Annotated in this window: 48 protein-coding genes; 22 read left to right on the top strand and 26 right to left on the bottom strand. The window is 70.9% G+C overall.

The features are described 5' to 3' along the window. Positions 1-106 precede the first annotated feature (106 nt). A complete protein-coding gene (locus tag ACZ5VQ_RS37595; RefSeq protein ID WP_469108889.1) occupies positions 107-673 on the bottom strand; it encodes a MarR family winged helix-turn-helix transcriptional regulator in 567 nt (188 codons plus the stop codon). Between the two features lie 409 nt (positions 674-1082). Here ACZ5VQ_RS37595 and ACZ5VQ_RS37590 point away from each other — a divergent pair, with 409 nt between their 5' ends. Further along, positions 1083-1478, top strand: coding sequence for a hypothetical protein (locus tag ACZ5VQ_RS37590; RefSeq protein ID WP_469108888.1), 396 nt, complete (start codon positions 1083-1085; stop codon positions 1476-1478). A gap of 64 nt (positions 1479-1542) precedes the next feature. Then, the gene (locus tag ACZ5VQ_RS37585) at positions 1543-1965 is read left to right on the top strand and encodes a site-specific integrase (protein WP_469108887.1); all 423 of its coding nucleotides are present in this window, start codon (positions 1543-1545) and stop codon (positions 1963-1965) included. A gap of 176 nt (positions 1966-2141) precedes the next feature. On the opposite strand, the gene ACZ5VQ_RS37580 is transcribed toward ACZ5VQ_RS37585, so the two are convergent. Beyond that, positions 2142-3311, bottom strand: a complete 1170-nt coding sequence (locus ACZ5VQ_RS37580; RefSeq protein WP_469108886.1) for a magnesium and cobalt transport protein CorA — start codon at positions 3309-3311, stop codon at positions 2142-2144. A 189-nt stretch (positions 3312-3500) separates the two neighbouring features. Here ACZ5VQ_RS37580 and ACZ5VQ_RS37575 point away from each other — a divergent pair, with 189 nt between their 5' ends. Beyond that, positions 3501-4619, top strand: a complete 1119-nt coding sequence (locus tag ACZ5VQ_RS37575; RefSeq protein WP_469108885.1) for a winged helix DNA-binding domain-containing protein — start codon at positions 3501-3503, stop codon at positions 4617-4619. 122 nt (positions 4620-4741) lie between these two features. Here ACZ5VQ_RS37575 and ACZ5VQ_RS37570 read toward each other — a convergent pair whose 3' ends face one another. The 4 genes from ACZ5VQ_RS37570 to ACZ5VQ_RS37555 form a co-directional block, all read right to left on the bottom strand. Beyond that, a complete protein-coding gene (locus tag ACZ5VQ_RS37570) occupies positions 4742-5389 on the bottom strand; it encodes a LysE family translocator (RefSeq protein WP_359847989.1) in 648 nt (215 codons plus the stop codon). Between the two features lie 218 nt (positions 5390-5607). Continuing rightward, a complete protein-coding gene (locus ACZ5VQ_RS37565) occupies positions 5608-6399 on the bottom strand; it encodes a S1 family peptidase (RefSeq protein WP_359942325.1) in 792 nt (263 codons plus the stop codon). Positions 6400-7323: 924 nt separating this feature from the next. Then, the gene (locus tag ACZ5VQ_RS37560) at positions 7324-10194 is read right to left on the bottom strand and encodes a helix-turn-helix transcriptional regulator (protein ID WP_469108884.1); all 2871 of its coding nucleotides are present in this window, start codon (positions 10192-10194) and stop codon (positions 7324-7326) included. Between the two features lie 193 nt (positions 10195-10387). Further along, positions 10388-11191: a response regulator transcription factor gene (locus ACZ5VQ_RS37555; protein ID WP_469109026.1), complete on the bottom strand. Its 804-nt coding sequence runs from the start codon at positions 11189-11191 to the stop codon at positions 10388-10390. Positions 11192-11348: 157 nt separating this feature from the next. On the opposite strand from ACZ5VQ_RS37555, the gene ACZ5VQ_RS37550 reads away from it, so the two are divergent. Together ACZ5VQ_RS37550 and ACZ5VQ_RS37545 are read left to right on the top strand one after the other, a co-directional pair. After that, positions 11349-13034: an AMP-binding protein gene (locus ACZ5VQ_RS37550; RefSeq protein ID WP_469108883.1), complete on the top strand. Its 1686-nt coding sequence runs from the start codon at positions 11349-11351 to the stop codon at positions 13032-13034. 50 nt (positions 13035-13084) lie between these two features. After that, positions 13085-14698 carry an AMP-binding protein gene (locus ACZ5VQ_RS37545; protein ID WP_469109025.1) on the top strand — a complete coding sequence of 538 codons (1614 nt, stop codon included), beginning with the start codon at positions 13085-13087 and terminating at the stop codon, positions 14696-14698. Positions 14699-14778: 80 nt separating this feature from the next. On the opposite strand, the gene ACZ5VQ_RS37540 is transcribed toward ACZ5VQ_RS37545, so the two are convergent. Both ACZ5VQ_RS37540 and ACZ5VQ_RS37535 read right to left on the bottom strand, forming a co-directional pair. Further along, positions 14779-15324, bottom strand: coding sequence for a GNAT family N-acetyltransferase (locus ACZ5VQ_RS37540; RefSeq protein WP_469108882.1), 546 nt, complete (start codon positions 15322-15324; stop codon positions 14779-14781). 38 nt (positions 15325-15362) lie between these two features. Further along, positions 15363-16310, bottom strand: a complete 948-nt coding sequence (locus tag ACZ5VQ_RS37535) for a hypothetical protein (protein ID WP_469108881.1) — start codon at positions 16308-16310, stop codon at positions 15363-15365. Positions 16311-16608: 298 nt separating this feature from the next. Between ACZ5VQ_RS37535 and gcl the strand changes: the two genes are divergently transcribed. Beyond that, complete coding sequence (gcl, locus tag ACZ5VQ_RS37530) at positions 16609-18393, top strand: glyoxylate carboligase (protein ID WP_469108880.1); 1785 nt, start codon at positions 16609-16611, stop codon at positions 18391-18393. 512 nt (positions 18394-18905) lie between these two features. Here the strand turns inward: gcl and ACZ5VQ_RS37525 are convergent. From ACZ5VQ_RS37525 to ACZ5VQ_RS37510, 4 genes are all read right to left on the bottom strand, one after another. Then, positions 18906-19133 carry a hypothetical protein gene (locus tag ACZ5VQ_RS37525; RefSeq protein WP_362088035.1) on the bottom strand — a complete coding sequence of 76 codons (228 nt, stop codon included), beginning with the start codon at positions 19131-19133 and terminating at the stop codon, positions 18906-18908. A gap of 428 nt (positions 19134-19561) precedes the next feature. Further along, positions 19562-21019, bottom strand: coding sequence for a catalase (locus ACZ5VQ_RS37520; RefSeq protein ID WP_469108879.1), 1458 nt, complete (start codon positions 21017-21019; stop codon positions 19562-19564). Positions 21020-21247: 228 nt separating this feature from the next. Beyond that, positions 21248-22165: a 2-hydroxy-3-oxopropionate reductase gene (locus ACZ5VQ_RS37515; RefSeq protein ID WP_469108878.1), complete on the bottom strand. Its 918-nt coding sequence runs from the start codon at positions 22163-22165 to the stop codon at positions 21248-21250. A gap of 44 nt (positions 22166-22209) precedes the next feature. Next, positions 22210-23067: a TIM barrel protein gene (locus tag ACZ5VQ_RS37510; protein WP_362088029.1), complete on the bottom strand. Its 858-nt coding sequence runs from the start codon at positions 23065-23067 to the stop codon at positions 22210-22212. Between the two features lie 289 nt (positions 23068-23356). On the opposite strand from ACZ5VQ_RS37510, the gene ACZ5VQ_RS37505 reads away from it, so the two are divergent. The 7 genes from ACZ5VQ_RS37505 to ACZ5VQ_RS37475 all read left to right on the top strand — a co-directional run bounded on the left by ACZ5VQ_RS37505 (position 23357) and on the right by ACZ5VQ_RS37475 (position 29391). After that, entirely contained in the window at positions 23357-23608 is a 252-nt protein-coding gene (locus ACZ5VQ_RS37505) for a YkoF family thiamine-binding protein (RefSeq protein WP_143641959.1), read from the top strand. Beyond that, positions 23605-23973 (top strand): helix-turn-helix domain-containing protein, encoded by a 369-nt coding sequence (locus ACZ5VQ_RS37500; protein ID WP_469108877.1) that lies wholly within the window; start codon positions 23605-23607, stop codon positions 23971-23973. Before ACZ5VQ_RS37505 ends, ACZ5VQ_RS37500 begins: the two co-directional genes overlap by 4 nt. Positions 23974-24341: 368 nt before the next feature. Further along, positions 24342-24860, top strand: coding sequence for a 2-oxo-4-hydroxy-4-carboxy-5-ureidoimidazoline decarboxylase (gene uraD / locus ACZ5VQ_RS37495; RefSeq protein ID WP_362088025.1), 519 nt, complete (start codon positions 24342-24344; stop codon positions 24858-24860). After that, a complete protein-coding gene (gene uraH, locus ACZ5VQ_RS37490; RefSeq protein WP_469108876.1) occupies positions 24857-25282 on the top strand; it encodes a hydroxyisourate hydrolase in 426 nt (141 codons plus the stop codon). The genes uraD and uraH overlap by 4 nt, the downstream gene beginning before the upstream one ends. Before the next feature lie 7 nt (positions 25283-25289). After that, a complete protein-coding gene (gene pucL / locus ACZ5VQ_RS37485; RefSeq protein ID WP_469108875.1) occupies positions 25290-26213 on the top strand; it encodes a factor-independent urate hydroxylase in 924 nt (307 codons plus the stop codon). 141 nt (positions 26214-26354) lie between these two features. Then, positions 26355-27734 (top strand): 8-oxoguanine deaminase, encoded by a 1380-nt coding sequence (locus ACZ5VQ_RS37480; protein WP_469108874.1) that lies wholly within the window; start codon positions 26355-26357, stop codon positions 27732-27734. Between the two features lie 244 nt (positions 27735-27978). Continuing rightward, positions 27979-29391: a nucleobase:cation symporter-2 family protein gene (locus ACZ5VQ_RS37475; protein WP_469108873.1), complete on the top strand. Its 1413-nt coding sequence runs from the start codon at positions 27979-27981 to the stop codon at positions 29389-29391. Positions 29392-29494: 103 nt separating this feature from the next. On the opposite strand, the gene ACZ5VQ_RS37470 is transcribed toward ACZ5VQ_RS37475, so the two are convergent. The 3 genes from ACZ5VQ_RS37470 to ACZ5VQ_RS37460 form a co-directional block, all read right to left on the bottom strand. Then, positions 29495-30310 (bottom strand): chitosanase, encoded by an 816-nt coding sequence (locus ACZ5VQ_RS37470; RefSeq protein WP_469108872.1) that lies wholly within the window; start codon positions 30308-30310, stop codon positions 29495-29497. Positions 30311-30459: 149 nt separating this feature from the next. Beyond that, positions 30460-32676, bottom strand: coding sequence for an alpha-N-acetylglucosaminidase (locus ACZ5VQ_RS37465; RefSeq protein WP_469108871.1), 2217 nt, complete (start codon positions 32674-32676; stop codon positions 30460-30462). A 468-nt stretch (positions 32677-33144) separates the two neighbouring features. After that, positions 33145-34659, bottom strand: coding sequence for an MFS transporter (locus ACZ5VQ_RS37460; RefSeq protein WP_469108870.1), 1515 nt, complete (start codon positions 34657-34659; stop codon positions 33145-33147). A gap of 102 nt (positions 34660-34761) precedes the next feature. Between ACZ5VQ_RS37460 and ACZ5VQ_RS37455 the strand changes: the two genes are divergently transcribed. Continuing rightward, positions 34762-35163: a winged helix-turn-helix transcriptional regulator gene (locus ACZ5VQ_RS37455; protein WP_469108869.1), complete on the top strand. Its 402-nt coding sequence runs from the start codon at positions 34762-34764 to the stop codon at positions 35161-35163. A gap of 112 nt (positions 35164-35275) precedes the next feature. Here the strand turns inward: ACZ5VQ_RS37455 and ACZ5VQ_RS37450 are convergent, their stop codons facing one another. The 3 genes from ACZ5VQ_RS37450 to ACZ5VQ_RS37440 form a co-directional block, all read right to left on the bottom strand. Further along, positions 35276-35698 (bottom strand): acyl-CoA thioesterase, encoded by a 423-nt coding sequence (locus ACZ5VQ_RS37450; RefSeq protein ID WP_469108868.1) that lies wholly within the window; start codon positions 35696-35698, stop codon positions 35276-35278. Between the two features lie 132 nt (positions 35699-35830). Then, the gene (locus ACZ5VQ_RS37445; RefSeq protein ID WP_469108867.1) at positions 35831-36487 is read right to left on the bottom strand and encodes a hypothetical protein; all 657 of its coding nucleotides are present in this window, start codon (positions 36485-36487) and stop codon (positions 35831-35833) included. 154 nt (positions 36488-36641) lie between these two features. Continuing rightward, positions 36642-37850: a pyridoxal phosphate-dependent aminotransferase gene (locus ACZ5VQ_RS37440; protein ID WP_269653458.1), complete on the bottom strand. Its 1209-nt coding sequence runs from the start codon at positions 37848-37850 to the stop codon at positions 36642-36644. Positions 37851-37937: 87 nt separating this feature from the next. Between ACZ5VQ_RS37440 and ACZ5VQ_RS37435 the strand changes: the two genes are divergently transcribed. Then, on the top strand, positions 37938-38570 hold the full coding sequence (locus ACZ5VQ_RS37435) for a winged helix-turn-helix transcriptional regulator (RefSeq protein WP_469108866.1): 633 nt from the start codon (positions 37938-37940) through the stop codon (positions 38568-38570). 187 nt (positions 38571-38757) lie between these two features. Here ACZ5VQ_RS37435 and ACZ5VQ_RS37430 read toward each other — a convergent pair whose 3' ends face one another. From ACZ5VQ_RS37430 to ACZ5VQ_RS37420, 3 genes are read right to left on the bottom strand one after another with little or no spacing between them, the layout of a single operon-like run. Further along, a complete protein-coding gene (locus tag ACZ5VQ_RS37430) occupies positions 38758-39645 on the bottom strand; it encodes a hypothetical protein (protein WP_469108865.1) in 888 nt (295 codons plus the stop codon). Next, positions 39645-40922, bottom strand: coding sequence for a VWA domain-containing protein (locus tag ACZ5VQ_RS37425; RefSeq protein WP_469108864.1), 1278 nt, complete (start codon positions 40920-40922; stop codon positions 39645-39647). Before ACZ5VQ_RS37425 ends, ACZ5VQ_RS37430 begins: the two co-directional genes overlap by 1 nt. Positions 40923-40954: 32 nt before the next feature. After that, a complete protein-coding gene (locus ACZ5VQ_RS37420; RefSeq protein ID WP_469108863.1) occupies positions 40955-42502 on the bottom strand; it encodes an IucA/IucC family protein in 1548 nt (515 codons plus the stop codon). A gap of 119 nt (positions 42503-42621) precedes the next feature. Between ACZ5VQ_RS37420 and ACZ5VQ_RS37415 the strand changes: the two genes are divergently transcribed. Further along, positions 42622-44157 (top strand): IucA/IucC family protein, encoded by a 1536-nt coding sequence (locus ACZ5VQ_RS37415; protein WP_469108862.1) that lies wholly within the window; start codon positions 42622-42624, stop codon positions 44155-44157. A 65-nt stretch (positions 44158-44222) separates the two neighbouring features. On the opposite strand, the gene ACZ5VQ_RS37410 is transcribed toward ACZ5VQ_RS37415, so the two are convergent. Both ACZ5VQ_RS37410 and ACZ5VQ_RS37405 read right to left on the bottom strand, forming a co-directional pair. Continuing rightward, positions 44223-44981: a dienelactone hydrolase family protein gene (locus ACZ5VQ_RS37410; protein ID WP_469108861.1), complete on the bottom strand. Its 759-nt coding sequence runs from the start codon at positions 44979-44981 to the stop codon at positions 44223-44225. 70 nt (positions 44982-45051) lie between these two features. Next, positions 45052-45702 (bottom strand): hypothetical protein, encoded by a 651-nt coding sequence (locus tag ACZ5VQ_RS37405; RefSeq protein WP_469108860.1) that lies wholly within the window; start codon positions 45700-45702, stop codon positions 45052-45054. 265 nt (positions 45703-45967) lie between these two features. Here ACZ5VQ_RS37405 and ACZ5VQ_RS37400 point away from each other — a divergent pair, with 265 nt between their 5' ends. The 3 genes from ACZ5VQ_RS37400 (at position 45968) to ACZ5VQ_RS37390 (ending at position 50678) form a co-directional block, all read left to right on the top strand. After that, positions 45968-49057 carry a helix-turn-helix transcriptional regulator gene (locus tag ACZ5VQ_RS37400; protein ID WP_469108859.1) on the top strand — a complete coding sequence of 1030 codons (3090 nt, stop codon included), beginning with the start codon at positions 45968-45970 and terminating at the stop codon, positions 49055-49057. 377 nt (positions 49058-49434) lie between these two features. Next, entirely contained in the window at positions 49435-50349 is a 915-nt protein-coding gene (locus ACZ5VQ_RS37395; RefSeq protein WP_469108858.1) for a HipA family kinase, read from the top strand. Between the two features lie 47 nt (positions 50350-50396). Then, a complete protein-coding gene (locus ACZ5VQ_RS37390; RefSeq protein ID WP_469108857.1) occupies positions 50397-50678 on the top strand; it encodes an Rdx family protein in 282 nt (93 codons plus the stop codon). A gap of 21 nt (positions 50679-50699) precedes the next feature. Here ACZ5VQ_RS37390 and aceB read toward each other — a convergent pair whose 3' ends face one another. Both aceB and ACZ5VQ_RS37380 read right to left on the bottom strand, forming a co-directional pair. After that, complete coding sequence (gene aceB, locus ACZ5VQ_RS37385; protein ID WP_469108856.1) at positions 50700-52334, bottom strand: malate synthase A; 1635 nt, start codon at positions 52332-52334, stop codon at positions 50700-50702. A 202-nt stretch (positions 52335-52536) separates the two neighbouring features. After that, entirely contained in the window at positions 52537-53136 is a 600-nt protein-coding gene (locus tag ACZ5VQ_RS37380) for a nucleotidyltransferase family protein (protein ID WP_469108855.1), read from the bottom strand. 223 nt (positions 53137-53359) lie between these two features. Between ACZ5VQ_RS37380 and ACZ5VQ_RS37375 the strand changes: the two genes are divergently transcribed. Continuing rightward, on the top strand, positions 53360-53674 hold the full coding sequence (locus ACZ5VQ_RS37375) for a DUF5955 family protein (RefSeq protein ID WP_200395062.1): 315 nt from the start codon (positions 53360-53362) through the stop codon (positions 53672-53674). Between the two features lie 57 nt (positions 53675-53731). On the opposite strand, the gene ACZ5VQ_RS37370 is transcribed toward ACZ5VQ_RS37375, so the two are convergent. After that, positions 53732-54532 (bottom strand): IclR family transcriptional regulator, encoded by an 801-nt coding sequence (locus ACZ5VQ_RS37370; RefSeq protein ID WP_362087751.1) that lies wholly within the window; start codon positions 54530-54532, stop codon positions 53732-53734. A gap of 296 nt (positions 54533-54828) precedes the next feature. Here ACZ5VQ_RS37370 and allB point away from each other — a divergent pair, with 296 nt between their 5' ends. After that, on the top strand, positions 54829-56178 hold the full coding sequence (allB, locus tag ACZ5VQ_RS37365) for an allantoinase AllB (RefSeq protein WP_469108854.1): 1350 nt from the start codon (positions 54829-54831) through the stop codon (positions 56176-56178). 94 nt (positions 56179-56272) lie between these two features. Beyond that, positions 56273-57412 (top strand): allantoicase, encoded by a 1140-nt coding sequence (gene alc, locus ACZ5VQ_RS37360; protein ID WP_469109024.1) that lies wholly within the window; start codon positions 56273-56275, stop codon positions 57410-57412. Positions 57413-57553 lie beyond the last annotated feature (141 nt).

Below are 57553 nucleotides of genomic sequence, written 5' to 3'. Positions count from 1 at the left end.
GGCTGGGAGAAGAGCCTCGCCCGGGATCTTCCATTCCGCAACGTGAACGCATGCGGCGGAGACCGCGCCTGGCGCACCTTCGAGGAGAACGGCCGCACAACCGGACTCACGTGCCCTCAGCTCCCGATTCCGCTTCTGTGCGGTGCTCTCGTTCACTGCGATCGCGCTCTGCCTGCCCGACGGGGCAGGGTGCGCCGGGCGCGACGCAGGCGCCTCGGTCGCACAGGCGACAGAGACGCTCGGCGTCGCCAGGCCCGCTGTACAGGCCCGTGAGAATCTTGGTCAGCAAGACTTCCAGCTGCCCCTGCTCCTGGTCGTTCAGGTGTCGGACAGCTTCGCGCAGCGGTTCGCCTCGTGATGCCAGGAGGTTGTGTGCCGCCTGAAGCCCCCGATCGGTGGGGTGGATGCAGACCCACCGACCGAGGCTCGGCTCACGGCGCACCAACCCCTGCTTTTCCAGGCTGTCGACCATGCGAGCGGCTGCGGACTGGCTGAGCCCGACGCGCCGCCCCAGTTCGGTGACGCTCAGTCCCGGATCGTTAGTGAGTACCACCAGGGCTGCGGCTCCGCTGCTACTGGTGCCCGCTGCTGCGGTGGCGCCGACCACGAGAAGGTCACTCAACGCCAACGACATCGCCCCGAGTAGATTCGCCGTACGCAGTTCTCCATGCATGACTCATGCATACCCTGGGTTGGTGTTCTGACACCCCGGACATGGCCGCCAGCCGGCGAGCTCCGTCGGTCGGAGACGGTCCCGCCACGCGATATGACGTTGCAATTGAGCGGTCGTGGTCCTGAAGTTCCGTTTGTCCGTAGTCTTCGACGATCTAGGCGGCACCGGCGCCAAGGGCCGCCGAGCTTCCGGATGGGCCCGCGCGGCCGTGTCGTGTACCGCGTACAGGCCCTGGGTGCCCGGGTCCGTGAACAGGAGCAGGCCGACTCACGCTCGAACGCGGCTCTGAACCCCCTCAACACGGCACCACAAACGCGCTCGCACTACGAGCCCAGCGCCTAACACGCACCTGATCCACCGCACATCACCCAACCCGAAGGGTTCGCTTGGCCGGCTACGTCGAAGACCGTTGGATCAAGAAGAAGAAAGCCCCCGTCACCGGCAAGCGCGAACGCACGACCCGCTATGGGAAGGGCTCCCGCTACGAGTCGCAGGCATCCCCGGCGTCCGGGACAAGTCCTTCGACACGCTCGAAGACGCCAAGACGTGGCTGCGCCAGGCGGGCACCGATAGCGAACGCGGCGAATTCGTCGACCCGCGCGACGGCTCCATTGCCCTGGAGGACTACGTCGTCCGCTACTGGCAAGCGGGAGTCCAGGGCGTCTCCGGCACCGTGAAGCGCATCGACGAGCGGGTCCGCCTCCACATCCGGCCTCACCTCGGCGCGGTGTCCCTCCGCGACATCACTCCGACGGTACTGCGGGGCTACATCGCCACGCTGTTGAGGGAGCTCTCTCCGCGGTAGGCACGGCAGATCCTCTCGGCGCTCCCGCGAAAATTTCGAGACAGCCATCGACGACAAGCGTCTGGTGCGCAACCCGCTGCGGGCCAAGTCGGTGCGCTGGCCCAAGGCGCCTGACGACCAGCGGGAAGCCTGGCCGCTGGAGACCGCGCTGCGGGTCCGGGACTCGATCAACTCGCGCTACCGCATCGCCGCCGTGGTCGCTCTGGGCTGCGGACTGCGTCAGGGCGAAGTGTTCGGACTGTCACTGGAGGACGTCGACTTCCGCCTCGGACTTCTGCGCATCCGTCGGCAGATTCAACTCCTGCACGGGCGCTTGTACTTCACGCTCCCGAAGGGCGGCAAGAACCGGCCTCCCGCAGCCGCATGGAATCATCGATTCCCTATCGTGTGGGAACAGGAGGGGCGCAGCACTGCTGCGCCCCTCCTCGACGTTTCGCTGCCTGCCGGTTGCTCACTCTCCGTGTCGTTCAACGCTCCGGGTGGCTAATGGCGCGGAGGTAACGATCCACTCAGGGGCCTCGCGATGTGGGAGGCCGGTCGAAGCGGAACGCGTTTCATTCTCCCCAGCTTCTCCCCAGCTTCTCCCCAGCGGTTTGAACGGTGCCTGTGGCAGCTGTGTTCGCGTCCCCGAGCCCGGTGTACCCGCGTTTGTGAGTCGATTACTCAGAGCCAGTCCCGCCGCTTGAAGATGACGTACAAACTGGTGCATACAACCGCCATGAGGGCGACTGCGAAGGGGTACCCGAGCGCCCAGTGCAACTCCGGCATGTGATCGAAGTTCATGCCGTAGATCGTCCCGACCAGGGTGGGGGCGAAGAGGATGGCGGCCCAGGAGGAGATCTTCTTGATCTCCTCGTTCTGTTCGAAGCCCGCCTCGGCCAGGGCCCGCATCTCCGCGTTCTGCTGCTGGGTGACCAGGGTCGCGTTCACCGTGAGGATGTCCGTGAGGGCCTGGCGGAAGCCGTCCACGCGTTCGCTGGTGTGGGTGACGTGGTCGGCGACGTCGCGGAGGTAACGCTGGAGCTCCTCGTCGGTGCCGTACTTGGCGAAGCCGGCCATCAGGCCGTGCAGCATGCCGACCAGGGGGCGGGTGGCGCGCTGGAACTCGACCATTTCGCGCGAGAGTTCGTAGATACGGCGGGAGACCCAGGGGTCGCCGCCGAAGACCTCGGTCTCGATCTCGTCGATGTCGTTCTGGACACCGGCGACGACCGGTGCGTAACCGTCCACTACGGCGTCGAGGATCGCGTACAGGACCGCCTCGGGGCCGAGCTTCAACAGCTCCGGCGTCTCCTCCATGCGGCGGCGCACGGCCGAGAGGTCGGGGGCGGCACCGTGCCGGACCGTGATCAGGAAGTCGGGGCCGATGAAGACGTGCAGCTCGCCGAAGTCGACCTCCTCCGACGCGTCGAGGTACCGGGCGGCACGCAGCACGACGAAGAGCGTCTCGCCGTAACGCTCCAGCTTCGGCCGCTGATGGGCCTCCATCGCGTCCTCGACCGCGAGCGGGTGGAGGTCGAACTCGGCCGCCAGGGAAAGGATCTCCTCCTCCGTCGGACGGGCCAGACCGATCCATGCCATGCCGTCCGGCTGCTCGCGCAGCTCACGGAACGTGTCCGCGAGGGTGGCGGGGTTCGCGACCCGCGTCCCGTCGCGATAGAGCGCCGCCTGTACGACGCTGCCGGACTCCGCAGAAGCCGGCTCGGCCGGGGCCGGACTCGGCGCCGGGGGATCCGCCGGCGGTGGCGTCGTCTCGGGCACGGCGCGCCGCCACACCGGCTTCCGGCCGCCCCCCGAAGGCGGCACGGGGCGGCGGGCTCGGCGGTCTGACATCGCGGCAGCCTCCCTGTTGATGTGTCGCGTCTGCCGAGCATGTCGAGCAAAGTCGAGCATCTCGAACGTGCGTCTAGGCGATCACCGAGCAGGATATACGGGTCAAATGGCGTGAGCGGGTGCGCGGGGTAGGGGATCGACAAGGGATGCGGACAGAACTTGTCCGCAAGTCCCGCTAACGTGCGGAGCATGACGAAGACGACCTCGACCGCCCCCGTGCTGAGCGTCCGTGAGCTGAACCGCGCGACCCTCGACCGGCAGCTGCTCCTGCGCCGGGCCACCCTGTCCGCGAAGGACGCCGTCGAACACCTCGTCGGCCTCCAGGCGCAGAACGTGAAGCCCCCGTACTACGCCCTCGCCGCCCGGCTGGAGGGATTCGCGCCCGAGGAACTCTCGGCCGCCATGGAGTCGCGCGAAGTCGTACGCATCGTGACCATGCGTTCCACCATCCACACCCACACCGCCGACGACTGCCTCACCCTGCGGCCGCTCGTGCAGGCCGCACGCGAGCGGGAGCTGTACGGCTTCCGCCACGGGCTCGCCGGTGTGGACCTCGACCGGCTCACCGCGATCAGCCGGGAACTCGTCGAGACCGAGCCGCGCACCCTGAAGCAGCTGCGTGAGGCACTGCTCGTCGAATGGCCTGACGCCGATCCGCCGGCCCTCGCCATCGCGGCCCGTTGCCGGCTGCCCCTCGTCCAGGTCACCCCCCGCGGCCTGTGGGGCCGCAGCGGACAGGTCGCGCTCACCACCGCCGAGCACTGGCTCGGCCGGCCCGCGGAGCCCGCGCCCGCTCCCGACGCCACCGTTCTGCGCTATCTCGCCGCCTTCGGTCCCGCCTCCGTGAAGGACATGCAGACCTGGGCCGGTCTGACCCGGCTGCGCGAGGTCTTCGAACGACTGCGGCCGCAACTGGTCACCTTCCGCGACGAGCACGGCGTCGAGCTCTTCGACCTGCCGGACGCGCCCCGCCCGGACGCGGACACACCGGCCCCGCCGCGGCTGCTGCCCGAGTTCGACAATCTGCTCCTCTCGCACGCCGACCGTTCCAGGGTGGTGTCCGCCGACCACAAGGGCCGTTCCTGGCAGGGCAACCAGGCCTTCTGCACGCTTCTCGTCGACGGTTTCCTGGAGGGCGTGTGGCGGCTGGAGGAGTCCCCCGACGAGGCCGTGATCACCATCGAGCCCTTCGGCACGCTCAGCAGGAGGCAGCGGGAGGAAGTGGTCGAGGAAGCGACGCGGATGCTGTCGGTGCTGAGCACGGCGTCCTCGTACGACATCCGGTTCGGGACCGTCGTACGGGGCTGACCGCGGAGACGGGACGCGACCGATACGGAGACGGGACGCGGCCGATACGGAGACGGGGCCGGCCGGGATGAGACCGGTGCGGGGGAGGGGGCGTGGCCGGACCGGGTGGGAGCGGTCGGTGGTCAGTCCGCTCGGCCCGTCGTCGCGACCGTCACCCCGAGGCCGACCATCGTGAGGCCGCCCGCGCCGCCGATCATCGACAGCCGGCGGTCCGAACGGGCGAACCAGCTGCGGGCCGTGGCCGCGGTCAGGCCCCACAAGGTGTCGGTGACCAGGCCGATGGTTATCGGGATCAGGCCCAACACCAGCATCTGCAGGGGCACTTGACCGGCCGAGTGATCGACGAACTGGGGGAGGACCGCGGCGAAGAAGACGATGCCCTTCGGGTTGGTGACGCCGACGAGGGCGCCGTCCAGGACCGTCCGCAGATCGCCGCGGGCGGGCGCGTCGGCCCGCTCCGTGATGTCCGAGGCCCGCATCTCCTTGCGGTGCCGGAACGCCTGGACACCGAGGAAGACCAGATAGGCGGCCCCCGCCAGCTTCACCGCCATGTAGACGGTGACCGATCGCTCCACTATCGAGCCGACGCCCACGGCCACCGCCACGACCAGCAGATACGAACCGAAGACGTTCCCCAGCGCCGTCGCCACCGCCGTGCGCCGGCCGTGGGCCAGTGCCCTGCCGATCACGAACAGCACGCTCGGCCCCGGGATCATGACCACCAGCAGCGACATCGCCGCGAAGGCCAGGAAGCGATCCGTCGACACCACGCCCGTCCCCTCTCACCCGCCACCCGTCACACGCACCGGAATCCATTGAAACAGGCGCCACCGACAACGCGCCCGGACCGGTCCGGGCACAAACGCACCCCGGGACGGTCCGGGCACATGGAAAGGGGGCGTTGCGGGCCGCTCGTGGAGGCCCGCAACGCCCCCTGGCTCAACCTGAGTCGGGCTCAGGAAGTCATCGGGACGGCACTACATGAGTGCTAGGAGTTGACCTGGGTCGTCACCAGGCTGGAGAAGGTGGTCAGGCGGGTGTAGACGCCGGGGTACTCGGCGTCCGCGCAGCCGTAGCCCCACGAGGTGATGCCGGCGAGCTTGCCGCCGATGATGAGCGGGCCGCCGCTGTCGCCCTGGCAGGTGTCCACGCCGCCGGAGGTGTAGCCGGCGCAGACCATGTCGGAGGAGATGTAGGACGAGCCGTACGCCGAGGAGCAGGTGGCGTTCGAGACGGTCGGGACCGTGGCGGTGCGCAGCTGGTTGGAGGAGGAGCCGCCCGAGCTGGTGGTGCCCCAGCCGAGGATGCGGGCGGTGGTGCCGGCCGCGTACACGCTGGTCTCGGAGGAGGAGACGTAGCTGATCGGCGTGTACGGCATGGAGGTCGACAGGGTCAGGACGGCGACGTCGTCACCCTGCTCGGCGTCCACGTAGCTCGGGTTGATCCATATCTTGCTGACCCGGCTGACCGTGCCGTTGGTGCCGTTGCGGTAGGTGCGGCCGCCGACGACTCTGACGCTGCTCGTGGTCTCGCCGACCATGCAGTGGGCGGCGGTGACGACCTTGGTCGCCGACACCAGGGTGCCGCCGCAGAACTGGCTCTGCGAGGAGTCGGTGATCTGCATGACGTACGGGTACGCGGCCGCCGTGGTGGTCGAGCCGCCGACGATGGGCTGGGGAGCGGCGCTCGCTGTGGTCGCGCCGAGCAGACAGGTCGTCGCGGCGGCGGCGACCGCCGCGGTGACGGCGGCGGCCTTCTTGGCAAGGGTGAGCCCGAACATGGTTCTCCTCAGGAGTGCCGGTGGGGGGTGCACTGTGGGGGTGGAGCGACAGCCTGCGGGGCATGTCCCACGCTAGAAGCGGACCTGCTCTCTCCCCAATGAGGGAACTCCCTGCGGGAGTTGACGAGGGAAAACCCTCGGTCACGACCCGGCCCGCCCCTCCGGGCCGCGGATCGGGGGCGATTGGCGGGGCGCGGCGCGCCGACGAAGCGGGACGGGGGGCGCTTGGCGCCCTGACCCTCGGTGCCTCGGTGCCTCGGTGCCTCGGTGCCCTGTGCCCCGGCCCCTGGCGCCCGCGCTGGGCGCCCCAGTGCCTCGTGCCCGCGCCCCGCCCCCGGCCGCCTGGCGAGCGTCTCCCGCGTGCCCGGTGCCCGGTGCCCGCGCCTGGCCGCCTGGCGAGCGCCTCCCGGCTTCCCTCCACCGTCGGGCATCTGCCGGCCTCAGCCTCCCGGCGACGGTCCTCCCCGCCCGGGCGAGTACCTGCGGGCGGCATCCGCCGCCCGACGGGCACCCCTTCCCAGGGGCCGCCTGCACCTGGTGGCCACCGCTTCCCGGAGGCCGCCCGTACCTGGTGGGCACCGCTTCCCAGGGGCCCGCCCATGCCCCGTGAGGCGGGGGGCGAGCTGGCGGACGGCGGTGAACAGGTGGGGGTGGCCACCGCCTCCCAGAGGCCGCCCACACCCGACCGTCACCGCTTCCCAGCGACAGCCCACATCCCGGCGGCCATCCGTGCGACCGCCCACATCCCGGTGGCCACCTGTGGAACCGACCGCTCACACCCGGCAACCATAGGACCGACCGCTCACACCCCGGCAACCATCCCCGCCCGGATCAGGCCACCGACCTCAACCCCGACGGCCGACAACCGACGGCCGACAACCGACAACCGACGGCCGATCCAACCCCCGCACACGACCAGCGAGTTCACTCCCCCCGCCGCTGCCCCGCAGCCAACCGCACGATGTCGACTCGCGACCGGATACCCAACTTCCGGTACACCCGCGTGAGCGTCGCCTCGACCGTCTTCACGCTGATGAACAGGCGCGCGGCGATCTCGCGATTCGTGGCGCCCTCCAGGACGAGCCCCGCGACCTGGCGTTCCGTGGAGGCCAGTCGGTCGAGGTGCGGCAGGAGGGACTCGGGAGCCATCGCGGCAGGGTCGGCGGGAGCGGGGGCGGTCGCGGAGGCCGACTCCAACTGCCGTAGCCAGGGCACCGCCTTGCAGCGTCGGAAGAGTCGTGCCGCCTCGTCGTAGGAGACCCGCCCCGACTGCTCCGCCCGCAGCCGGGCCAGCGCGAGGGCGGCCCGGGCCTCCTCCAGCCCGTAGCCGAGCTGCGCCAGTCGGTCCTGTGCCGAGGTCAACTGCTGGGCGGCCGCCTCGTACTGACCGGCCGCGGCCTTCACCAGGGCCTCGGCGCGGTCCAGTACGGCGAGGACGCTCGCCCGCCGGAGCCGTACGGCGTGTTCGCGTGTGGCGGTGATGACGTCCTGCGCCTCCGCCGGTTCTCCGACCAGGACGAGCGCCTCGGCGAGGTCGCCGTGCCAGCGGCCCCGCGCGGGGTCGAAGATGCCGAGCCCCTGCTCCAACTCCCGTGCCCTGCGCAGCGACTGGACCGTCCCGGCCGCGTCTCCGGCGACGAGCTGGGCATGCCCGAGCGCGCCCAGCGCACGGGAGAGGTAGATCAGGTCGCCGTCGTCCTCGGCGCGGCGCACCGCGTCGCCGGCCAGTACGAGCGCCCGGTGCACGTCCCCGCCCGCGGCCTCGGCGAGCGAGGTGAACATGTTGCCCGCGGCCTCGCCGATGCCGGTGTCCCGGGCGAGCCGCAGGCTCTCGTGGGCGAGGTCGAGGGCGCGGGCGCAGTGTCCGGAGCGCAGTTCGGTCTCGGCGAGCCCGCGCAGGAAGTGCACCTCGCTCTCGACCATGCCGCGCCGCCGCACCTCGCCGAGGAGCCGGGTGATCGTCGTACGGGCGTCGGTGAGCTGGTCGCTCATGATCTGCCAGCGGAACCGGGTGGCGCCCGCCCCGTTGTGGTCGCAGGCCACCCGCAGGTCCTGCGGTTCCGCGAGGGCCTTCTCAAGGGTTGCCGGGGCTGCCGGGTGACCCATCAGGGTCTCCATCTGGGCCTGGAAGGACAGGGCCATCAGCTCGGTGCTCCGGTCGCCGGCGGTGGCGGCGAGCCGGGCCGCGTGCGCGGCCTCCTCGCGGCCCCTGGCCATCTCGCCCTCCACGAGCAGCGCCCGCCACGCCAGTTGGTAGCGGACCAGGGCGAGCAGCCGCGGGTCCTCGCCCGCGTCCGCGAGGGCCTGCGGGAACACGGACTCGACGTCGGCCATCGCCTGCCCCGCCGAGTCGATCACGACCATCCAGGCCCGTACCCGGACCGCCGGGTCGGTCGCCCGGTCCAGCACGTCGCGGGCCACCTCGCGGGCGAGGTCGATCTCGCCCGAGGTCAGCGCGTCCTCGGCGGACCTCAACCGTCGCTCGTCCGCACCGGGCAGGCTGTCCGGCGGGGTGTGCCGGGCGGCGAGCAGCCCGAGCTGGGCCGCGACCGAGGGCGCGCCACGGTCCCGGGCCAGTGCCGCCGCCTCGGAGAGCCGCGCGGCGACCTGCTCGTCGGTGCCGGTGGTGGCCAGCGCGAGATGGCGGGCCCGCTCGATCGGGTCGGAGGCCACCGTGGACAGCGCGGCGTGGGCGGCCCGCCGCTCCTGGGGCGTCGCCTGTGCGTACAGCGCGGCCGAGACGAGCGGGTGCGCGAAACGGACCGCGCCCTCCTGCCCGTCCGGGCCCTGGCCGTCGGGACCCTGGGCCGCCACGAGGCCGAGCGAGGCCGCGAGCGCGATCTCCGCCTCCGCGTTGGTTCGGCCCGCGGACCCCAGCAGGGTTGGCGTGGGACGGGCTCCCGCGCTCGCGACCAGCAGTGTTTGCCGGGCCTCGGTGGACAGCAGTTCCAGGCGGCTGAGGACGAGGGCACGCAGTGAGGTCGGCACCGGCAGCGGCTCGCCGGGGCGGGGCGGCGTCGGGCTCTCGGCCAGGGCGCGGGCGAGCTCCAGCGCGAACAGCGGGTTGCCGCCGCTGGTGTGGTGGATGTCCCGCAGCGTGGAGCGGCGCAGCCCCGTGTAACCGCGGGCGACCAGCAGCTCGGACACCTGCGGCCGGGACAACGGGGTCACCCGCAGGGCCAGCGCCTCCGGCGGATACGCGCGTAGATACGGGTCGTGTTCTTGCTCCTTCGGTTCGGTGCCGGTACGCACCGCGCCGAGCATCCGCACCGGCATCCCACCGAGGCGGCGGGCCGCGAAACCGAGCAGCTCGGCGCTGGGCGCGTCCAGCCACTGCAGATCGTCGGCGACGAGGAGGACGGGACCCTTGGCCGCCAGTGCGCGCAGCACCGACAGCACCGCGAGCCGCAGCGCGAGACCGTCCTGGTGCAGGGACGATTCGGCGCGGCCGGTGAGAGCCGCTTCGAGCGCGGCCTGCTGCGGGGCGGGCAGCGCGTCGGCGACCTCGTCGGCGACCAGGCCGAGCAGATCCACCAGGGCGAGGAACGGGAGATGGGATTCGGACTCGGTCGCGGAACAACGCAACACAGTCCGGGTCGATTCGGCGTATTCCGCAGCCATTGCCCGCAGGACGGTCGACTTTCCTATTCCGGGCGGACCGTGCAAGAGAAGGCTGCCCCCTCGGGAGAGCTGCTCACGGGCTCGTCTGAGCACCTCGTCCCGCCCGACGACCTGCTCGGAACGGGGTCTGACAGGCTCCTCGAAATCCCGTCGCACGCGCACCGCTCCCCTCATGTCGTGTTCGGCTCAATATTAAGCAAAGAGCCCTTGAATTTCGGAGGGTTGCGCCGTGAGGGAAATAACAGAGATCCGGTATACGGGATTTCAGTGTGCCCGTGCATGTATAGAGCGCGGAGCGAGGTATGGACCTTCAGGGCCGTGGCCCCGGCGGGACATGGACCTTCAGGACGGCCGTCAGGGGCGGATCTCAGGGCAGCAGCCCCGCCCGCCGCGCCGCCGCCACCGCCTCCAGCCGCGTGTGCGTGCCCAGCTTGCGCATCGCCGAGCGCAGATAGGCCTTCACCGTCTCCGGACGCAGCCCGAGCCGGTCCCCGGCGGCCGCGTTGGTCGTACCCACCGACACACAGGCAAGAACGTCCAGCTCACGCGGGGTGAGCCGGACCCGCAGGGCCGCCGGCACCGGGCCGGGCGAGGCGGCCAGCGTGGCGCAGACCGCCAGCAGCTCCGCCCGCAGCGCCGGGTCCACGACACGAGGGGCCAGCGCGCGCAGCGCCCCGTGCGCCTCCCGGACCCGCTCCCACGCCGCGCCCTCGGTCACATCCGGCGTCATCTCCGGCTCGCGCACCGCCGTCAGCAGGCCCTGCGCCTCGTCCCGCACGACCAGTGACTGCTCCACGTCCCGCGCCGCCTCCACGGCCGCGGTCAGCGTCCGGTCGCCGAGGGGCTGGGCCGTGCGCAGGGCGCCGTACAGGACACCGCGCACCCGGCGGCGTACGACGACCGGCACCGCGAGGATGGCCCGCAGCCCCTCCGCGGCGACCGCGGCGTCGTACTCGTGGCTGATCTGCCGGGACGACGGGTAGTCCATGACCGCGCACGGCCGGGCGAGGGCGACCGCCTTGCCGCCGAGGCCGTTGCCCGACGACACCGCGAGCGCGCTGAGCGCCGCCGTCGCCGTACCGTTGAGCTCGCTGATCCGCACCTGATGGCGGCCCGGCTCCACCAGACCGCCGAAGGCCACGGGCAGCCCCGTCGTCCGGCGCAGCCGCATCAGCGCACCGCGCAGCTCCACCGCTTCGGTCGCGCCAGTTGCCACGTGCTCGTCCCTTCACCACAGCGCACCCCCGTTCGGGGGTGGTGAGACCCGCATCACGGATTACACGATGTGAGTGAGCCGCCCGGCAATGGTCCGGGGCCGAGGAGGACAGATGACTACGACGCCGACGACGCCGACGGAGAGCTTCCGCAGCGCGCGGGACTTCCTGCTGGAGCACCGGGAGGACTACGCCACGGCCTACGAGGGTTTCGTCTGGCCCCGCCCCGAGCACTTCAACTGGGCCCTCGACTGGTTCGACCCCATCGCCCACGGCAACGCCAGGACCGCGCTGCACATCGTCGAGGAGGACGGCCGCGAGACCAAGCTGTCCTTCGGCGAGCTGTCCGTGCGCTCGGACCAGCTCGCGGGCCGGCTGCGCGAGCTGGGCGTACGCGCCGGGGACCGCATCCTCGTCATGCTCGGCAACCAGGCCGAGCTGTGGGTGACGGCGCTCGCCGCGATGAAACTGCGCGCCGTGGTCATCCCGGCCACCCCGCTGCTCGGCCCCGCCGACCTGCGCGACCGCGTCGAACGGGGGCGGGTCCGGCACGTGATCGTGCGCGCCGAGGACACCGGCAAGTTCGACGAGGTGCCCGGTGACTACACCCGTGTCGTGGTCGGCGGCGAACACCCGGGCTGGCAGTCGTACGAGGACGTGTACGACCGCGAGCCCGGCCTCTTCCTGCCCGACGGCCCAACCCGGGCCGACGACCCGCTGATGCTCTACTTCACCTCGGGCACCACCGCCCGCCCCAAGCTCGTCGAGCACACCCACGCGTCGTACCCGATCGGCCACCTGGCGACCATGTACTGGATCGGCCTCAAGCCGGGTGACGTGCACCTGAACATCTCCTCACCCGGCTGGGCCAAGCACGCCTGGTCGAACCTCTTCGCGCCCTGGAACGCCGAGGCGACCGTCTTCCTCCACAACTACACGCGCTTCGACGCGGTCCGCCTGATGGCCGAGATGGACCGCGCGGGCGTCACCACGTTCTGCGCCCCGCCCACCGTCTGGCGCATGCTCATCCAGGCCGACCTGACCCAGTTGCGTACGCCCCCGCGCGAGGCCGTCGCCGCGGGTGAGCCGCTGAATCCCGAGGTCATCGAGCAGGTGCGGCGCGCCTGGGGCGTCACGATCCGCGACGGCTTCGGACAGACCGAGACAGCCGTGCAGGTGTCCAACAGCCCCGGTCAGCCGCTCAAGACGGGCTCCATGGGACGGCCGAGCCCCGGCTTCGAGGTCGAACTCCTCGACCCCGTCACGGGCGCGCCCGGCGCCACGGAGGGCGAGATCGCGCTCGACCTGTCCGCCCGGCCCGTCGGCCTGATGACCGGCTACCACGGCGACCCCGACCGTACGGCCGAGGCGATGGCGGACGGCTACTACCGCACCGGCGACATCGGTTCGCGCGACGCCGACGGCTACATCACGTACGTGGGCCGCAGCGACGACGTCTTCAAGGCCAGCGACTACAAGATCAGCCCCTTCGAGCTGGAGAGCGCGCTCCTGGAGCACGAGGCCGTCGCCGAGGCGGCCGTCGTGCCCGCCCCGGACGAACTGCGGCTCGCGGTCCCGAAGGCGTACGTCGTGCTGGCGGAGGGCTGGGAGCCGGGGCCCGACACCGCGAAGGCCCTCTTCGAGCACTCGCGCACGGCCCTCGCCCCGTACAAGCGCATCCGTCGACTGGAGTTCGCCGACCTGCCCAAGACGGTGTCCGGCAAGATCCGCCGGATCGAGCTGCGCGAGGCGACGGCGGCGGGGTCGGACGCCGAGTACCGCGAGGAGGACTTCCGGTGAGTGAAGTGAGTGAGATGAGCGAGGCGGGCGAGACCGGTGACGTGGGCGGGATGGGTGAACTGTCGTACGCGCACGGGACGAGTGGGACGTCACTGGTCGGCGACACCATCGGCGCCAACCTGGACCGGGCCGTCGCGGCCTGGCCGGACCGCGAGGCACTCGTCGACGTACCGTCCGGGCGGCGCTGGACGTACGCCCAATTCGCCGCGGACGTCGACCGGTTGGCTCGCGCGCTGCTCGCCGAGGGGGTCGCCAAGGGCGACCGGGTGGGCATCTGGGCGGTCAACTGCCCGGAGTGGGTGCTCGTCCAGTACGCCACCGCCCGCATCGGCGCGGTCATGGTGAACATCAACCCGGCCTACCGCACCCACGAGGTCGAGTACGTCCTCAAGCAGGCGGGTATCTCGGTCCTGTTCGCCTCGCTCAGCCACAAATCGAGCGACTACCGGGCCATGGTCGAGCAAGTGCGGGGCAACTGCCCGCAGTTGAGGAAGACCGTCCACATCGGCGACCCGAGCTGGGACGCGCTGATCGACCGGGGCACTCCCGACCTGGACGAGGAGTTCCGGACGCGCCGGAGCGAGCTGTCCTGCGACGACCCGATCAACATCCAGTACACCTCGGGCACCACGGGATTCCCCAAGGGTGCGACCCTCTCCCACCACAACATCCTCAACAACGGCTATTTCGTGGGGGAGTTGATCGCCTACAGCGAGCAGGACCGGATCTGCGTCCCGGTGCCCTTCTACCACTGCTTCGGCATGGTCATGGGCAACCTCGCCGCGACCTCGCACGGCGCGTGCATCGTGATCCCGGCCCCGTCCTTCGACCCGACGGCGACCCTGCGTGCCGTCCAAGACGAGCGTTGTACGTCCCTCTACGGCGTACCGACCATGTTCATCGCGGAGTTGGGCCTGGCGGACTTCGCGACGTACGACCTGTCCTCCCTGCGGACCGGGATCATGGCGGGCTCGCCCTGCCCGGTCGAGGTGATGAAACGGGTGGTCTCCGAGATGCACATGGCGGAGGTCTCCATCTGTTACGGCATGACCGAGACCTCGCCCGTGTCCCTCCAGACCCGCCGCGACGACGACCTGGAGCACCGCACCGGCACGGTCGGACGCGTCCTGCCGCACATCGAGGTCAAGGTCGTCGACCCGGCGACCGGCACGACCCTGCCGCGCGGCTCGGCGGGCGAGCTGTGCACCCGCGGCTACAGCGTGATGCTCGGCTACTGGGACGAGCCCGAGAAGACCGCCGAGGCCGTCGACGCCGGGCGGTGGATGCACACCGGGGACCTGGCCGTGATGCTCGACGACGGATACGTACAGATCGTCGGCCGGATCAAGGACATGATCATCCGGGGTGGCGAGAACATCTACCCGCGCGAGATCGAGGAGTTCCTGTACGCGCATCCGAAGATCGCCGACGTGCAGGTGGTGGGTGTGCCGCACGAACGGTACGGCGAGGAGGTGCTCGCCTGTGTCATTCCGCGCGATGCGGGGGATCCACCGACGCTTGAGGATGTGCGGGCGTTCTGCGAGGGGCGGTTGGCGCACTACAAGGTGCCGAGTCGGGTGCGGGTCATGGAGGCCTTCCCGATGACGGTGTCCGGGAAGGTGCGGAAGATCGAGCTGCGGGAGCAGTTCACTGGGAGCGTGTGATGACTGCGGGCCGGTGGGGGCTTGTCGCGCCCACGCGGCGGAGCCGCACATGTCACAGCCCCGCGCCCCTTACGGGGTACTCAGGTCGTGGTCCTGTACATGCACACCCGGGGCCAGCGGTCGAGGCCGTGTTCGGCCTCGGTTGCGCGGATCTTGCGCAGTCCCGGGGTGAGTTCGGGTTCGGTCAGGGTGCGGAAGCCGATGCGCTCGTAGTAGGGCGCGTTCCAGGGGACCTCCGCGAAGGTGGTCAGGGTGAGACCGGTCAGGCCCTGGTCGCGTGCGCGCTCGGCGGCGTACGCGATCAGGGTCCGGCCCACGCCCCGGTGTGCGGCGTCCGGGTGGACGGAGACCTGCTCGATGTGGAAGGCGCCGTCCACGGGCTCGCCGATCAGATACGCGACGGGGCGGGCGGTGCCGCCGTCACCCTCGGCCCCGTCACTCTCGGTCTCGTCACCCTCGGCGACCCAGGCGTGGCCCGCCTTGCTGAAGCGCTCCAGCAGTTCCAGCGCGGGCGGCTCGTCGTCGGCGATCTCCGTCATGCCCAGGGTGCGGAAGGGCTCGCCCGCGGCCCGCTCGATGTCCTGGAGCAGCGGGAGGTCGGCGGGGGTTGCCGGTCTGATGCGCATGTCGTCAAGTATGCGGTCGTTTCCGGGAGTTGGGCCGCTCAGTCTCCCGTGGCTATCAGGTCGTCAGCGAGGCCGTTCACCGGCTGTGGGGTGCCGGTGAGGTCCAGTACGAACAGGGGGATGCCGAGGGAGTCGGCGCAGACGCGGGCGTCCTCCTCGTAGCCGGCCAGCGAGAAGTACACGCAGCCCGCCGACTCCGTCATCGCCGTCAGCCACAGGCACTCCACGTCCCGCAGGGAGGCCGGTCGCACGGTCGGGTCGACCTGGGCCAGGATCCCCCGGGCCGCCAGGCCTATCCCGGAGGGTGGCCGCTGGTCGGCCCGCCGGATGTCCCGGTAGCCGAGCCAGCGCAGATACAGCGCGGCGGCGGTCACCGCGTCCCGTGCCGTGCGGATGACCACCGGCTGGAACGCGGGGCGCGGAGCCGGTGCGGTACGGGGGAGGGGGATGGCGGCGGCGGGGAGACGGTTGGCCCGGCCGGACCGGGGCTTCCGGGGCGGCCGGCCGGAGTGCTCGCGTGAGCCTTCGGGCGAGCCCTCGCGTGAGCCCTCATGTGAACCTTCGTGCGAGCCCTCGTGCGAGGCCTCATAGGAACCCCCGTGCGAGTCCGTATGGGGGCCACCCTCGGGGCTCTCGCCGGTGTCCGCACTGGTGTCCGCACTGGTGTCAGCGCCCGAGGAGTGCGATGCGTAGGCGCCCGGGGCTGCCGCCTCGTCGTCGGCTCCCGGTTCCGTCACCGGCACCCGTAACAGCACCCCGCAGGGGCACCCCAGCTCCGGCCGGGGCCAGTGGTCCGCCCGCCCGCAGGCCTCGCAGCGGATCGTCACCCAGCCCTCGTCCCAGGTGTGGTGCGTGACGGGTTCCGGGAGCGCACTCCGGTCGAGGGCGGGCGCGACAGGCGCTCCGCACGCGCACGGGTACGACGGCGCCGCATAGACATGCTCGCGCCGACAGGCCGGACACCTCACCGGCACGCTCTCGGACATGACCCTCTCCAGAACACCGCGACACCACAACGTCATATGGGGACAGCGCCTCCATCGTCCTCCGGAACCCCTTCCTCCGGCAGCGAAACGATCCGACGTCCCGTGATTCCCCCGCCGGCCGGCCGGTCGCAGACTGCCCGCCGACCGCCCTCCGGCTGTCCTCCGACCCTTGACGCCTTCTGGCCGTCCACTTACATTGCTTCCAGATAGTAGAAGTTGGTTTCCGTAATACGGAATTTGAAGCTCTCCGCGGGGCGCGACGGGAGCCCGAATCCCACGGCCGAAGCAGGAGTACGCAATGGCACGTATGACCGCTGCCCGCGCGGCAGTTGAGATCCTCAAGCGTGAGGGCGTCACCAGCGCGTTCGGTGTCCCGGGCGCGGCGATCAACCCCTTCTACGCGGCGCTCAAGGCCGCCGGCGGCATCAGCCACACCCTTGCCCGCCATGTCGAGGGTGCCTCCCACATGGCGGAGGGCTACACCCGCACCGCACCGGGCAACATCGGCGTCTGCATCGGTACGTCAGGGCCCGCGGGCACCGACATGATCACCGGTCTGTACTCCGCGACCGGCGACTCGATCCCGATCCTGTGCATCACGGGCCAGGCGCCGACCGCCGTGATCCACAAGGAGGACTTCCAGGCCGTCGACATCGCCTCGATCGCCAAGCCGGTCGCCAAGATGGCGGTCACCGTGCTGGAGGCCGCCCAGGTCCCGGGTGTCTTCCAGCAGGCCTTCCATCTGATGCGCTCGGCCCGCCCGGGCCCGGTCCTCATCGACCTCCCCATCGACGTCCAGCTGACGGAGATCGAGTTCGACCCTCAGACGTACGAGCCGCTGCCGGTCTACAAGCCGTCCGCGACCCGCGCCCAGGTCGAGAAGGCGATCACGCTCCTCAACGAGTCGGAGCGGCCGCTGATCGTCGCGGGCGGCGGCATCATCAACGCCGACGCCTCCGAACTCCTCGTGGAGTTCGCCGAGTTGACCGGTACACCGGTCGTCCCCACCCTCATGGGCTGGGGCATCCTGCCGGATGACCACGAGCTGAACGCGGGCATGGTCGGCCTGCAGACCTCGCACCGCTACGGCAACGCGACCTTTCTGGAGTCCGACTTCGTCCTCGGCATCGGCAACCGCTGGGCCAACCGCCACACCGGCAAGCTGGACGTCTACACGGCGGGCCGGAAGTTCGTGCACGTCGACATCGAGCCGACGCAGATCGGCAAGATCTTCGCCCCGGACTACGGGATCGCCTCCGACGCGAAGGCCGCCCTTGAGCTGTTCGTCGAGGTGGCACGGGAGTTGAAGGCCTCGGGCAGGCTGCCCGACCGCTCCGGGTGGGCCCAGGCCGCCCAGGACAGGAAGGCGACCCTCCAGCGGCGTACGCACTTCGACGACATCCCCATCAAGCCGCAGCGCGTCTACGAGGAGATGAACAAGGCCTTCGGCCCCGAGACCCGGTACGTCACCACCATCGGCCTCTCACAGATCGCCGGCGCCCAGATGCTGCACGTCTACCGGCCGCGGCACTGGATCAACTGCGGTCAGGCGGGCCCCCTCGGCTGGACCGTCCCGGCCGCGCTGGGCGTCGCCAAGGCCGACCCGGAGGCGCAGGTGGTCGCGCTCTCCGGCGACTACGACTTCCAGTTCATGATCGAGGAGCTGGCCGTCGGGGCCCAGCACCGGATCCCGTACATCCATGTGCTGGTGAACAACTCCTATCTGGGCCTGATCCGTCAGGCGCAGCGGGCGTTCGACATCGACTTCCAGGTCAACCTGGAGTTCGAGAACCTCAACTCGCCCGAGCTGGGCGTCTACGGTGTCGACCACGTCAAGGTCGTCGAGGGCCTCGGCTGCAAGGCGATCCGTGTCACCGACCCGAGCGAGCTGGGTGCCGCCCTCGAACAGGCGAAGAAGCTCGCCGTCGAGTTCCGGGTCCCGGTGGTCGTCGAGGCGATCCTGGAGCGCGTCACCAACATCTCGATGTCCACGACCAACGACATCAGCAACGTCGTGGAGTTCGAGGAGATCGCGACCGAGCCGGGCCACGCGCCCACGTCCATCAAGACCCTGAAGGTCTGACAGGACTCTGAAGGTCCGGCTGACCAGTCGTCCGGCGTCATCACGTCGGGCTCAAGGGGGAAAAGCGAGGCCCCCGTCCTGAGGATCCAGGACGGGGGCCTCTCGGCGTGTTCAGTTCGAGCAGCCCCCGCCGCCACCCGAACGGAACGCGCCGCCCCCGTGCTTCCCCCCGTCTCCGGACGCCCCCGACGTCCGCAGCACCGTGCCGGACCGGCCGGACCATGAGACGCCCCGGAGCAGCGCCGACGCGAACGGCTCTCGCCGAATCGTCGTCATCACTCTGCTCATGCGTCTCACCTCCGTCTCAGGCCAAGCCCACTGTTCCCCGTTCGGGGCCCGCCGCCCCCGTGCCGGCGGGCCCCATGTGCTGAGAATGTGCCCTGAAGCACAGTGAGTTGAAGCCCCTGGGGGCATGTTCAGAGGTTGATTTGAGGGTTCCGTAGTCGAGGCACGCACACAGACGTACACACACAGACGTACGCCCCAGCCGTACGCCGGACGTACGTACGACGTCACTCGGCCGTGTGGTGCTCCGACAATCCCGGCCAGTCGTCGGGGCCGCCGCCCTGCCAGTCGATGATGTCGCTCTCCTCCACCTCGATCTCGTCCAGGTCCGCGAGGCGCAGGATCTCGACGACGTCGTCGAGGTGGTAGGCGATGCCGAGGGTTTCGCTGCCCGCGGTGACCCGGCGCGAGCCGTCCAGCGCCGGGGGGTGCACGACGATGCTGGGAAGGTCCATGCCTCCAGGCTGCTGCGCGGCCGGGGAATCCGCACCCCGAAGGCGACGGGTGTCTCCGCGGACGGCCAAGAGCGCCCGGCGCGAACGGCCGGGAGAGCCGAGCACGGACGGCGAAGAGCGCCGGGTACGGGACCGTCCGTACCCGGCGCTCTTCGCCGTCTCGATCAGGAGTGTGTCGATCAAGGTGTCGTGCAAGGTGTCGTCCGAGGACCGCGGCGGTCGCGACGGGCCGGGGCCTTCCTTCCCTCATGTCGAGAAGGGGGCTCCGGGACCTTCACCACCGCACTGGCTCACGTACCGCCGCGGTCCTCGGCCGGCCCGCTCCGCCCGTCGACAACCCCTCATCCGGGTCCACGGGCTTCGCGGGGCGACGCGCCCGGGGTCCGACCTCCCGTCAGACCCGGGGCGCAGCTCGGGAGTTGAGGGGATCAGTCCTCGCGCAGGGCGAGGACCGCCTCCTCCACGCGCCTGCCGTACTCGGGGTCGGCGGCGTGGAAATGGGCGAGGTTCTTCTCGATCACGTCGTCGCGGGAGACCTGGGAGAGGCCGCCGGCGATGTTGGCGACCAGTCGGGACCTCTCCTCCTCCGACATCAGGCGGTACAGCTCGCCCGCCTGGAAGAAGTGGTCGTCCTTGGTGTGGAGCGGGGTCTCGTACGTGCCGGTGTGGCCGTTCACCACGAGCGGCGCCGACAGGGGGCGGCCGGTCTCCGTCGGCCCGCCGTACGAGTTCGGCTCGTAGTTCCTCGCCGCGCGGCCCTGGGAGTTGGCGGCCATCAGGCCGTCCCGGCCGTAGTTGCTCGCCACCGTGGCCCTGGGGGCGTTGACGGCCAGGAGGGTGTGGTTGACGCCCAGCCGGTAGCGGTGCGCGTCCGCGTACGCGAACAGGCGGCCCTGGAGCATCCTGTCCGGCGAAGGACCGATACCGGGAACGAAGTTGTTCGGGGAGAACGAGGCCTGCTCGACCTCCGCGAACACGTTGTCCGGGTTGCGGTCCAGGACCAGCCGGCCCACCCGCTGGAGCGGATGGTCCTCGTGCGGCCAGACCTTCGTCAGGTCGAACGGGTTGAAGCGGTAGCCGTCCGCCTCGGCCGCCGGCATGACCTGGACGTACAGCGTCCACGACGGGCGCACCCCGCGCTCGACGGCCTGGAGCAGGTCCGTCTGGTGCGAGTTGGGGTCCTTGCCCGCGATCTCGGCCGCCTGCTCGGAGGACAGGGAGCGGATGCCCTGGTTCGTCTTGAAGTGGTACTTGACGAAGAAGGCCTCGCCCTCGGCGTTCGTCCACTGGTAGGTGTGCGAGCCGTACCCGTTCATGTGGCGGTACGAGGCCGGGATGCCGCGGTCGCCCATCAGCCAGGTGATCTGGTGCGTGGCCTCGGGGGCGTGCGCCCAGAAGTCCCAGACGTTGTCCGGCTCCTGCCTGCCCGTGAACGGGTCGCGCTTCTGCGAGTGGATGAAGTCGGGGAACTTGATCGGGTCCTTGATGAAGAACACCGGGGTGTTGTTCCCGACGAGGTCGTAATTCCCCTGCTCCGTATAGAACTTGACCGCGAAGCCGCGCGGGTCGCGCACCGCGTCCGCGCCACCCAGGTTGTCGGCCACCGTCGAGAAGCGGAGGAAGACCTCGGTGCGCCTGCCGACCGTGCTCAGGAAGTCCGCGTGCGTGAAGCCGGTGACGTCGTCGGTCACCTCGAAGTGGCCGTACGCGCCCGAGCCGCGGGCGTGCACCACGCGCTCCGGAATGCGCTCGCGGTTGAACCGGGCGAGCTTCTCAAGCAGGTGCTGGTCCTGGAGGAGGAGCGGGCCGCCGGCGCCGGCGGAGGCGGAGTTCTGGTTGTCGGCGACCGGGGCGCCGGACTCTGTCGTGAGCACGCGCTTCGACATCGTGACCTTCCGTACGAGGGGCAGCGGAATTCTTCGGAAGTCGTTTTCCGCTTTGTGGAGCCTAGGTTTGGGGCGATCCGGACGTCAACAGTTTGTTGAAGTTCGCCGGTGGGGGATCCGGTGGGGGATGGAGGGATGGGTGATGGGTTCCGGGCGGCGCCACCGCTTGGGCGCGACAGGACAGGTGTCAGCGGCGGCGCCGCCCGGAGATCTATGGGGGCCGGGCCGTCAGACCTGCGCGCCGGAGAGGCGCTCGACCGCGCGCAGCAGGGCGGAGTGGTCCAGGCCGCCGTCGCCCTGGGTCCGCAGCGAGGCGACGAGCTGGGCGACCACGGCACCGACGGGCAGCGCGGCACCGACGTTGCGGGCGGCGTCCGTGACGATGCCCATGTCCTTGTGGTGCAGGTCGATACGGAAGCCCGGCTTGAAGTCGCGGTTCAGGAAGTTGTCCTTCTTGCGCGTCAGGACGGTGGAGCCCGCGAGGCCGCCGTTCAGTACGTCGAGGGCCGCCTTCAGGTCGACGCCCGACTTCTCCAGGAAGACCACGGCCTCGGCGCACGCCTGGATGTTCACGGCGACGATCAGCTGGTTCGCGGCCTTCACGGTCTGACCGGAGCCGTGCGGACCGCACAGCACGATGGTCCTGCCGAGGGCCTCGAAGATCGGCTCGGCCTGGTCGAAGTCGGCCTGCTCGCCGCCGACCATGATGGACAGCACGGCCTCGACCGCCCCGGCCTCGCCGCCGGACACCGGTGCGTCCAGGACCCGTATGCCCTTGTCCTTCGCGGCCTTCGCCAGGTCCACGGAGGTCTGCGGGGTGATGGAGGACATGTCGATCAGGAGCGCGCCGGACCGCGCGTTCTCCAGGATGCCGTCGGGCCCGTACGCGATGGCCTCGACCTGCGGGGAGGCGGGCACCATCGTGATCACCACGTCGGCGTCCCGCACGGCCTCGGCGATCGAGCCGGCCGCGGTGCCGCCGGCGGCGGTCAGCCGGTCCAGCTTGTCCTGCTCCAGGGTGAACCCGGTGACGTCGTAACCGGCCTTGATCAGGTTCTCGGACATGGGGGAGCCCATGATGCCGAGGCCGATCCAGGCGACCGCAGGGCGGGTCGGGCGGGAGGAGTCTGCGGGTGTGCTGCTCATGAGGGTGCCTCTCTGGAAACTTTCGTACGTCGATGAGTTGGCGCTCAGCGCGCCGCGCGGGCCTCGGCGGGCAGCCACTCGAAGGCCTCGGCGCTGGGGCGGTCGCCCGGCTTGTACTCCAGGCCGACCCAGCCCTCGTACCCCTGCTTGCGGAGCCGGCCGAGCAGCTCCTCCAGGGGGAGCGAGCCGGTGCCGGGGGCGCCGCGGCCCGGGTTGTCGGCGATCTGGACGTGGCCGGTCCTCGCCGCGTACCGGTCGATCACCGACGGCAGGTCCTCGCCGTTCATGGACAGGTGGTAGAGGTCCATCAGGAACTTGGCGTTGCCGAGCCCGGTCGCCTCGTTGACCTTGTCCACGACGGCGACCCCGGCCGGGGCGGTAACCAGCGGATAGAGCGGCGACTCCGGCTTGTTGAGGGTCTCGACCAGCAGGACCGCACCGATGCGGTCGGCCGCGCGGGCCGCCAACACCAGGTTCTCCAGGGCGAGTTCGTCCTGGACGGCCGGGTCCACGCCCTCGACGCGGTTGCCGTACAGCGCGTTGAGCGCCGTGCAGCCCAGCGACTGCGCGAAGTCCGCGGCCACATCGATGTTCGCGCGGAACCGCTCCGACTCCTCGCCGGGGATCGACAGCGCGCCCCGGTCCGGGCCCGGCAGCTGTCCGGCGTAGAAGTTCAGCCCCGTGAGCTGTACGCCCGCGTCCTCGATCGCCTTCTTGAGGGCGTCGAGCTCGGCGCGCTCGGGGGTGGGAGAGTCGACCCAGGGCCACCACAGCTCGACCGCGGTGAAGCCCGCCGCGGCGGCGGCCGCGGGGCGCTCCAGGAGCGGGAGCTCCGTGAAGAGGATCGACAGGTTGACGTTGAAGCGCTGCTCAGCGGCTGCATCCATCGAGAAACCGGGCATGTGGGTCGGCGCTCCCTTCCGTATCGAGTAGTTCCGTATTGCGGAAGTTAGTTTCTGCTTGATGGAAAGGCTGCCCGCGTCGGGGAACCTTGTCAAGAGGGGTTGCCCGGAAAAGCCGCCGGGGCGCGGGGGGTCCCGGCGGATTCGCCCGGGCGGCACCTTCACCGTTCGATCGGGTGTTCCTCACGGGTGGCGTGCGGGTCGGCTAGGGTCGCTTGCGCGTCCGACAGTCCCCGCATCACGTGGGCCGGGGGAACGAGCAGGTCGGAGCCGATGCCATGGGGGCACAGTGCGATTGAGAGTGGAGTTCACGACCGAGCCCTTCGATCTCGACGAGGCGCCGCGGCACGCGCTGGTCGCCCGCGAGGTCATCGAGGCGGCGGAGCTGGACGCCGTGGACGTCGGCCCGTTCGGCAACACCGCGGAGGGTGGCGCGGACTCGGTGCTCACCGCGGTCGACGCGCTGCTGCGCCAGGCCCTGGAGGCCGGCGCCACCCGGGTCTCGCTCCAGGTCAACGTGATCGGGGAGGGCGGCGAGTGACCGGCATCGGGGACGACCCCTTCGTCACGGCCGTGAAGCCGCTGGTCGACGCCATGGGCGGCGAGATGCTGCCGCCCGGCCAGGCGGGACCCGACGACGTCGTGCTCTCCTGGGGGGGTGCCGACGTCGTCGCCGTACGGCTGCCCCAGCTCGCCGACTCGCTGGACCACATCCTGGCCGCCCTGGAGCGCAAGCGCGGCAAGCCGCTGGCGGAGCTGGACCGCAAGGCCAAGCAGGAGGTCGTACGGATACTCGAGGCGCGCGGCGCCTTCTCCGTGCGGCACGGTGTGGAGACCGTCGCGGGCGCGCTCGGCGTCAGCCGGTTCACCGTCTACAACTACTTGAACCGCGAGAAGGACGCCTGAGCGGCGGCTGGTTGCCTGGTCGCCGCCGACGAGCGCCTGACCCGGTGCCTGGCCCGTCGCCGGCCGGCGCCTGATCCGCCGACGACGGGCGCCTGGCCCGTCGTCGACCGGCGCTCGACCCCGTTGCCAACCGGCGCTCGACCCGCCACCCGCCGACGATGGGTCGCCGTCAGGCCTCTGACCAGGTATGACGCGGCTCCGGATGGGCGGCCCGCAGGTGCCCGCGATCCATCGCCGTCCGGCATACGGGCGGCGGTTTCCGCTTCCCGGATTTGTTACCCGGATTTTTCAACAAAGTGTTGACGTGATGTTTCCGAGGGCGTTAGCTAATCCGCAGCCCGTCCAGCACAAGGCCACGGAGGCTTCCCGTGACTTCGAGTACGACATCCGGCGGCCTCGCCCGATTCAACGCCCTGGAGGAGCACGCCGCCTACGCCGCCCTCCACGAGGTCTGCGCCTCGGCGGCCTGGGCGCACCGGCTGCTCACCCGCCGCCCCTACACCACCACCGACGACCTCTTCACGGAGAGCGACGCCGCCACGGCCGGCCTGACCGACACGGACCTCGACGAGGCGATGGCGGGCCACCCGCCGATCGGACGCCCGAAGCCCGGAGACCCGACCTCCTCGCGCGAACAGCGCGGCATGGCCGGCGCCTCCGAGGAACTGAAGGCGGAGATGCTCGAACTGAACCTGGCCTACCAGGAGAAGTTCGGCCATGTCTTCCTGATCTGTGCGACGGGCCGTACCGGCGAGCAGATGCGTGACGCGGTCAGGGAACGGATCGGCAACGCATCCGGGCGGGAGCGCGAGATCGTGCGCACCGAACTGGGAAAGATCAACCGCATCCGGCTCGCCCGACTCGTCGAAGAGGACGCACCCGCATGAGCACCGAGACCACCGCTTCCGTGTCCACGCACATCCTGGACACCAGCGTCGGCCGCCCCGCCGAGGGTGTCGCCGTCAGCCTCGCGGCCCGCAGCGGCCGGTCCGCCCATTACGGGCAAGGGGGTGACTGGCAGGCACTCGGCGGCTCCGCGACCGACGCGGACGGCCGGTGCAAGGACCTGCCGGCGCTGCCGGAGGGCACCACACACGTACGGCTCGACTTCGCGGTCGAGGCGTATTTCTTGAAGTTCGAGAAGAAGCAAGCCGATGCGCAGCAGGACGCCCCCGCGAACCGGGACAGCGGCAGCGTAGGAGCGTTCTTCCCGGAGGTGGCGATCACGTTCGCCGTCGTGCCGGGCGAGCACTTCCACGTACCGCTGCTGCTCAACCCGTTCGGCTACTCCGTATACCGAGGGAGCTAGCAGACACATGCCAACGATCCTGGGACAGAACCAGTACGGCAAGGCCGAGAACCGAGTCGTAAAGATCACGCGGGACGGCGCCACCCACCACATCAAGGACCTGAACGTCTCCGTCGCGCTCTCCGGCGACATGGGCGAGGTCCACCTCTCCGGCTCGAACGCCAACGTGCTGCCGACGGACACCACCAAGAACACGGTGTACGCCTTCGCCAAGGAACACGGCATCGAGTCCGCCGAACAGTTCGGCATCCACCTCGCCCGGCACTTCGTGACGAGCCAGGAGCCGATCAGGACGGCCCGGATCCGCATCGAGGAGTACGCCTGGGAGCGGATCGCGACCTCGGACGCCAACTCCAGGTTCATCGGCGCCGACGAGGTCAAGCACTCCTTCGTCCGCCAGGGCCAGGAGACCCGCGTCACGCAGATCACGTACGACGGTGAGTCCTGGGAGGTCGTCTCGGGCCTCAAGGACCTCGTCGTGATGAACTCGACCAACTCCGAGTTCTGGGGCTACGTCAAGGACAAGTACACGACGCTCCCCGAGGCGTACGACCGCATCCTGGCCACCCAGGTCTCCGCCCGCTGGCGCTTCAACTGGACCGACGACGAGCAGAAGGCGCCCAACTGGGAGAAGTCCTACGAGCAGGTGAGGAAGCACATGCTCCAGGCCTTCGCCGAGACGTACTCGCTGTCGCTCCAGCAGACGCTGTACCAGATGGGTTCGCGGATCATCGAGAACCGCGGCGAGATCGACGAGGTCCGCTTCTCGCTGCCGAACAAGCACCACTTCCTCGTCGACCTGGAGCCGTTCGGCCTCAAGAACGACAACGAGGTGTACTTCGCGGCCGACCGGCCGTACGGCCTGATCGAGGCCACGATCCTGCGGGACGGCTGCGAGCCGAAGATCCCGGTGGACCTCACCAACCTCTGAACCGCCCTCTGCACCAACCTCTGACGCCCCCATTTCGGCACCCGCGGCCCACCCGTCCGGCCGGGCCGCGGCACTCAAACCTCCCAGGGTCCTGCCGTGCCCACTCCAACTCAGCGATTCCTCAGCGAAGAAGGACGAACCATGGCAGCAGACCCGCGCATCGTCATCGAGAACTGCGCGATCGCGACCGTGGACGCGGACGACACCGAGTACGCGTCCGGTCACCTGGTCCTGGCGGGCAACCGCATCGAGTCGCTCGGCACGGGCAGGGCCCCCGAGGGCCTGGAGAACGTCGTACGCCGTATCGACGCGACCGGCCACCTCGTGACCCCGGGCCTGGTCAACACGCACCACCACTTCTACCAGTGGATCACCCGCGGCCTCGCCACGGACCACAACCTCTTCAACTGGCTCGTCGCCCTGTACCCGACCTGGGCGCGCATCGACGAGCGCATGACGTACGCGGCCGCCCAGGGCTCGCTCGGCATGATGGCCCGCGGCGGAGTCACCACCGCCATGGACCACCACTACGTCTTCCCGCAGGGGTCCGGCGACCTGTCCGGCTCGATCATCCGGGCCGCGCGCGAGATGGGCGTCCGCTTCACCCTCGCCCGCGGCTCCATGGACCGCAGCGAGAAGGACGGCGGGCTGCCCCCGGACTTCGCGGTCGAGACCCTCGAAGGGGCCCTCGCCGCCACCGAGGCGACGGTCGACGCACACCACGACGCGTCCTTCGGCGCGATGACACAGGTGGCCGTGGCCCCCTGCTCGCCCTTCTCCGTGTCGACCGAACTCCTCAAGCAGGGCGCCGAGTTGGCGCGCCGCAAGGGCGTACGTCTGCACACCCACGGCTCGGAGACGGTCGAGGAGGAGCAGTTCTGCAAGGAGCTGTTCGGGATGGGCCCGACCGACTACTTCGAGTCGACCGGCTGGCTCGGCGAGGACGTGTGGATGGCGCACTGCGTCCACATGAACGACTCCGACATCGCCGCCTTCGCCCGTACGAGGACCGGTGTGGCCCACTGCCCGTCCTCCAACGCCCGTCTGGCGGCCGGAATCGCGCGCGTCCCCGACATGCTGGCGGCCGGCGTCCCGGTCGGACTCGGCGTCGACGGAACCGCCTCGAACGAGTCGGGCGAACTCCACACCGAACTGCGCAACGCCCTGCTCATCAACCGCCTCGGCGCCCATCGCGAGGCCGCGCTCAACGCACGGCAGGCGCTGCGGCTCGGCACGTACGGCGGCGCCCAAGTCCTGGGCAGGGCAGGGGAGATCGGCTCCCTTGAGGCCGGCAAGCTCGCCGACCTCGTGCTGTGGAACCTGGACACCCTGGCCCACGCGTCGATCGCCGACCCGGTCACCGCCCTCGTCTTCGGCGCCGCGGCGCCGGTCACCGCCTCCTTCGTCAACGGCGAGCAGATCGTCGAGAACGGCCGACTGCTGCACGTCGACGAGGACGCCATCGCCCGCTCCACCCGGGACGAGGCCCAGCGCCTCGCGCGGATCGCCGCGCGGGCCTGACAAGGGACTTTCACAACACCCCCTAGATCTCCGGCTGAGGGGGACGGCCCTTTGCCGGTGGCCGTGGGACCCGAGCGGGGCCCACGGCGACCGTCTCCGGGGCACGCGCATGGACGTGCGCGCGCCCCGGAACGGTCTCCCCGCCACGCCCCCGTGACGGGCATCGTCCCGGTCCCGCACGACCGCGCCCCACCTCCCTGACACCCGCGTCAACGCCGACGTGTACCCGACCGGAGGAGCCGCCGTGGCCGCCCAGCCCACGTCCAGCAGTACGGACGCAGACCCAACACGCCCGCACAAGCACCCAGTTGACGAGAAACTCCCCGCCCTGAAGATGGCCACCAGCGGTCTGCAGCACGTGGCCGCCATGTACGCGGGCGTCGTCGCCCCGCCCCTGATCGTCGGCGCCGCCGTAGGTCTGACCGCGACCGAACTGACCTTCCTCACCGGCGCCTGCCTGTTCACCGCGGGCCTCGCCACCTTCCTCCAGACCCTCGGCGTCTGGAAGATCGGCGCCCGGCTGCCCTTCGTCAACGGCGTCACCTTCGCCGGGGTCGCCCCGATGATCGCGGTCGTCAACTCCACCGACGACAAGAGCGACGCGCTGCCGGTCATCTTCGGCGCGGTCATCGTCGCCGGCGTACTCGGCTTCTTCGCCGCCCCGTTCTTCAGCAAGGCGGTCCGCTTCTTCCCGCCCGTCGTCACCGGCACGGTCATCACGCTCATCGGCATATCCCTGATGCCGGTCGCCTTCGGCTGGGCGCAGGGCCCCGACCCCACGGCGGACGACTACGGATCCACCACCAACCTGGGCCTGGCGGGCGCGACCCTCGTCATCGTCCTGCTCCTGCGCCGCTTCACCCGCGGCTTCGTCAAACAGATCGCCGTGCTGCTCGGCCTGGTCGTCGGCACACTCGTCGCGATCCCCTTCGGCGCCACCGACTTCGGCCCGGTGGCCGACGCGGCCGTCGTCGGCTTCCCCACGCCGTTCCACTTCGGCGCCCCGCAGTTCCAGCTCGCCGCGATCCTCTCGATGTGCGTCGTGATGGTGGTCTCGATGACCGAATCGACCGCGGACATGCTGGCGTTGGGGGAGATCGTCGAGCGCCCCGCCGACGAGAGGACCATCGCGGCGGGCCTGCGCGCCGACACCCTCGGCTCCGCCCTCAGCCCGGTCTTCAACGGCTTCATGTGCAGTGCCTTCGCCCAGAACATCGGCCTGGTCGCCATGACGAGGATCCGCAGCCGGTACGTCGTCGCCACGGGCGGCGGTTTCCTCGTCCTGATGGGCCTGTGCCCGATGGCCGCCTCGCTCATCGCCGTCGTACCCCGCCCCGTGCTCGGCGGCGCGGGCGTGGTGCTGTTCGGCTCGGTCGCCGCGAGCGGCATCCAGACCCTCGTCAAGGCGGGACTGGAGAAGGACAACAACGTCCTGATCGTGGCGGTCTCACTGGCCGTCGGCATCATCCCGATCACGGCGCCGGAGTTCTACCACGCGTTCCCGGAGACCGCGAAGATCATCCTGGACTCGGGGATCTCGACGGGGTGCGTGGCGGCGGTCGCCCTGAACCTCGTCTTCAACCACCTCGGCGGGGGACGCGTGGCCGACGACGAGGTGACGTCCCCGATGGATCCACAGCCGGCCTCGGTCCACTGATCCCACAGGCCACATCGGTACGGGACTTCCCGTACGGAGGGCAGGGCGCGGCGCGTCACACGTGCCGCGCCCTTGGGTGTTCGGCCAGGTGCTCAGCCGGTGGTCAGCCGATGTGGTAGCTGTCCCCGTAGACCTGCCAGTCCAGGGGCGGATCCAGGTTCAGGTTCCGGTTCCTGAGGAAGACGCGCTGGGCGGTGTCCACCCGGCTGGTGTCCTCGTGGGCCTCCTCCTGCTTCATCGCCCACACCCGGGCGTCGAGGAAGGCGTTGAGGTACGTCACCTCGTCGCCGCCCTGCGCCGGAGGCCTCGCCTGTTCGAGCGCCCGCCCGCGGATGCTGCTGAAACTCGTACTGTCGCCGCCGTCGCCGTGCATCACGATGGCGTCGTAGTACGCGAACTGGCCGAGCGTGCCGATGCCGTCGGCCTTGCCCCGCCCGACCGCGGGGTTGAAGTAGACGCGGTCACGCTCGTCGTTCTGTGCCTGCCGGAACGCCTCGTCCTGGGCGGCCCGGCGCCAGGCGTCCGGGTATCCGGGGTCGAGGCCCTCGTGGGAGTCGGTGCCGTCGACGCGACGCAGGGCCGGCAGATACCCGGCCAGTACGTTGCCCGGCCTGCGCTGCGCGTACAGCTCGACGAGGTCGAGCATGTCGCCCGTACCGGAGCAGAAGCCGATGATCCCGGCCGTGTAGCCGCGGCCGTCGCCGATGTCCTCGATGTACTGGTACTGCGCCTTCCAGTCCAGCGAGGAGTTCTCCGCGCTGGAGACCAGCTGCATGGCGATCTCCTTCTTCGCCGGGTCGTCGAGTCCGGCCGGCGCGGCGCTCGCGGACTTGGTGGCGATGACGGGACCTGCCACCAGGGATGCTCCGATCAACGCGAGAAGAGTTCGTCGCGAGGAGCGTATGTGGGGGGTGTGCACGGGACCTCCAGTGGGGGTGGGAGTCGCTCTTCCGTACTGTTAGGAAAGTTTCCTACCAGAGATTCGGAGTGACGTATACCCGTCAAGGAGGTGCGTGTTGTGGAGGAGTCGAGGCCGTAGGGCGGGGCCGGGCGGCGGTGCGGGACCGGCTAGCGGGTCGTGACCAGCAGTTCTCGTACGCGGACGGCGGCGTCGTACGTGTCACCGGTGGGCCGGGTGGCGAGGTGCCCCGGCCGACGGGTCCAGCGCTCCTCCACGGCGAACCAGTCGACGACTTCCGGCGCGCGATTCTCGGCCATCGCGGCCCGCAGTTCGGTGAAGTACGTCGACCACCGCAGCCGGTAGAGCCCGCCGACCAGACCCGCCCACTCACGGTTGGCGTAGTCGCGCAGTCCGGCGTCCGCGCCCTGCCGGGTGCCCCACACCGTCAGCAGCGACAGATTGTCGTACGCCAGCCGGTCCCGCTCCGCCGCGTCCGCGCCCCAGGCCCGCGCGTCGGCGACCCAACGCCCCAGCAGATGCCCGGAGTCGGTGGCCAGCAGGGTCTCCAGTACGTCCATCAGGTCGAGCCAGTCCCCGGTCGTCCGGTCGAAGCCGGGCGTGTCCCCGGCCTCGTACGCCTTCCTGATGCGGGGGAGAAGGGCGCGGCTGCGGTTGGAGACGGCCTGGCGGGCCACGTCGAGGAGGTCGCGGCGGTACGCGGAGGAGTTCCGGAGGCTCGCGCGCACCCGGAGCAGTTCGCCGAGTGCGGGCTCGAACTCCTCCGCGTCGTACCGAAGTTGCTTCGGTGACCACTTGGCGGCCGACTTCGCCGTGAGTGAAGGGCGGGCGCCGAACAGTCCGTCGGCGCCCTCGCTCCACGAGTCGGCGCGTGTCGTGCCGTACGCGGTGCGGCGCAGGATGTCCCAGGCGGCCTCGGCGTGCGGATCGCGGGCGCCGTAGCGGGCGAGCGCCCACTCCCTGAACCACACCGTGAGATCCAACTCGCCCTCTTCCCAGGCGAGTTCGGAGAACAGATCGAAGGCGGCGGGGTTGTTGTCGGCCGCCTCGGGGAGCAGGGCGACGCCGCGCAGGGTGCTGCCCTGCTTGGTGCGCCACTGGTTGAACAGCGCTGCCCAGTCGGGGGTGTTGGCGCCCAGGGTCGTGTGGCCGCCGAAGTTCCAGATCGAGCCGAAGGCGTAAGGGGTGTCGCCCCAGTCGGCCTCGCGGTCCTCGACCTTCGGGAAGCGGTCGGAGAGGCCGTCGACGACGAGCATGCGGGACTTGTCCACGGCGTCGACGATCGCCCGCGGCGGGTTGCGCTGCCAGCCGAGGATGACCCAGATCGCGTCCGGGTGCGCGGTGAGCAGCGCCTTCTCGACGCCCTTCGCCGCGTCGGCGACCGGAACGTCACCCGCGTCGCCGCCCTCGTGCAGCAGGTCCATCTTGTAGAGCGTCGAAGGCCCGCCGAACATCTCGTCCTGGGCCCGGTAGAAGGCCGCCGCGACGCGCGCGAAGTGCTCGGTGCGCGGGTCGAGCCAGTCGGGGCGCCTGAGCCCCATCCAGGTGCCCTGGGGGACGGTGCGCGCCCCTTCGTTCCGGCCGGCGAAGCCCGGCGGGACCGTGCCGAAGTAGCCCGGGAGCACCGGCGTCATGCCCAATTCCCTTACCCGGTCGGTGATTCGGCGCCCGAGCGCGGCGCGGGCGTCGAGGAGCTGCTGCGACACGGGATCCGGGAAGGCGGCGAGATTCTGCATCAGCCACCACGGCTGGTGGGCGGGCCCCGCGATCCACCGCCGCAGCTCCTCGTCCGTGTACCCGAACTCCCGGAGGACCCGGTGGTACAGCGCGTCCGCGCCCGCGTACACCAGCACCTCGTTGTAGCCGTGCAGCGCCAGCACGTCCAGCTCGCGCTCCCAGTACGTCCAGTCGTTGTACGCGCCCGTGTAGCCGTCGTTCGTGTCGTTGAGGGCGAAGCGGTGCGGGACGTTTGCCGTCCGGGTGGCCGGGTCGGCGAGGCCGGGCAGCTGGGCCGGGAGGTCGAGCTGCTCGCCCGCCCAACTGATGTTGGCATGCGTGACGTGCTTCAAGTACCAGCGGAGGCCGGTGAGTTGGGTGGCCGCGGTGTCGCCGGTGATGGTGATGCGGCCGGTGTCGCCGGAGACGGTGAACGTGTCCGTCCTGGTGCCCGCCGCTTCGAACCTCAGCTGCCGCCAGTGGTGGGGGAGGAGCCGCCGGGCCGCCCTTGTCGCCGCTGCTGCTGCCGCCTCGGTCACGGGTGCCTCCTTGGCCGGTTTGCCGTCCGAGTGTGCGGGTGCGTGAGAACAAGCGACGGTACCGGCTGCGCCGGCGACTGCGGTCAGGAACGCGCGACGGGCCAGCGGCATGGGGGTCTCCGGTTCGCGGGGCGGGGTGGGGCGCCGTGGGAGGGATACCCCCGGTGGGGGTACCTGGGCACGGCGGTTGGGCCACATGGGGGAGAACCCACGGTGAATGGGCCGAGGGGTTTTCCGCCCCCGCCGCCCCTACCCATTCCCGTCCCTTACTCGGGGGCTCCGCCCCCGAACCCCCGCTCCTCAAACGCCGGAGGGGCTGACTACCAGCCCGTCCGGCGTTTGAGGACGAGGCCGTTCAGGCCGAAGCGGGGGTCTGGGGGCGGCAGCCCCCAGGGATGGGACGGGTAGGGGCGGCGGGGGCGAAAGAGGCTTGGGGGCAGGGCCGGGTCAGGGACTGGCAGGGCTGGGCCAGCGGAAGGCGGCCGGTGAAGAAGGAGCGCGGCGGGACGCCCATGAGGGTGCGGAAGTCGGCCGTCTCGCGGCTGGGGGAACGTTCCTCCCAGCCGCACCCCCGGTGCCTCAGCCGGACACCTCAACGCGTTCCTCCGATTCGGGCTCGGCCTTCACCGGTTCCGAGGCCGACTCGCGCCCCGGCCGCAGCACCCCCGCCGCGAGCGCCAGCCCCGCCAGCGCGATCCCCGTACCGACCGCGAACGCCAACCGGTATCCGTCGGCGGTGGCCGTGGCGAGCGCCGTGCCGTCGTCCACGAGGCCGTCCGTGCGGCTCGCCGCGAGGGTCGTGAGGGCGGCGAGGCCCAGGGAACCGCCCACCACCTGAGTGGTGCTGAAGAGCCCGGACGCCAGGCCGGCGTCCTCCTCCAGGGCGCCGGACATCGCGAGCCCGGTCACCGCGGGCATCGCCGCCGCGAACCCGGTGGAGAGCAGCAGCAGCGCGGGCAGCACGTCGACGACGTACGAGCCGTCGGCCGGCACCCGGGCGAGGAGCGCCATCCCGGCCGTGATGAGTACGAGCCCGGCGAGCAGCACGCGGTAGGGGCCGAAGCGGCCGATCGTCCGCGCGGACAGGCCCAGCATCAGTACCCCGATCAGGACGGGCGCGGGCAGGAACGCCGTACCGGTCATCAACTCGCTGAAGCCCAGCACGCGTTGGAGGTACAGCGCCCCGATGTACTGGAAGCCGAACATCGCCGCGACCATCAGGATCTGCACCCCGTTCGCGCCGGTGAGCAGGCGTGAGCGGAACAACCTCAGCCGCAGCAGCGGACGGGCAGCCCGCGCCTGCCGCAGGGTGAAGGCGCCGAAGAGGGCGACGGAGACGGCTCCCAGCACGAGCGTGGCGCCCAGCCCGCGTTCGCCGGCGCCCACGATCGCGTACACCGTGAGCATCAGCGCGCCGGTGACCAGCGCGGCACCCGGGTAGTCGGCGCCCTTGCCGAGCCCGGCGCCACGGTCGGGGGCAAGGATGCGGAGGGCGGCGATCCAGGCGACGATCCCGATCGGCAGGTTGATCAGGAAGATCCAGTGCCAGTTGAGCGCCTGGGTCAGGGCCCCGCCGAGGAACGTGCCGAGGGCGCCGCCCGCCGCGCCGACCGCGCTGAACACGGCGATCGCCTTTGCCTGTTCGCGCGGCTCGGGGAAGAGCGCGACCAGCATGCCCAGCACCACGGCCGAGGTCATAGCCCCGCCGACGCCCTGCGCCGCCCGCGCCGCGATCAGCATGCCCTGGCTCGTGGCGACCCCGCACAGCACGGACGCCACGGTGAACACGACGAGCCCCGCCACGAACATCCGCTTCCGGCCGACCAGATCACCCAGCCGCCCCACGAGCAGCAACAGCCCGCCGAACGGGATCAGGTAAGCGTTCACGACCCAGGCCAGTCCCGGCGCCGAGAAGCCGAGGTCGCTCTGGATCGCGGGCATCGCGACGGTCACGATGTTGCCGTCCAGGATCGTCATCAGCGTGCCCGCGCAGAGCACGACGAGGGACGCCCAACGGGAGTACGTTCGCTGTGCCGGACTCTGCTCCGGGCGCGGCGCGGTTCGCTCTGTGGGTGACCCGTTCCGGGACGACATGGCCTTGGCCCTCCGTATCGCTGCAGGTTGTTCCATAGGTGCACGACTTGTAACGGGGGATATCGTGGGTGACCACGGAGACCGGCGTAAGGAGGCACTTCAATGTCCCAGGGGAACACCGGTGTTACGTCGCAGGTCGTGCACGCGGAGGGCTGCCCGGTCCGGGAGGTTCTTGACAGGGTCGCGGGCAAATGGAGCGTGATGATCATCGTGGCCGCCGCGCACGGCCCGATCCGCTTCACCGAGCTGGAGCGCAGCATCGAGGGCATCAGCCGCCGCATGCTCACGCTGACCCTGCGCAATCTGGAGCGCGACGGACTCATCACGCGGACCGTCCACCCGACGGTCCCGCCGAAGGTGGAGTACGAACTCACGCCGGTGGCCCGTGAGTTGCACGCCAGCCTGCTCGGTCTGACCGACTGGGCGGAGCGGCACCGGGTCACGATCGCAGAGTCGCGTGCGGCGTACGACGCCAAGCACCGACCGGAGCTGCTCGATGCGTGAGCGCTCCGCCGTGAGCCGGGTGCGTGGTGTGGTGTGGCGTCTGCGGTGCCGTCGTGGCTGGTTGCGCAGTTCCCCGCGCCCCTAAGGGGGCGCGCCTGCCCCCCCAGTTGCGTCAGAGGCCGAACCGTCCGGGGTCCGAGGCCAGTGCTCGGAAGTAGTCCCTCGGGTCCGCTACCAGCTTTCGCTCCTTGAGGTCCATCAGGCCGCCGACCGCCGTGAGCTCGGCGGCGACGGTGCCGTCGGGCTTGAGGATCGTCTGCTCGATCCGGAACGTCTTGCCCTCGCCCCAGATGAAGTCGCAGGTCACCTCGACCTCGTCGCCGGCCCGCAGCTCCCGCCGGTAGCGGACGGTCATCTCCAGGGAGACCGGGCCCACGCCCTTGGCCGCCAGACCGGCCTGGGTGATCCCGGCGGCCTGCAGTAACGACCAGCGGGCGTGCTCCGCGTAGTTCACGTACACGGCCTGGTTCAGGTGTCCCTGGACATCGGTTTCGTACCCACGCACGGTCACCGGGACGGAAAACGGTTCGGTCATGACTTCTCCTTCAGCGACTTCAGTGGCTGCAGCGACTTCCGCGGGTTCGACGGCAAGCAGAATGGGCGCAAGCGTACTGAGCGGTTGCTCAAGGCCGTCAACCATTGAATGTCGTAGGGCGTTCGGGGGCTGTCACGTCCGTCGCGGCGAGGCCAGCAGATACCGCGCGCCCGTACGCGGCTCCGTGTGCTCGCCCACCTGCCAGCCTGCCTGCTCCAGTGTCGCCGCGCACTCCCGCAGGGCCTCGGCGCCAGGCCCGCGCACGGCGACGGCCTCCGGCTGGGGTGTCGCCCGCACCCGGTACCCCTCGGCGTCCGTGTGCGCGTCCGCCGGCCGGTGCCCCGCCGCCTCCAGCGCGAGCGCGGCGGCCTGCACCAGATGCGTACGCTCCCACGCGCACGGCCGGTCCACGGCCCCGTGCGGATTGGTCATGCGGCGCAGTTCGAGCAGCCCCTGCCAGGCGCTGTGCACCTCGCGTATGCGCGAGGGACCGGAGTCGATGGCCTCCTCGCCGCCGACCCGCGCGGCGAACACCCCGGAGGACTCCCGGGCAGGATCCCGGGTGTGCTCGGACGCTTCCGGAGCGCTCGGCGCCGCGGTGGCGGTCTCCTCGCGGATCCGATGCCCGGCGGGCGTCAGGAAGTGATCGTGCGGCGGACGCGGATGCCGGAACGCGAGCTCTCGCTTCACCAGCGCCGCGAGCTGGCTCTCCGTACCTCTCAGCCGCCCGGTCACGGGGTCGGCCGCGTCGATGACGCGCCGCTGGGCGGCGGTCGGCGGTCGTGTCACGGCGCGCTCCTCCCGGTCCGTCGATGAGCGGCCCCGATCGAGGATCCGGTCGATCGGCGGGCCCATTCGAAGACTACGACCCGGGTCTGACATCGCCCCGTCACGGGCTCGTGAAGAGCCCCGCCCGCCCCCGGGCCCCGTCCGCCGGGAACTCCTACTGCCGGTAGCCGCTCAGGAACCGGCCGATCCGGCTGATCGCCGCGTCCAGGTCGTCGGCGTGCGGGAGGGTGAGGATGCGGAAGTGGTCGGGAGTGGGCCAGTTGAAGCCGGTGCCCTGGACGACCTGGATCTTCTCCCGGAGCAGCAGGTCCAGGACGAACTTCTCGTCGTCGTGGATCTTGTGGACCTTGGGATCCAGGCGCGGGAACGCGTACAGCGAGCCCTTCGGCTTCACGCAGGACACGCCGGGGATCTCGTTGAGCTTCTCCCAGGCCACGGTGCGCTGTTCGTGCAGGCGTCCGCCCGGAGCGGTCAGCTCGTGGATGGACTGGCGGCCGCCGAGCGCGGCCTGGATGGCGTACTGCGCGGGCGCGTTGGCGCACAGCCGCATGGAGGCCAGCATGGTGAGGCCCTCGATGTAGTTCTTCGCGTGCTGCTTCGGACCGGTGATCACCAGCCAGCCCGAGCGGAAGCCGGCGACGCGGTACGTCTTGGACAGGCCGCAGAAGGTCAGGACGACCAGGTCGGGGGCGAGCGCGGCGACCGAGTGGTGCACGGCGTCGTCGTACAGGATCTGGTCGTAGATCTCGTCGGCGAAGACCATCAGGCCGTGCCGGCGGGCGAGGTCGAGGATGCCCTCGATGATCTCCTTCGGGTAGACCGCGCCGGTGGGGTTGTTCGGGTTGATGATGACCACGGCCTTGGTGCGGTCCGTGATCTTCGACGCCATGTCGTCCAGGTCCGGGTACCAGTCGGCCTGTTCGTCGCAGAGGTAGTGGACCGCCTTGCCGCCCGCGAGGGTCGTGACCGCCGTCCAGAGGGGGAAGTCGGGGGCCGGGATGAGGATTTCGTCGCCGTCCTCGACCAGTGCCTGTACGGCCATCGAGATCAGCTCGGAGATGCCGTTGCCGAGGAAGACGTCGTCGACGCCGACCTCCAGGCCCAGCGTCTGGTAGCGCCCCGCCACGGCCCGGCGGGCCGAGAGGATGCCGCGCGAGTCCGTGTACCCGTGCGCCTGGGGCAGCATCCGGATCATGTCCTGGAGGATCTCCTCCGGCGCCTCGAAGCCGAAGAGCGCGGGGTTGCCGGTGTTCAGGCGCAGCACGCTGTGGCCTGCCTTCTCCAGCGCGTCGGCGTGCTCGATCACCGGGCCCCGGATCTCGTAACAGACCTCGCTGAGCTTGTTCGACTGCCGGAACTCCATGCGCGCTCGCCCCTCCGGTTTCGTGTGTTGCTTGGTTTTACCAAGTTCGAGCTTGGAAAGTCCAACAAGTTGTCTAGACTGCGTCGCATGTCACCTCGCCGAAGCTACGACCAGTACTGTTCCGCTGCCCGGGCCCTCGATGCCCTCGGTGACCGCTGGACCCTCCTGATCGTCCGCGAGCTGCTGGCCGGTCCCCGCCGCTACACCGACCTGCACGCGGATCTGCCCGGCGTGAGCACGGACGTCCTGGCGTCCCGGCTCAAGGACATGGAGCGGGACGGCCTGGCGACCCGACGACGGCTGCCGCCGCCCGGGGCGGCGAACGTGTACGAACTCACCGCCCGTGGGCGCGAGTTGCTGCCCGTCCTCCAGGCGCTCGGCGAGTGGGGCGCACCCTTGCTGGCGGAACGCCGCCCCACCGACGCGGTACGCGCCCACTGGTTCGCGCTGCCGTTGCTGCGGTCCCTGGAGGGACTCGGCGACGGCGTCGTCCACGTCCGGCTGGACGAGGGGGAGTTCTACGTACGTCTCGGCGCGCAGGACGGCCCGGTCTACGGGGAGGGCCCGGCCCCCGAGGAACCCGACGCCGGTCTCTCCCTCGACGCCGAGGCATGCACGGCACTCGCGAGAGGCGACCTGGCCCTCCTCGACGCGGTTCGCGACGGCCGCATCACGGTGACAGGCGAAAGCCCCCTGGCAAAGACGCTCCGGGAGGCGTGACGCCGTACCCCGGGGACGCCAAGAGGCCCGCCGCACCATGGTGTTGGCGCGACGGGCCTTTGTGGAAGGGCCTGAGCGGGACCGGTTTCGGACTCGCTGCGGCACAGCACTCCTCAAGGGGCGCGGGGAACCGCGCGACCAGCCACAGCCGGCCCGCAGACACAAGAACTGCCGACCGGCGCAGCGCTCACGCGCCCGGCGGAACCCGAGAAGGCCGCCCCACTCCCCGGGTCAACGAGTACCCGCCAACCCCCGCAAGCGCCGCCAGCACGCCGCCCACCGCGGTCCACACCCACCGGTCGGACCACCAGCCGGAGGCCCAGCCGTCATCGGGCTCGATGCTGGACAGCACGGCGACCGAAGTCTCGGACTCCTCGTCGCTGTCGCCACCCTTGGCCGCCACGGCGACCCCGGGAACGAGCGGCTCGGCCAGCGAGCCGTCCACCGCCGCGGCCCCGCCGACGTCCTTCGAGTCGACCTGGACCTCGGTGCTCACCGGCAGCCCGAGGTCGGCCGCCTTGAGACCGACGGTGGTCAGCCGGACGTAGTAGGTGCCCGGCAACGGGTCGTCGGCCCACGGCTCGGACCAGGCACGGACCGTACGCAGGGTGCAGGACAGGTCAACGGAGGCCGCGTCCTGGGCGGCCGTCCGCGTCTGCGCCCCGTACTGGCACGCCTGGCGGCGCCGCAGTCCGTCGTACACGTCGACCTGCCAGGTCGCCGAGGCATGCGCGTCGGGCAGCTTCACCGTCGCCTTCACGGTGGGCCGCTGCCCGGCGTCGGCGGGGAACGACCAGTACAGGTAGTCGCCCATGGACGCGCTCGCCGTGGCCTGTTGACCCTGGTCGACCTCGGTCGCCGTACGGAACGACGTACCGGCCGAGGTGGGCGCGGCGCCGTCGTCGGACGGGCTCGCGGAGGGGGAGGAGTCGGCGACCGCGGGGGACGCGGCGGCCCCCAGCACCAGCAGACCCGCCCCCACCGCACGGACGACACGGCCTGCACCGCCTGCCCGCCCGGTGCCCAACAGACGAGTGCTCGACACACGGGGGCTCAACACACGAGAAGTACGCATCAGTTGGTCCTCCAGACCGCGACCCGCCAGCGCGAAACCCAGCCCCACAGCACACCCGCGAGGAAGCCGGTGAGTACCAGGGCGCCGAGCAGCCACCAGCCGCGACCGAGGCCGAAGGAGGCCACGTCGCTCGATGTGTCGGGACCGTCGACGACGTCCACGGTCAGTTCGAGCGGCAGTCCGGGCGTGGTCTTGACGCCGGAGGCCGCCGAGAAGGAGTTGGCGACCTGCAGACACACGGCCTCGGCCGCGGGCTTGTCGTCGGAATCGTCGTCCTCGCTCTCCGCCTTCGGGTAGCGCAGACCTGCGGACATGACGTCGGTCCGGCCCGAGCCGGTCGATTCGCCGCGCACGATCTCGCGGCCGCTCGCGGTCACCGCCCGCAGCGACACTCCGTAGTCACGGTCGACCTGACGGTCGGCCGCCACGCTCACCGACGCGCGAAGCTCGAAGCCCGCCGGGACGTCCACGCGGTACCAGCGGTGCTGCCCGAACTCCTCGCGGTCGGTGTAGAGCCCGGACTTGAGCGTGGGCGCCTGCGCACACGCGTCGGCGCCGTCCACGGCGACCGGCGTGACCACCGGGTCGGCCGCCCGGTCCACCAACTGGTTGACCTTGTCGGTGAGTTCGTCGGTGTGCTCGATCGAGGTGTACGTTCCGCCGGTCGCCTCCGCGATACAGCTCAGCTGCTGCCGGAGTTTTGTGTTCGGCACCAGGCCGAGCGTGTCGATGGTGAGGCCGATCCCCTTGGCGGCGATCTCCCGCGCCACCTCGCACGGGTCCAGCGGGGCGCAGGTGTCCTCGCCGTCGCTGATGAGGACGATACGGCGGGAGCCCTCGCCGCCCTCCAGGTCGTCGGCCGCCTTGAGGAGCGCCGGGCCGATCGGGGTCCAGCCGGTGGGTGCGAGGGTCGCGACGGCGGTCTTCGCCTCCGTGCGGTCCAACGGCCCGACGGGGTAGAGCTGTTCGGTGTCCTTGCAGCCCGTCTTGCGGTCGTCGCCGGGGTAGTTGGCGCCGAGTGTCCGTATGCCGAGCCGGACCTCCTCGGGGGTCGCGTCGAGGACCTCGTTGAAGGCCTGCTTCGCCGCGGCCATCCGCGTCTGTCCGTCGATGTCCCGCGCGCGCATCGAACCGCTGACGTCGAGGACGAGGTCGACCTTGGGCGCCGCGTCACCCGTGGGTTCGCCGGCGACGGCTCCGGCCGGGAGGGCGATCCCGGCCGTCAGGGCGGCGAGCAGGGCGCAGGCGCCCACCGCCAGCCGTTGTCTTGTGATCATCGCCGGATCCTATTGATCAATGGCGTCACGCATCAAAACGAGGGGCGGGGCGGGGTGACGTCCGGGTCGACGAGCGGGTTCGGCAACCGCGCCCAGATGTCCCCCGGCCGCTCCGGCGACAGCCGCATCGTCGTCAACGCCTTGGCCGGCAGCGGCTCTTCGAGCAGTGCCACGAGATCCGGGGTGCGCGGCAGATCCCGTACGGCCGTCGACAGTGCCTCTCCCAACGCGGTCGCCGAACCCGCCGTCGCCGCCAGTGCGCCCGCGACGAGCGAACCGAACAGCTTGCTGCGCAGGACGGACTCGTCGTCCGTGACGATACGGCCCGTCAGGTCCGGGACCGGAATGCCGTGGCGGGCCAGCCGCGCCGGGCTGATCCGGATGTCGGCCAGATCGCGGTAGACGAGCCGCAGCGGGGCGCCCGCGGGCGAGAGCACCACCAGCAGGTTCTGGCCGTGCGCCTCCAGGGCCACTCCCAGGTCGAGCAGTCGCAGCCCGACGGCGAGCGCCAGCCGGCTGAACTCGGCGAGCCAGGCCGGGGACTGGGGCAGCACGGTCGAGGCGAGAGCGGCCACCGGGACGACCCGCTCGCCCGCCCCCGCGTACACGTCGGGGGACTCGCGCAACACCGCTGCCAGATCAGGGGTGTTGGCGGTGACCGCGCCGAGGGTCCTGGTGATGTGCAGCATCCCGTCCAGACGCCCGGCCATCGCCTCCATGAACGCCGATACGGCCGCCGCCGACTCGATCGAGTACACCGAGATGTCCCGCACGGACGAGGTCAGCCGGGCGCTGAGCGCGGTCTTGACGTGCGGTCCGTCCGGGAGGGCCAGGGTGCGCAGGGACATCAGGGGATGCGCGGCCAGACTCTCCCCGGCGACGCCTTCCCCGACCGCCCTTTCGTCCTTCAGCACATGCCGTGCCTGCCACGGGTGTACGGGGATCAGCACCCGCCCCGCCTCCCGGTACGGCCACTGCCCGCCCACCAGGCAGCCACCCTCCGGCACGGCCACCAGCCCCAGCTCGACATCCGCCCGGTGCTCCGGCGCGTACGCCAGCTGCTCGGCCACCGAAAAACCGGGCCGTGAACGGCAGTTGGGATGGAACGGATGCCCGTCCACGACCCGCTGCTCCCACCCCCAGGACGTGAAAGGGGAACTCGGGGCGGGCTGGTTGGCGCGGGAGAGGGCCAACGAGGCGACGCTGTGGCCGAGTTCGACGGCGAAGGCATGCCCGTGCGGCAGTCCGAGTGCGGCCATGAGTTCGGCCGGGTGGCCGTACGCCGTCCCGTCCAGCTCGACCTCCCTGACGGTGGCGGCCGTCGCGTACGCGTCCGAGGCGGGGCCGCGCAGACGACGCCCGTCGGCCAGCCGGAGCACCAACCCGTCGCGCCCCGCCGCCTCCCGGCGCGCGACCCACGGCAGCGGCTCATGGACGAGCCCGCGCCACAGCCGGGTCAGCACGGCCGCGCGGGCACCGGGGAGCTCCGCCGTGTACGGGGACAGCAGGGCGGGGCGTGCGGTGCGCAGCTCGGCGGCGAGAACCGACTCGGTCTCGGCCGGGGTGCGGGGAGGGTGCACAGAGGGCTCCTAGGGTGTGGGGACGGCGTCGCGGCCGGGTACAACGCCGGACATACTGAGCGCCAGGGCACCGTACGCAACGAACGGATCGCGTGGACCTCATGCACCCCATGCCACCCATGCACCCCATGAACACCGGGGACGGCATCGGCGAAGCAGCCGATGCGTACGCGGCGGCGCCGCTGCTCAATTGTCTGCTTCGGGAGCTCGGCGAGCCCGCACCGGGACCCGGGGAGTCCGGCGACCGGCGCGTGTACCGGCTGCCGGCCGGGGGACGGCTCCTGCGGGTGCGCGCAGGGCGCCGCCTCGCCGAACCCGAGGTGTACGCCGCCGGTGCCTGGCAGCGCCTCAGCCACGCTGAACTGGTCAAACTCACCGCCGAGGTCCTCCGCGGGCACACCGGCCTGTCCAATCCCGAACTGCCCGTCGAGATGATCGACAGCCGGGACGCGGTGGCGGCGATCCTGACCGCCCGGGAGGGGACGCCCCCGCCCGACGACCTGTACCGGCGTTCCGAACAGTCCCTGATCACCGGACATCCCTACCATCCCGCCCCCAAGGCCCGCGGCGGCGGCCCGGTCACCGGCTGGATTCCGTACGCCCCCGAGGCGTACACCCGCTTCCCCCTGGTGCTCCTGGGGCTGAGGGAGGACGTGTGCGTGGAGGACGGTGACACGGGCGTGCTCGACGCGCTGGGCGAGGCCCCGCCCGGCTATCGCCTCCTGCCCGCCCACCCCTGGCAGCTCGACCTCGTCGGCGCCCGGCCGGAGATCTGCGAGGCCTTCGCGGACGGCCGCCTCGTACGGCTGGGGACCTCCTCGTGGACGGCCTGGCCCACGGCGGCCATCCGCACGCTGTACGTCCCCGGCACCGACCTCTTCCTGAAGTTCAGCCTCGACGTCCGCATCACCAACGACATCCGCCGCCTCTGGCGCCACGACCTCCTCCGGCTGCGCCGCACGGACGCGGCGGTGACCTCGGCCTTCGCTGCCGCGGGCACCCCCGCGGCCTGGCTGAGCGACCGCGGCTACCGCACCGCGGACTTCGCCTTCGAGGAGCTCGCCGTCCTCGTACGCGACGGTCTGGGCACGCATGTGACCCCCGGCGCGACCCCGGTCCTGGCGGCCGCGCTGACGGAGGCCTTCGAGGGCAACCCTCTCGACGGCCTCGCCGACCCCACCGCCTGGTGGTCGGCGTATCTGCGTCAAGTCGTCCCGCCCGCCCTGGAGTTGTTCGCCCGGCACGGGGTCGTACTCGAAGCGCATCTGCAGAACACGGTGGTCGCCCTGGACGCGGACGGGATGCCGGTGCAGGCGCTGTTCCGCGACGCGGAGGGCGTGAAACTGCTCCCAGAGGTGACGCGCGCGGCCGGGTGGGAGCGGCTGGTGTACTGCCTGGTCGTCAACAACCTCCTGGAGATCGCGGAGGCGCTGGGGGAGCGGTACCCGGGCATGGAGCCATGGGACGCCGTACGCCGAGAGCTGACGCGGTGCGGCGCGGAGCTGCCCGAGGCGGCCGAGCTGCTCCGGGCCCCGGCCCTGCCCGGCAAGACGAACCTGCTGCTGCGCTGGACCGGCGCGGACGGCGCCGACGCACGCTATCTGCCCGTCCCGAACCCCTTGCGCACGTCCGACGCGACGGCCAGCAGGCGATAAATGCCGATCGGCGGCCCGAGCGACCCCCACGCGCTCCCCGACAGCGCAGCTACTCCCAAGACGAGTCAGCCCTTCCGGCTTTCCGCCTTGAGATGTGTGGCGAAGAAGGCGTCGATGCGCCGCCAGGCGTCGGCGGCGGACTCCGGGTGCGGCCTGATTCCGGCGACACGCATCAGCGGACGCAGCCCGCGTGGCCCGATCTCGGCGTCGTTGAGGAACGAATGCCCGGCCTCCGGGTACTCCTTGACGTCGTGGACGATGCCGAGCCGGTCGAGGGACGCCTCCAGCTTGCGGGCCGCGCCCGGCAGCGTACGGTCGCGGGCCCCGTAGCTCGCGACGACGGGGCAGGAACCGTCGAGCGCCCGGTCGAGCTCCTTCGGCGGACGGCCGTAGTTGACGGAGGCGGCGTCGAACTCGCCGTCGTGCATGGCGAGGAGGGCGAAGGAACCGCCCATGCAGAAGCCGATGATGCCGATCCGCCCGGTGCAGTCGGGATCATGGGCGAGGAGGGTGCGGGCCGCCTCGATGTCGCGGAAGGCGCGGCCGTGTCCGGACAGGGCGGCCCGGAAGGTCGGCACCAGACAGCGGACGGCTCCTCCGTCGGAGAACAGGTCCGGCATGACGACGAGATAGCCGGCTTTCGCCAGCCGTTCCGCCTGACGGTGCATCACGTCGTTGACGCCCAGCGCCTCATGGACCACGACGACACCGGGCCAGGGGCCCGCCCCCACGGGCCGGGTGAGATGGCCGGTGAGCCGACGGGAGCCACCGCGGGCGACGCTGAGCTCGGTGAGATCGACGGCGGTGGTGGTCGTGTCGGGCATGCTGTCCTCCGGGGGAGAGGCGACGGGGACGGCCGAGGCGAAGGCGACGGTGGGACGGCCGAGGTGAAGACTAGGGCGCGATGAAGGGCTGTACGCGCTTGCGGTAGTCCTTCGGCCGGACTTCGTTGTAGTGCTTGTCCTTGTCCTCGCCCTCCGAGGTGAAGATGTACATCGGGCACTCGTCGGACTTGGCCTCGCCCGTGTGCTTGTACAACTCCTCGCCCGTGCGCGCCTCGACGACCTTCAGGCGGTACGAGGTGTTGTACGTACTGACGGTGAACGGCTTGCCGTCGCTCTCCATGTCGCACTTCCTGCCGGTCGGGCTCGCCTTGGTGCGCTCGACACAGACGACCAGCTCGGCGTCGGCCGGCTTGTCCGAGTAGCCGAGGATCCAGCCCTTGGGGAAGTCGCCGGCGGGCGGCTCGAACTGCGACCAGTCGTCGCCCGGGTTGTTCATGAGCATCGCCGGGTGCACGGTCTTCTTCGTACGGTCGTAGGCGGGCATCCCCGAGTAGCCGAGCCCGTCCGTGCACACCCGCTCCAGGTCCAGCGCGGTCGCCGGTACGTCCGGTCCGTCCGCCGCCGAACTCGTCGTCGGCGAACCGCCGGTGTCGCCTCCCGAGCTTCCGCCCGTGCCGCCGGTGAGCGACGAGCACCCGCACAGGGCCACGCTCAGAAGCCCGGCGGTGATCCATACGCGAGCACGCGGCGTCGACGGCATTGATGGCGCTGACGGCGTTGAAGACATGTGGCGACCCCCATCGAAGAACGAACAGCAGGCAGGGCATGTCCCCCGGGTCATGCCCTGTCCCCCCTGCCCTGCTGGAAGAGAGCTTGCCGCCCGCCGCCGCCGCGGACATCGGGGAAGTGCCCCCATGTAGTTGTGCGGCCCCTGTGACTCGTGGGTACTACGCTGTGCGGACTCGAAGGAGCTTTCGACGGATGCCGGTGGGGGGTATTCCGGAAGAGGGCGCAGGGGGGCCTGAGTGTCGTCGTTGTCGTCATCGGTACTGGTCGGCAGAGAACCGGAGCGGGATCTTCTGATCGCGGCCGTCCGATCGGCGGGCGAGGGGCGGGGCTCCTCGGTGTTCGTGCTGGGCGAGCCGGGCATCGGCAAGTCACGCCTCGTCGAGGAGGCCGCGGACGCCGCCGCACGCACCGGGGCACGGGTGCTGCGCGGGCGGGCCGCGTCCGCCGGGCGCGCGGTGCCGCTGCGCCCGCTGGCGGAGGCCGTGTTCTCCGGACTGCGCGGCGAAGGGGCGCCCGCCGAAGGGGACTTGGGCCCGTACGAGCCGCTGCTCTCGCGACTGTGCGGGCTGGCGCCGCAGGACGGTGCGCCGCTGGTGGGCTACGCCGAGGCGGTGCTGCGGCTCCTGGGGACACTCGGACGCGCCGGCGGCTGTGTCCTGGTGCTGGAGGACCTGCACGACGCGGACGCCGACACGCTCACCATCGTCGACTACCTCACGGACAACCTTCCCGGCCGGCGGGCCGTCCTGCTGGCCACCCTGCGCGGCGGGCCCGGACCGGCCCTCGACCTCGCCGAGGCCGCCGCGTCCCGACGTGCGGCCCGCATCCTGCGCCTCGCCCGCCTGGGCCCCGCCCACACCGCCGAGTTGGCCGCCCGCTGTCTGGGCCACGACGACCAGGGCAACGTACCGGCAGTGGTACTGGACCGTCTGCACGCCGTTTCCGAAGGCGTCCCCTTCGTCGTGGAGGAACTGCTGACCGCCATGGTCGACAGCGGCAACCTCGTTCAGCGGCAGGGCGACGGCTGGGCGGTGACCGGCTCGCTGAACGCCCATGTGCCCGCGACGGTCGCCGCCGCCGTCCTCCAGCGCGTGGACCACCTGGAACCGCCCGGTGTCGCGCTCCTGGAAGCGGCGGCCGTCCTGGGCAGGCGCTTCCCCGTGGACATCGCCGCCCGCGTCGCCGGGCTCGACAGGACGACGGCACTGCGCCAGCTGCGCCATGCGGCACGTGCCCAGCTGGTCACCGACGGCGCCACCGCGGAGGAGCCCGGCTGGCACACGTTCCGCCACGCCCTGACCGCCGACGCCATCACCCACCGGCTGCTGCCCGTGGAGCGGGCGGCGCTCTGTCTCGCCGCGGCCGACGCGATCGAGTCCGCCGAGGCCATCGAGTGCGTTGGCGCCACCGAGTCCGCCGACGCGGCAGGGCCGGAGCCACGGGACGCGGGCCGCCCCGCCCGGCGGGCCGGGGCCCTTCGGCGGGTCGGGGAGCCCCGGCGGGCCGGGGAGCCGCACGGTCTGATCGGCGGTGACTCGGGTGACGACCTGTACCGCCTGGCCGCGGAGCTGTGCGTCGCCGGCGGGCAGCGGGCACGGGCGGCCGTGCTGCTCACCCGGGCCGGCCGGCAGGCGGTCCTGCGGGGCGCTCTGCTGACCGCGGTGGAACTCCTCGACCGGGGCCTGGAGTTGACCGACGGTGCCGCGGACGCACCGCCCGAGGCGGTGGCCGGACTGCTGGAGGAGTTACTGGGGACACTCGTCCTCACCGGCGACGTCCAGCGCGTACCGGAGCTGGGCGACCGGCTGGACGGCGTCCTGACCGTGTGGGGCGCGCCGCCCGCCCGCCGCGCCGCGGGTTTCCTGGCCCGGGCCAGAGCCGCCGCCACCGCGCAGCAGTGGGAGGAGGGCCTGGCCGCCGTGCGGCGGGCACGGGAACTGCTCGGAGCCGAGCCCGACCCCGCGTCCCGCGCCGCCCTGGACGCGGTCGCCGCGCACCTGGTGCTCAACTCGCAGCGCCCGGACCGGCTGGAGAGCGCCAGGGCCCTGGCCGAAGGGGCCGTGGCCACCGCCGAGGCGGTCGGACTGCCGGAGGTGACCTGCAAGGCGCTGAACATGCTCGGGTACTGCCTGCGGCCCCAGGACCTGGCCGAGGCGGAGAAGGTGTTCGAACGCCTGGTGGCCACGGCCGAGACCCACGCGCTGCCGGTCTGGCGGATACGCGGCCTGCTGGAACTCGGCGTCCTCGACCGGATCCGGACCACCGGAACCGATCGGCTGCTGGCCGTACGGAAGGCGGCCGAGGAGACCGGCGCGGTGCTCATGACGGCCTGGGCCGACATGCATCTCGCGCAGGCCCACCTGCTGCGCGACGAGCACGACAGCGCCCTGGAGTCCGCCCGGCGGCTCCGGACGACGGCCCACCGGCTGCGGCTGCGCGAGGTGCAGCTGATCGGCGTCGGAGTGGACGCCATCATCGCCGCCTCACGCGGGGACCGGCAGAAACTCCAGGCCGCGCTGCACGTCATGGAGAGCGCGCTGGCCGGACGGAGCGCCGGAGCCCTCTGGGGCTACGCCGACACCTCCGTGTGGGGCTGGGCCCAGGGCATCTGCTCCCTCCTGCGGGAGGAACCCGACCGCGCGATGGCCGAGTTCACCGAGGCGGACCGGGCCATGCGGGCGCTGCCCAGCACCCGCGGGGTCACCGGCTTCCTGGGCCCCTACCTGCTCCTGCGGACCGCACGGGGCGCGGCCGGCTGGGCGGAGCTGGACGGGGCCGTCGCGGACCGGCTCACTCAGGTCCACTGGGACCGGCCGTTCGCGGGGTGGTCCCGGGCCGTGCTGCTGGGCCGCGAGGGCCGGGCCGCCGAGGCCGCCAAGGCGGCCGAGGAAGCACTGGCCGGGACCGACGCCATCCCCCTGGCCCGCCACCTGTGTCTGCGCCTGGGCGCCTCCGCGGCGCTCGCCGACGGCTGGGGACGTCCTGTCGAGTGGCTGCGCTCCGCCGAGCAGTTCTTCCACGACCGGGGCACGACACGGGTGTCGGCCGCCTGCCGCGCCATGCTGCGGGAGGCGGGCTCTCCCGTGGCCCGCCGCCGCGAGGGCCACGACACGATTCCGCAGGAGCTGCGGCGGGCGGGGGTGACCGCCCGGGAGTACGAGGTGCTGCTCCTGCTCGGCCGGGGGCTCGGCAACCAGGAGATCGCCGAGCAGCTCTTCCTCTCGCCACGCACCGTGGAGAAGCACCTCGCGAGTCTCCGGAACCGTACCGATCGGAGCGGCCGGGCCGCCCTGATCACCCTGGCACGCCGGTACGCGGACGGGTAGTGACGCCGGCCGTCTCGACCGGCGATCGGCACGAGCCGGGCGACGAGCGCGCGGCACCGCGGCCGAGGAGCGGCTCCGGAGCGCCTGGCGCGAGCGGTGGAACCGGTGCTCGCGGCAGGCGCTCCCGCGACCACCATGACCCGGAGTAACGCTTTTCTGCCCATGGGATCCCTCTCGCTCGGGTGAATCGACGTGCCCACAGTGCCCGCCGGACCCGGGAGGCACATGGGGGAACGCCCCCCACTTACTGGCCCGTGCGGGGGCCAAGCGATCACCCTCGATTAATATGCTCACTTCATGACGGGCGGTTTCCGCTGGTTGACACCTCCAAGGTCGTCCATGGATTGCAAGGTCAATGAAGCAGGTGGCCCGAGAGAATGCTGAGAGAAGTTAGCGCGACGCACTACATCGAACCCCTCCGGGCAGGCGGTTCCGTGCCCGGAGTCGTCGAGGCCGACGACCTGGGGACGTACGTCGTGAAGTTCACGGGCTCCGCGCAGGGACGCAAGGCGCTGGTCGCCGAGGTGATCGTGGGGGAGCTGGCGCGCGCCCTCGGACTGCGGTTCCCCGAGCTGGTGCTGGTGCACTTCGACCCGGCGATCGCCGCGCACGAGCCCCACCAGGAGGTCCAGGACCTGCTCCGGGCCAGCGCGGGCCTCAATCTCGGCATGGACTACCTGTCCGGTGCCAGGGACTTCACTCCTGAGGTCGCGAAGACGTTCCCCGTCGACCCTCTGGAGGCGGGCAGGATCATCTGGCTGGACGCCCTCACGGTCAACGTGGACCGTACGACGCACAGTTCGAACCTGATGATCTGGCCGACGCTCGGCGTCGCGCCCCCGCGGCTGTGGCTCATCGACCACGGCGCGGCCCTGGTCTTCCACCACCGCTGGGACGCGTCGGAGCCGGACAAGGCGTACGACTTCCGGCGGCACGCGCTCGGCGGCCACACCCCCGACACCCGCGCGGCGGACGCCGAGCTCGCGCCCCGGGTGACGGAGGAACTGCTGCGCGCGATCACGGCGGAGGTGCCCGACGCCTGGCTAGCCGACGAGCCCGGTTTCGCGACCCCGGACGAGGCCCGGGAGGCGTACGTGGGCCACCTCCTCGCCCGTGCCAGGGCCTCGGCGGCCTGGCTCCCCACGGACTTCCCCACCCGCGAACAGCTCGCCGCCGAGGACGCGGACCGCGCGGCGAAGACCCGGAGGGGGCGGCCGGACTGGCTCAAGCAGGTCCCCGACCTGCACGGCAAGCCGGCCGTGGAACACGACGGGACGGTACACCTCGGATGACCGCCGAGAATGGTCACGTGACTACTGAGAACGTGACAACTGAGAACGTGACCACTGAGAACACGCACCGCGTCCAGATCGAGTACTGCACCCAGTGCCGCTGGCTGCCCCGCGCCGCCTGGCTCGCCCAGGAACTCCTCACCACCTTCGAGCAGGAGCTGACGGAGCTCGCGCTCAAGCCCGGCACCGGCGGCGTCTTCGTCGTACGGGTCGACGACGAGGTGGTCTGGGACCGCCGCGAGCAGGGCTTCCCGGAGCCGACTGCCGTCAAGCGCCTCGTACGCGACCGAGTGGCCCCGGACAAGTCCCTGGGCCACTCGGAGAAGTGAGACGCGTGCGGCTCGGCGGGTTCAGCCGGCCAGCTGCTCGTAGGCGGGCAGGGTCAGGAAGTCCGCGTAGTCCTCGTCGAGCGCGACCGTCAGCAGCAGGTCGTGGGCCTGCTGCCAGCGGCCGGCCGCGAAGGCCTCCTCGCCGATCTCGGCGCGGATGTCGGCCAGCTCCCGGGCCGCGATCTCGCGGGCCAGCTCGGGCGTGGCCTTCACCATGTTCCCGTCGTGCTCGAACTCGACTCCCGCGTTGATCCACTGCCAGATCTGCGAGCGGGAGATCTCGGCCGTCGCCGCGTCCTCCATCAGGTTGAAGATGGCGACCGCGCCGAGGCCGCGCAGCCAGGCCTCGATGTAACGGATGCCGACCTGGACGGCGTTGACGAGTCCGTCGTAGGTGGGCCTGGCGTCGAGGGAGTCGACGGCGATGAGGTCGGCGGCCTTCACGTCGACGTCCTCGCGCAGCCGGTCCTTCTGGTTCGGCCTGTCGCCGAGCACGGCGTCGAAGGACGCCATCGCGATCGGCACGAGGTCCGGGTGGGCCACCCACGATCCGTCGAAGCCGTCGCCCGCCTCACGGTCCTTGTCGGCCTTGACCTTCTCGAAGGCGACCTTGTTGACCTCCTCGTCGCGCCGCGAGGGGATGAACGCCGCCATGCCGCCGATCGCGTGCGCGCCGCGCTTGTGGCAGGTGCGGACGAGGAGTTCGGTGTACGCGCGCATGAACGGGGCCGTCATCGTCACCGCGTTGCGGTCCGGCAGGACGAACTTCTGCCCGCCGTCACGGAAGTTCTTGACGATGGAGAAGAGGTAGTCCCAGCGGCCCGCGTTCAACCCCGAGGCGTGGTCGCGGAGTTCGTAGAGGATCTCCTCCATCTCGTACGCCGCCGTGATCGTCTCGATCAGGACGGTTGCGCGGACGGTGCCCTGCGGGATGCCGACGTAGTCCTGCGCGAAGACGAAGACGTCGTTCCAGAGGCGGGCCTCCAGGTGCGACTCCGTCTTCGGGAGATAGAAGTACGGGCCCTTGCCGAGGTCGAGCAGCCGCTGGGCGTTGTGGAAGAAGTACAGGCCGAAGTCGACGAGCGCGCCCGGGACCGGAGTGCCCTCGGCGTCGACGAGGTGACGCTCGTTCAGATGCCAGCCGCGCGGGCGCATCACGACCGTCGCCAGCTCCTCGGGGGCTTTGAGAGCGTACGACTTGCCGGTGCGCTCGTCCGTAAAGTCGATGCTGCGGGTGTACGCGTCGGCCATGTTCACCTGGCCGGTGACCACGTTCTCCCAGGTGGGCGCGGAGGCGTCCTCGAAGTCCGCGAGCCATACCTTGGCGCCCGAGTTGAGGGCGTTGATGGTCATCTTGCGGTCGGTGGGGCCGGTGATCTCGACGCGGCGGTCGTTCAGGGCCTCGGGCGAAGGGGCCACCTTCCAGGAGTCGTCCGCGCGGATCGCGGCGGTCTCCGGGAGGAAGTCGAGGGTGGAGGTGCGGGCGATCTCGGCGCGGCGCTCGGCACGGCGGGCGAGGAGTTCGTCACGCCGGGGCGTGAACCGCCGGTGCAGCTCGGCCACGAAGGCGAGGGCCGCGTCGGTGAGGACCTCCTCCTGCCGCGGCAGGGGCTCGGCGTCGATGATGGCCAGCGGGGACGGCGCTGGTGCGGACATGAACTGTCACTTCCTTCAGCGAGCTGACGTGAGTACGCCGCGGCACCGGGTGCCGGCGGATCCTGAAGCGACCGACGGGACCGGGAGGAGGGTCGGACGCTTCTGAACAGTGGATACTAGTTTCCTCATGGTGGAAGTTCAATAATTTGTTGACGTCGAGATTCTCCGCTTCGAGGGAACGTGGCGCTCGGTGCCACCCCGTTCACTCAAGGTGGACCAGGTCGCCCTCCGTGTCGATGTCGTAGGGCTGTGCCACGTCCCCGCACTCGACGAGCACGATCTCGTCCTCGTGTGCCTTCAGATAGGCGCGCGCCCCCCGGTCCCCGGTCGCGGTCGCGGCGATCCCCGCCCAGTGCCGGGCGCCGAACAGCACCGGATGCCCTCTCTCCCCGTCGTACGAGGCCGCCGCGAGCGTTTCGTCCGACGCGTACGCGGCGTGTACGCGGGCCACGGCTTCCGGTCCGATCCCCGGCTGGTCCACCAGTGACACCAGGACGGCCCGGACGCCCGTACCGGCCAGCGAGTCCAGGCCGGCCCGCAGTGAGGAGCCCATGCCCTGCGCCCATTCGGGGTTGTCCACGAGCACGCAGCCGGACAGCAGGGCCCGCTCGCGCACGGCGTCCGCCGCTGCGCCGAGCACCACATGGATCCGGGTGCAGCCGCCCGCCCGCAGCGTTCCGACCGCGTGTTCGACGAGAGGGTGTCCTTGGTGGGTCAGGAGCGCCTTGGGGCGCCCACCGAGGCGGCGCCCCCCGCCGGCGGCCAGCAGCAGCCCGGCGACCTGCTCGTTGTTCTCCGTCATCCCCCTTGCATACCCGACCGGGGGCGGACGTGCCCCGGAACCCCTGCGGGCCTCGCGGTGTCCGGGGACTGAATTTCGGTCCTCGTGGTGGCGCCCACCGCATCGGGTGGCGTTTACTGTCCCGCGTCCCTGGGCGCCTGACCAACGCCGCGGGGTGGATTTCGACGGGAGCGCGGAGCAGGCACGACGTATCGCGCACAAAGACGTGCGAGGGGGGAGAGCTGTGTTGCGGAGCTTGGGACAGAGGCCAGTGACCGGCAGCGACGAGGATCCGAGAGTGGCGGAGTTGCGGACCGCGGTGTCCAGGCTGCGCCGCGAACTCGCCGCGCATCCGGCCGAGTTCCCGGACCGCGGCATCGCGGAGGACGAACTCGCGGCGCTCGCCGCGATGGCCGTCACCGGGATGCCGGAAGTGCCGCGCCTGCGCCGCTCACTGCTTCTGATCGCCGGTTCCATCGGCTCGGTCAGCGCACTGGCCGCCGGGCTCGCGGGCGTACGCAGCGCGGTGGAACTCTTCGGCGAGCCGCCCCGGCGCTGATACCGGTCAAGTGGCCGATCCCGGACGGGAGTTCAGGTCGCCGAGCCCCGCGGGCTCTCAGGTCGTCGATCCCGAGCTGGCCAGGGCCTCCGACAGCTCCACCGCCACCTGCTGGAGCACCGGCACGATCCGCTCCGTCGCCGTCTCCGTGACACGGCCGGCCGGACCGGAGATCGAAATCGCCGCCGCGGTGGGGGAGTTGGGCACGGAGACGGCGAGGCAGCGGACCCCGATCTCCTGCTCGTTGTCGTCCACCGCGTACCCGGCGCTCCGTACCTCTTCGAGCGCGCTGAGGAACGCGTCCGGGGTCGTGATCGTCTTCTCTGTCGCCGCGGGCATGCCCGTACGGGACAGGAGGGCGCGCACCTCGTCCGCCGGGACGTGCGCGAGCAGGGCCTTGCCGACGCCCGTGGAGTGCGGCAGCACCCGCCGGCCCACCTCGGTGAACATCCGCATCGAGTGCTTGGACGGCACCTGTGCCACGTACACGATCTCGTCGCCGTCGAGCAGCGCCATGTTCGCCGTCTCGCCGGTCTCCTCGACCAGGCGCGCCAGATAGGGGCGGGCCCAGGTGCCGAGCAGCCGGGACGCGGACTCGCCGAGCCGGATCAGACGCGGGCCGAGCGCATAGCGCCGATTGGCCTGCTGGCGTACATATCCGCAGGCCACGAGCGTGCGCATGAGACGGTGGATGGTGGGCAGCGGCAGCCCGCTGCTCACGGACAACTCGCTCAGCCCGACCTCGCCGCCCGCGTCCGCCATCCTCTCCAGCAGGTCGAAGGCGCGCTCAAGAGACTGGACGCCACCGGGGGAGGCGGCTGGCTTGGCGTCGGTGGTGCTGGCGCTGGACGTCGGCACGGGCGCGGTCCTTTCAGGCGGGCAGGGAGGCAGCCTACCCGGCAGTTGGTTGACTGCACGGCTCGGTGTGGTTACGTTCTGCTTGGTGGAAGCATAATTCCGCTTTGTGGAAACGTCCAGGGAATTCACCAGTGGCGACCGCTGGAGAAGCCGACTCTTGACGGCGTGGGGCGAGGAGTGAAGACTCCTTCAACAGAACGTTGAATTCCGTTACGTGGAAGTAAACGGCGGAAGGCGGCGGGCGGCACAGAGACATGTGCGGCGTGGAGAAACGTGCGGCATGGAGAGGGGTCCGGGTGTCCGACGACGGATGGGGCGAATTGATTCTGCGCTCGACGCGCGTGATCACCCCCGAAGGGACGCGGGCCGCCTCGGTCGTCGTCTCCGGGGACAAGATCACGGCTGTGCTCGCGCACGACGCCGAGGTGCCGGCCGGGGCCCGGCTGGAGGACTTCGGTGACGATGTCCTGCTGCCCGGCCTCGTCGACACCCACGTGCACGTCAACGACCCGGGCCGCACGGAGTGGGAGGGCTTCTGGACCGCCACGCGCGCCGCGGCGGCCGGCGGCATCACGACCCTGGTCGACATGCCCCTCAACTCCCTGCCGCCGACCACGACGGTCGACCACCTGCGCACCAAGAAGGACGTCGCCCGCTCCAAGGCGCACATCGACGTCGGCTTCTGGGGCGGTGCTCTGCCCGACAACGTCAAGGACCTGCGGCCGCTGCACGACGTGGGCGTCTTCGGTTTCAAGGCGTTCCTGTCGCCCTCCGGGGTCGACGAGTTCCCCGAGCTTGACCAGGAGCAACTCGCCCTGTCCCTCGCGGAGATCGCCGGATTCGACGGGCTGCTGATCGTGCACGCCGAGGACCCGCACCACCTCGCGGCGGCCCCGCAGAAGAGCGGCCAGAGGTACGCGGACTTCCTCGCCTCGCGACCGCGGGACGCCGAGGACACCGCCATCGCGAACCTCATCGGCCAGGCGAAGCGCCTCAACGCGCGCGTCCACGTGCTGCACCTGTCGTCCAGCGACGCGCTGCCGCTGATCGCCGCCGCCAAGGCCGAGGGCGTACGCGTCACGGTCGAGACCTGCCCCCACTATCTGACCCTGACGGCCGAGGAAGTCCCGGACGGGGCGAGCGAGTTCAAGTGCTGCCCGCCCATCCGTGAGGCCGCCAACCAGGACCTGCTGTGGCAGGCGCTGGCCGACGGCACGATCGACTGCGTGGTCACCGACCACTCCCCGTCGACGGCCGACCTGAAGACCGACGACTTCGCGACCGCGTGGGGCGGCATCTCCGGCCTCCAGCTCAGCCTCTCCGCCGTCTGGACCGAGGCCCGTAAGCGTGGGTACGGCCTGGAGGACGTGGTCCGCTGGATGTCCTCGCGCACGGCCGCACTGGTCGGACTCGACGACCGCAAGGGAGCCATCGCGGCCGGCCTCGACGCCGACTTCGTGGTCCTGGCGCCCGACGAGACCTTCACCGTCGACCCCGCCGCACTCCAGCACCGCAACCGGGTCACCGCGTACGCGGGCCGGACTCTGCACGGAGTCGTGAAATCCACCTGGCTGCGCGGTGACCGCATCGTGGCGGAAGGTGAGTTCGCTGACCCGAAGGGTCAACTCCTCTCCAGGCGACGGTAGTTCATCCACAAAAAACAGAAGAGCCGGTACTCGTACCGCAATTCGCGCACGACCCGCACCCGCACCCGCAGCGGCCGACTCCCGAAAGGCAGACCTGATCACTGTGACGGCGCAGCACCAGAACCCTCCGGCCCGTTTCACCGGCGACGCGAACCCCTACGGAGGCGGCGACCCGTACGCGGACCACCGCAGCGCCGACTTCCCCTTCACCCAGTACGCCAACCTCGCCGACCGGCAGCTCGGTGCCGGGGTCGTCGCCGCCAACGACGAGTTCTTCGCCCAGCGCGAGAACCTGCTCCTGCCCGAGCGGGCCGAGTTCGACCCCGAGCACTTCGGGCACAAGGGCAAGATCATGGACGGCTGGGAGACCCGGCGCCGGCGCGGTGCCTCCGCCGAGCACCCGTGGCCCACGGCCGACGATCACGACTGGGCGCTCGTACGCCTCGGCGCGCCCGGTGTCGTACAGGGCATCGTCATCGACACCGCCCACTTCCGTGGCAACTACCCGCAGGCGGTGTCGGTCGAGGGTGCCTCGGTCCCCGGCTCCCCGTCCCCCGAGGAACTCCTCGCGCACGACGTGAAGTGGACGACGCTCGTCCCGCGCACGGCGGTCGGCGGCCACGCGGCCAACGGCTTCGCCGTCGACGTGGAGCAGCGCATCACCCACCTCCGCGTCAACCAGCACCCGGACGGTGGCATCGCGCGCCTTCGCGTGTACGGCGAGGTCGTCCCCGACCCGCAGTGGCTGTCGGTCCTCGGCACCTTCGACGTCGTCGCCCTGGAGAACGGCGGGCAGGTCGAGGACGCGTCCAACCTCTTCTACTCACCCGCCACCAACACCATCCAGCCGGGGCGTTCCCGCAAGATGGACGACGGGTGGGAGACGCGGCGGCGGCGTGACCAGGGGAACGACTGGATTCGCTACCAGCTGGTCGCGCGGTCCGAGATCCGCGCGGTCGAGATCGACACGGCGTATCTGAAGGGCAACTCTGCCGGGTGGGCGGCTGTTTCGCTGCGGGACGGGGTGGACGGGGAGTGGGTCGAGGTACTGCCCCGCACCCGCCTCCAGCCCGACACGAACCACCGGTTCGTCCTCGCCGGCCCGGCCGTCGGTACGCACGCGCGCGTCGACATCTTCCCCGACGGAGGCATCTCCCGCCTGCGACTCTTCGGTTCCCTGACGGAGGAGGGCGCGACCGGCCTGGCGGCCCGCCACCAGGAACTCGGCGGCTGAGCCGGGGAGTTCTTCGCCCCCGCCGCCCCTACCCATTCCCGTCACCACTCGGGGGCTCCGCCCCCGAACCCCCGCTCCTCAAACGCCGGAGGGGCTGACTACCAGCCCGTCCGGCGTTTGAGGACGAGGCCGTTCAGGCCG

Source organism: Streptomyces sp. NPDC033178 (assembly GCF_055577685.1).
This window is presented reverse-complemented; position numbering and strand designations above follow the sequence as displayed.

Bases quoted from the DNA above. Each gene is read 5' to 3' on its own strand.
- ACZ5VQ_RS37595 (WP_469108889.1), bottom strand. From the start codon at position 673: ATGCATGGAGAACTGCGTACGGCGAATCTACTCGGGGCGATGTCGTTG.
- ACZ5VQ_RS37580 (WP_469108886.1), bottom strand. From the start codon at position 3,311: ATGTCAGACCGCCGAGCCCGCCGCCCCGTGCCGCCTTCGGGGGGCGGC.
- ACZ5VQ_RS37575 (WP_469108885.1), top strand. From the start codon at position 3,501: ATGACGAAGACGACCTCGACCGCCCCCGTGCTGAGCGTCCGTGAGCTG.
- ACZ5VQ_RS37565 (WP_359942325.1), bottom strand. From the start codon at position 6,399: ATGTTCGGGCTCACCCTTGCCAAGAAGGCCGCCGCCGTCACCGCGGCG.
- ACZ5VQ_RS37560 (WP_469108884.1), bottom strand. From the start codon at position 10,194: ATGAGGGGAGCGGTGCGCGTGCGACGGGATTTCGAGGAGCCTGTCAGA.
- ACZ5VQ_RS37555 (WP_469109026.1), bottom strand. From the start codon at position 11,191: ATGCGGCTGCGCCGGACGACGGGGCTGCCCGTGGCCTTCGGCGGTCTG.
- ACZ5VQ_RS37550 (WP_469108883.1), top strand. From the start codon at position 11,349: ATGACTACGACGCCGACGACGCCGACGGAGAGCTTCCGCAGCGCGCGG.
- ACZ5VQ_RS37545 (WP_469109025.1), top strand. From the start codon at position 13,085: ATGGGTGAACTGTCGTACGCGCACGGGACGAGTGGGACGTCACTGGTC.
- ACZ5VQ_RS37540 (WP_469108882.1), bottom strand. From the start codon at position 15,324: ATGCGCATCAGACCGGCAACCCCCGCCGACCTCCCGCTGCTCCAGGAC.
- ACZ5VQ_RS37535 (WP_469108881.1), bottom strand. From the start codon at position 16,310: ATGTCCGAGAGCGTGCCGGTGAGGTGTCCGGCCTGTCGGCGCGAGCAT.
- gcl (WP_469108880.1), top strand. From the start codon at position 16,609: ATGGCACGTATGACCGCTGCCCGCGCGGCAGTTGAGATCCTCAAGCGT.
- ACZ5VQ_RS37525 (WP_362088035.1), bottom strand. From the start codon at position 19,133: ATGGACCTTCCCAGCATCGTCGTGCACCCCCCGGCGCTGGACGGCTCG.
- ACZ5VQ_RS37520 (WP_469108879.1), bottom strand. From the start codon at position 21,019: ATGTCGAAGCGCGTGCTCACGACAGAGTCCGGCGCCCCGGTCGCCGAC.
- ACZ5VQ_RS37515 (WP_469108878.1), bottom strand. From the start codon at position 22,165: ATGAGCAGCACACCCGCAGACTCCTCCCGCCCGACCCGCCCTGCGGTC.
- ACZ5VQ_RS37510 (WP_362088029.1), bottom strand. From the start codon at position 23,067: ATGCCCGGTTTCTCGATGGATGCAGCCGCTGAGCAGCGCTTCAACGTC.
- uraH (WP_469108876.1), top strand. From the start codon at position 24,857: ATGAGCACCGAGACCACCGCTTCCGTGTCCACGCACATCCTGGACACC.
- pucL (WP_469108875.1), top strand. From the start codon at position 25,290: ATGCCAACGATCCTGGGACAGAACCAGTACGGCAAGGCCGAGAACCGA.
- ACZ5VQ_RS37480 (WP_469108874.1), top strand. From the start codon at position 26,355: ATGGCAGCAGACCCGCGCATCGTCATCGAGAACTGCGCGATCGCGACC.
- ACZ5VQ_RS37465 (WP_469108871.1), bottom strand. From the start codon at position 32,676: ATGCCGCTGGCCCGTCGCGCGTTCCTGACCGCAGTCGCCGGCGCAGCC.
- ACZ5VQ_RS37460 (WP_469108870.1), bottom strand. From the start codon at position 34,659: ATGTCGTCCCGGAACGGGTCACCCACAGAGCGAACCGCGCCGCGCCCG.
- ACZ5VQ_RS37455 (WP_469108869.1), top strand. From the start codon at position 34,762: ATGTCCCAGGGGAACACCGGTGTTACGTCGCAGGTCGTGCACGCGGAG.
- ACZ5VQ_RS37450 (WP_469108868.1), bottom strand. From the start codon at position 35,698: ATGACCGAACCGTTTTCCGTCCCGGTGACCGTGCGTGGGTACGAAACC.
- ACZ5VQ_RS37440 (WP_269653458.1), bottom strand. From the start codon at position 37,850: ATGGAGTTCCGGCAGTCGAACAAGCTCAGCGAGGTCTGTTACGAGATC.
- ACZ5VQ_RS37435 (WP_469108866.1), top strand. From the start codon at position 37,938: ATGTCACCTCGCCGAAGCTACGACCAGTACTGTTCCGCTGCCCGGGCC.
- ACZ5VQ_RS37430 (WP_469108865.1), bottom strand. From the start codon at position 39,645: ATGCGTACTTCTCGTGTGTTGAGCCCCCGTGTGTCGAGCACTCGTCTG.
- ACZ5VQ_RS37425 (WP_469108864.1), bottom strand. From the start codon at position 40,922: ATGATCACAAGACAACGGCTGGCGGTGGGCGCCTGCGCCCTGCTCGCC.
- ACZ5VQ_RS37415 (WP_469108862.1), top strand. From the start codon at position 42,622: ATGCACCCCATGAACACCGGGGACGGCATCGGCGAAGCAGCCGATGCG.
- ACZ5VQ_RS37410 (WP_469108861.1), bottom strand. From the start codon at position 44,981: ATGCCCGACACGACCACCACCGCCGTCGATCTCACCGAGCTCAGCGTC.
- ACZ5VQ_RS37405 (WP_469108860.1), bottom strand. From the start codon at position 45,702: ATGCCGTCGACGCCGCGTGCTCGCGTATGGATCACCGCCGGGCTTCTG.
- ACZ5VQ_RS37395 (WP_469108858.1), top strand. From the start codon at position 49,435: ATGCTGAGAGAAGTTAGCGCGACGCACTACATCGAACCCCTCCGGGCA.
- aceB (WP_469108856.1), bottom strand. From the start codon at position 52,334: ATGTCCGCACCAGCGCCGTCCCCGCTGGCCATCATCGACGCCGAGCCC.
- ACZ5VQ_RS37380 (WP_469108855.1), bottom strand. From the start codon at position 53,136: ATGACGGAGAACAACGAGCAGGTCGCCGGGCTGCTGCTGGCCGCCGGC.